Genomic DNA, 56489 nt, shown 5'->3' on the forward strand with positions numbered 1-56489 from the left:
CGCGATCGCGTCCTTCCAGGACGACGATCCCGGGCTCGAACACCAGACGGGCCTCCCCGACGACCTTCCCGCTCCGGAGGATCTGCCCGACATCGAGGAGCAGCTGACCGGCCTGCACCCGATGTCCAAGCGGCTTTTCACCGATCGCCCCGTCGACGTTCGCCACGTGCCGTCGTCGATCTACATGCGGGTGGAAGGCGAGTGGGCACCCCGGCAGGCGGTGTGGCTGCGCACCCGCCGCGCGCTGCCGGATGAACCCGGCCTGCACCGGGCCGTCCTGGCCTACCTCAGCGACCTGACCATTCAGGAATCGATCCTGCGAGCTCACGGGGTCGCCTGGGCGACACCGGGACTGAAGGTGGCGAGCCTCGATCACGCGATGTGGTGGCATCGTCCGGCACGGGTCGACGAGTGGCTCGTGTACGTGCAGGAATCGCCGAGCGCCCGCGGCGGCCGGGGCCTCGCGCAGGGCAGGATCTTCACCCGCGACGGCGTGCTCGTCGCGAGCGTGGCTCAGGAGGTCATGGTTCGGGTGCCGAACACGGACGGCTGACTTCCCCGCGCGGCGTCGTCTAGCGGCGGTGCGCGTAGACGAGCGGCGGACCGACGTACGGCTCCCACGCCGCCCGCTCCTCGGCGCTCAGCCGGAGCGGGGCGCCGGAACGGGCGTCGACCTTGACCACGACCGTCGTCGCGCGCGCATAGATCGCCTGGGCTCCGTCGGGCGCGGCGGTCTCACGGGGGCTGCACACCTCGTAGCAGACCTCGATGCTCGAGCCGCCCAGCCTGCCGAACCACATCTGCACATCGAGCGGGTGGCGCTGGTACGGCACCGGCGCCAGGTACTCGATCTCCTGACGAGCGATCAGCGTGAGGACACCGGCGGAGATGCCGGAGGACAGCACCGCCGTGTCGGGGGCCGTCTCGCCGGGATCGGGAAGCCAGAATGCTCGGACACGCGCCTCTTCGAGAAGCTTCAGCATCGCTGTGTTGTTGACGTGGTTGAACGCGTCGAGATCCCCCCAGCGCAGGGGGATCGGGATGTGCAGCCGGAGGCCGAACGGTGTCGTCTCGGTGGCGACGACGGGTTCAGTCACGGGTGAGCTTGCGGTAGGCCGAGCGGTGCGGGGTCGCGGCGTCGGGGCCGAGCCGATCGATCTTGTTCTGCTCATAGGCATCGAAGTTGCCCTCGAACCAGTACCACTTGTCGGGGTGCTCCTCGGTGCCCTCGTACGCCAGGATGTGGGTGGCGATCCGGTCGAGGAACCACCGGTCGTGGGTGATGACCACGGCGCAACCGGGGAACTCCAGCAAGGCGTTCTCCAGCGACTGGAGCGTCTCGACATCGAGGTCGTTGGTCGGCTCGTCGAGGAGGAGCAGGTTGCCGCCCTCTTTCAGCGTCAGCGCGAGATTCAGGCGGTTCCGCTCGCCTCCGGAGAGCACGCCGGCCTTCTTCTGCTGGTCGGGCCCTTTGAAACCGAACTTCGACACGTACGCACGGGAGGGGATCTCCGTCTTGCCGACCGTGATGATGTCCAGACCGTCGGAGACGACTTCCCACAGCGTCTTCTCGGGATCGATGTTGGCGCGGGACTGGTCGACGTAGCTGATCTTGACCGTTTCGCCGATCTTCAGCGATCCGCCGTCGAGCGGCTCCAAGCCGACGATCGTCTTGAACAGGGTCGTCTTGCCGACGCCGTTGGGACCGATGACACCGACGATGCCGTTGGGCGGGAGGCTGAAACTCAGCCCGTCGATGAGCGATCGATCACCGAAACGCTTCTGCAGGTTCTTCGCCTCGATCACGATGCCGCCCAGACGCGGTCCCGGCGGAATCTGGATCTCCTCGAAGTCGAGCTTCCGGGTGCGATCGGCCTCGGCCGCCATCTCCTCGTAGCGCGCGAGGCGAGCTTTGGACTTGGCCTGCCGGCCCTTGGCATTGGAGCGGACCCACTCCAGCTCCTCCTTGAGGCGCTTGGCGAGTTTCGCGTCCTTCTTGCCCTGCACCTCCAGCCGCTCGCCCTTCTTCTCCAGGTAGGTCGAGTAGTTGCCCTCGTACCCGATGAGGCGACCGCGGTCGACTTCGGCGATCCACTCGGCCACGTTGTCGAGGAAGTAGCGATCGTGGGTGATGGCGATGACGGCGCCGGGATACTTCTGGAGGTGCTGCTCCAGCCAGAGCACACTCTCGGCGTCGAGGTGGTTGGTGGGCTCATCCAACAGCAGGAGATCGGGCTTCTGCAGCAGAAGCTTCGTCAATGCGACGCGACGCTTCTCACCCCCCGACAGCGGCGCGATCGCGGCCTCTCCGGGCGGGGTACGGAGCGCGTCCATGGCCTGCTCGAGCTGGGAGTCGAGGTCCCAGGCATCGGCGGCATCGATCTCCTCCTGCAACGTGCCCATCTCGGCCAGAAGAGCATCGAAGTCGGCATCGGGATCGGCCATCAGAGCGGAGATCTCGTTGAACCGGTCGAGCTTGGCCTTGATGGCGATTCCGTCCTGGATGTTCTCCAGCACCGTCTTGGACTCGTCCAGCTCGGGCTCCTGCATGAGGATCCCGACGGAGAATCCGGGACTGAGCTTGGCCTCGCCGTTCGAGGGCGTGTCCAGACCCGCCATGATCTTGAGGATCGTGGACTTCCCCGCCCCGTTGGGGCCGACCATTCCGATCTTCGCCCCCGGGAGGAAGGCCATCGTGACGTCGTCGAGGATCAGCTTGTCGCCGACCGCCTTGCGTGCCCGGACCATCGAGTAGATGTATTCAGCCATACCGTTCGCAGCTTCCCTTCGCGTCCCGACGTCAGCGTCCCAGCCTAGCCGGTCGGTTCTGCCGCCCCACGATCACCCGCCCCTGGGGGGCGGTCTGCCACTCACCAATCGATCGGGCGCGTCTCGCCCAGAAGGCACGCTCCGTCTGGAAGCGCCCCGAGCACGGTCGCGACCGGCTCGCCGGTGGCCTCACCCACTTGGCCGATCAGGCACTGCTCTCCCCATCGAACCGATACTTGAATGCTCTCGGCGGGGTTGCCCACGGTGGACGTGTCCGCGGTGACCTGCATCGCGCCCTTGTCGAATCCGCCGGCCGCCAACGCGTCGACGTACGCCCTGCCGGCGCCGCGTCCGTCGCTGTTCCACACCGATTGGATGATCTGGGAGAAGTACGGCAGATTGTCCTCCGCCGACCCATCGGGGAGCAGGCTCGGGCCGACCGGGGTGGGTGCGGCCGACGGCGTCGCTTCTGCGACGGGACCTGTCGGAGTCGCAGGGGGAACGGGAGTCGGCGTCGGGGTGCACGCCGTCAGCAGCAGCGCGACGGCCGCGCCGAGCACGACACCCTGGTGCCGCGGTGAAAGGCGCAGACGACGACGGCCGGCGTGGTGGTCCGGTTTCCGCAGAGGCACGCGCCGAGTCTACGTCGTGGCCTCACCGGCTCCTCGCGCCCGACCTCAGAAGGGTGTCTCCCCGGCCACCGACAGAATCGGGGCGCCGGAACCGGGGCCGTCGGTGTCGCCCTCGGAGGAGCCGTCGCGGGAACCCGGGGCACTCGTCGCCCACCCGTCGGTCGGCGTCTCAGAGGTCACCTCGGCGGGGACGCCGGGGGCGGCCCATCCATCCGCCGGGGCCGCGTCGGCCGCGGGTCGCGACGCGGTGGAACGCGTGAAACGCGACGTGCCGAACTTCAAGTCGTGCCCGATCGCGTCGGCCTCCAGCTCGACGGTCGTCCCCCTGCGCGTTCCGTTGTCCCACTCCCGCACCTTCAGCCGGCCGGTCACGATGACGCGGTCGCCGCGGCTGAGCGAGAGCACGGCGTTTTCGGCCAGCTGCCGGAACAACTGGACGGTGTAGTAACTGGTCTCGCCGTCGACCCACTGGCCCGTCGCTCTGTCAAGGCGTCGGTTCGAGGTCGCCACGCGGAACGAGGTCACGGCGACCCCGTCGAGGATCTTCTTGTGCTCGGGGATCGTCGCGATGTTGCCGGTGAGGGTGATGGTGTCTGTCATGATGCTCCTTCGTCGTGTGGATGTTCGGCTGTGCCGGTGCCCGGGTGCCCGGCGGACACCGGCACGACTTCATGGTGACGACGATGAAGACGGCCGCGGCGAGCCCCCCTTCGATCGGTGGAGAAACGCCGCTCAGACGGCGTTGTGCAGGAGAGGAGTGCGATGTCGGAGGCCGTAGTTATCTTCGATCCAGGAGGTAGCCATGACCACTCTCACCGACCGCGCGAGGTCCCTCGCAGAACCGACGTCGCATCCCGGCTTGCGGCTCGTCGATGCCGGCGGGCGGATGTGGCGGGTCGTCGACCGTGGCGGACGCATCGTCGGTCACATTCAGACCTTCCGCGATGCGGACGTGCCACCGTTCCACGCCCTCCGCTACTCGACGCGGATCCGGCGCTTCTTCGAACTGGGGCGGTTCTGGACCTTGGACGACGCGGTGTCGTGCCTCCACTACTCCCGGTGACGGCCTCAGACCATCGCTTCTTCGCGCAGCAGCGTCGGGGGCGCGGCCCGGGAGACGGTCGACCACGATTCGACCAGGATGTCCGCCGCCCGGATCAGCGTTTCCGGAGCTGCGGTGAAAGGCACCCGGAGGTATCGGTCGTGTCCGCCGTCGACCGAGAACCGGGGTCCCGACGTGAGCAGCAGGCCACGATGGCGAGCGTCCATGACGAGCGCCGCACTGAGGGGTGCATCCATTTCGATCCACAGGGAGACCCCGCCCTGTGGTTGGGGAACAGTGAAGCGCGGCAACCGCTCGCGGAGTGCGGCGATGATCACGTCCCTCCCCTCCCGCAACATATGCCGGCGCTGAGTGACCACATCGCCGAAACGGTCCAGGACAGCCGCCGCGACGACCTGCTCCAGCTCGGGCGTTCCGAGATCCTGCGCACTGCGCAGCGCGACGAGACGGCGGATCAACTCCGGTGCCGCACGAATCCATCCGACGCGGAGCCCGCCCCAAACCGTCTTGCCGAGTGAACCGATGCGAATCACCAGACTCGGATCGATCCGGTCGAAGCCGCGGGCGAGAGGCCCTCGGTCGATGTCCAGATCGGCCGTGGTCTCGTCGAGGATCAGCGTGGTCCCCGCGCGCTCGGCCCCGCGTGCGAGGGCGTCGCGCTCTGCCGCACTCATCGACCGACCCGTCGGATTGTGGAAGTCGGGCATCAGATACGCCGCCACCGGGAGCGTCCGTTGTGAGACCTGCGCCGCTCGTTCGATGTCCCATCCCTCCCGGACGGTGACCGGAACCGCGGTCAGTCGCCCACCCGCCTGCCGCAGCGCCTCCGCCGCGTGCGGATAGGTGGGGGTCTCGACGAGCACGCGGTCGCCGCGCGTGATCAGAGCGCGGGCGAGGAGATGAATCGCACTCTGCGCACCGGTGGTGATGAGGATCTGATCCGGGGAGGTCGCAAGGCCCCGCGCGGCATACTGCTCGGCTACCCGCAGTCGGAGCTCGTGCCGTCCGACGATGTCGTAGCCGGTGCGGGCGACGATCGTGGGCGCGTCGGCCACCGTTTCGGCGATGAGGCCGGCCAGACCCGGCCACGCGGCCGGGCTCGCCTGCTGGAGATCGATGTCATCGCGGTGGACATCGGAGGTGATGCCGGGGTCCCTCCTGAGAAGAGGGAGGGTGATGCTGCCCGATCCGCGCACGCTGTGGATGTGACCGGTGTCGCGCAGGCTCCGGTAGGCGGCGGCGACCGTGCTGCGGCTCAGGCCCAGAACCCCGGCCAGTTCCCGCTCGGCGGGCAGAGATGTGCGCGGCGCCAGTCGGTTGTCCAAGCACAGGAGTCGGATGCCGTCGGCCAACGCCTCGTAGGTGGGTTCTCGTGTGCGCCATCCCCCGAGAGCGTGGGAAAGGGAGCGCGCCGAGATGCGGGAATCCATCCATCCACTTTAGTTCGATTGGCATGTTTGCTGCAGTCCAATGAGATGCTGAGATGACAGGGTGATCAATCGCGTGTTCCGACTCCTCACCGGCCTCGTCCTGTACGGCGCCGGATGCGCACTCACGATCGAGGCGGGTCTGGGTGTCGACCCGTGGACCGTGTTCGCCGAGGGACTCTCCCGCCAGTCCGGGCTCGGGATCGGGTGGGTGACCAATCTCGTCGGACTCGGCGTTCTTCTCCTGTGGATCCCGCTGCGCCAACGGCCGGGAGTCGGGACCGTCGCCAACATCCTGCTCGTCGGCACGAGCATGCAGGTCGTGCTCGGTCTCATCCCGGCCGCGCCGAACCACATCGTGGCGCAGGCCGCCCTGCTCGTCGGCGGCATCCTCATCGTGGCGGTCGGGTGCGGCTTGTACATCGGCGCCCGCTTCGGGCCGGGCCCGCGCGACGGTCTCATGACCGGCATGCACGCACGATTCGGCTGGCCCGTCTGGGCGTGTCGGGGCGGCGTCGAACTCAGCGTGCTGCTGATCGGCTGGCTGCTCGGGGGGACGGTGGGCGTCGGCACCGTGGTGTTCGCCGTGGCGATCGGACCGCTGGTCCACATCACGCTGCCGATGTTCGACACCGCCCGCGAAAGCGGTTCCGCGGAGTCCCCCACCGGCGGCGCTGGTAGCGACACGACGCTGACCGCTGTCGACGCCACACGCGACGCGTGAACACGAGTCGACGAGCGCGAGGTCAGTCCGCGGTCGTCGGGACTCGGTTCGTCGGGACTCAGTGCTCCTCGAAGGTCGGCCAGGCGCTCCCCGGCCGCATCCGGGCGTGCAGGGCGTTCTTGGCGACATCCATGGTCGGGTAGGTGCCGGCCGTCTCTTCGGCCCCCGCCATCGTCACGGTGTAGCCATCGCCGGACTTGCGGATGCTTCCCACCACCCCGCCTGTCCCGTAGGCCACCCAGAGGGTCGAGTGCGTGTCGGTTGTGCTCATCGTCGAACTCCTTCCGATGCTCCGACGCTACGCCTCCGCCCGGCCCGCCGCCAGAGGTCGGGAGCGATTCCGGCCCTCCCTTGTTGGCCGCTACCCTTGTCTGGCGACCCCCAGTAGCTCAGTGGATAGAGCAGCGGCCTTCTAATCCGCCGGTCGCACGTTCGAATCGTGCCTGGGGGACCGACTGTCCGCGAATCGGAGCGGCGTGTGCGCCCGTCATTAGGATGGGCCCATGGTGGGTGCTTCGGAGAATGACCGGCTCGTGTGGATCGACTGCGAGATGACCGGCCTCGACCTCGCGGTCGACGAGCTCGTCGAGATCGCGATCGTGGTCACGGACTTCGAGCTGCGACCGTTGGATCCGGGATTCCAGGTCGTCATCAAGCCGGACGCCTCGGCGATGGAGAACATGAGCGATTTCGTGCGCACCATGCACGAGACCTCGGGCCTTCTGCAGGAGATCCCCGGCGGTGTCACGGTTGCCGACGCGGAGTTCCAGGCGTTGGAGTACATTCAGCGCTTCGCCCCGCAGGAGGGCAAAGCCCCGCTGGCCGGCAACACCATCGGAACGGACAGGATGTTCCTGGCGAAGTACATGCCGCGTGTCGATCGATGGCTGCACTATCGCAACGTCGACGTCTCCAGCATCAAGGAGCTCTCGCGTCGCTGGTATCCCCGTGCCTACATCCACGCACCGGCGAAGAACGGCGGCCATCGCGCGCTCGCTGACATCCGCGAGTCCATCACCGAGTTGGCCTACTACCGGCAGGCGGTCTTCGTGCCCGAACCTGGACCGACCAGCGACGGAGCCCGTGCGGCGGCCGCATCCGTGGTGTCGGCGTTCTCCCCCGGTGTATGAGAGAATCGTTGGGTTGTCCCGCCGATGCGGGACCGCGGTGGCTGTAGCTCAGTCGGTAGAGCACCTGGTTGTGGTCCAGGGGGCCGCGGGTTCAAGTCCCGTCAGCCACCCCAATCTCGCAGGCCTTCTGGGCCCGTATCGTGGAGTCATGCTCGAGATGGATGCGGATGCTTTCGAGCGTCTCGTGATCGAAGAGCTCGATCTCCTCCCCGACGACATGGTCGACGGTCTCGACAACGTCGTCTTCGTGGTCGAGGACCGGCCTGAGGATCCCGCACAGGAGTTGCTCGGCCTGTACGAGGGTTGGGCGTTGACCGAGCGTGATCGGTACGGCATGGGAGAACTGCCCGACCGCATCGTGCTGTACCGCGAACCCCACCTCGCCGCATGCGCTGACGAGCAGGCTCTGCGACATGAGGTGCACACCACCCTCGTCCATGAGATCGCCCATTTCTACGGCATCGACGACGACAAGCTGCACGAGCTCGGGTGGGCGTGATGGCGTCGACGACGCAGACTCAGGAGCGCCTCGACCAGCTGATCGAGGAGAGGACGACTGGTGGGTGGCAGACGGTGGTCTGGAATGATCCTGTCAACCTGATGAGCTATGTCACCCATGTCTTTCGCGAGTACTTCGGATTTCCCGCGGCCAAGGCCGAGCGGCTCATGCTCGCCGTCCACCACGTGGGTCATGCCGTCGTGGCCGAGGGGGCGCGGGAGCAGATGGAATTGCACACCCAGGCGATGCACGACTACGGCCTGTGGGCGACCGTGAGAAGGGCTCCCGCCGCGTGAACACCGTCCCTCTCGTTCTGCAGATCACGCGCCTGGAGGCGACCCATCTCGGTGATCTGGTCGACCAGTTCGCCGAGCTCGTCAGCGACCCCTCGGAGGGCGACCCCGCCGTGCTCCGGCTCGTCCCCGATGCGTACACCGACGACCCCGAGGCGGCTCGAGAGTTCCGCGACGTCACCGAACGAGACCTCCTTCACCGTCGGCACAGGGATGCACAGCTCGTGAAAATCAGTCTGTCTCCGGCGGCGACACTCGCATCCGTCACCACGGCGGGGGCCGAGGGCTGGGAAGAGGTCGATCTCGTTCTGGACCCCGACACCGTGCAGGCATGGATGCGAACCCTCGCTGCCGTGAGACTCGTCATCGCGTCCCGGCTCGGCATCACCGACGAAGATCAGCACGATGACGGCGATCCGCGGTTCGGCGTGTACGACTGGTTGGGCTATCGCCTGGAAGGCCTGATCCGGGCCATCGAGAACGCGGAGACCGCCGAGCGCTGAAAGCTCAGGGGATCGCGAAGACGTGGGTGGCCAGCTGAGCCGGCCCGTCCTCAACCAGGTGCCGCTCCTCTTGTCGGGCCCACCTGTCCCAATGGGGCCGGTACGTGTCACCGTCGCGCGAGAGGGCGCGGTCTCTGCGAGCTCGCGCGGGGGATTCGAGCCAGATGCGGATGTCGGCGAGCGGCGCGGTGCCCGCAGTCAACAGCCCCGATCCCTCGACGATGAGCGGCAGCGACGGGTCGACGGCATGGGCCTCGGCGTACTCCCCCCGCTCCCAGTCCCAGCGTTGCCAGACACCGATGAGACCTCGCGCGTGCGGCCGGAGTATCGCCTCCTGCGCCGTCCGCACCCCCTCCGCCAGTCCGTCCCAGCCGGGGTAGAGCGCGTCGAGCGCAACGGATTGGACCCGCCCGCGAAGAGGCCACGCGGCGATGAGCTCTCGCGCGAGGGAGGTCTTCCCCGCGCCGCTGCGGCCGTCGATCAGGATCACCGGGTTCGCTGCGGCGACGGAGAGGACGGCGTCGCGCGTGTGCTCGACCGCCGCCGTCAGTGCCCGCCCGACCGGGTCGGACTCACTTCTTGAGCGCGCGGATGACACGGCTGAGCGCGCGACCGGCCACCCAGACGAAGGGGATCCCGACCGCCAGGAGCGAAACGACGTTCGGCTCGAATCGCAGGTCGTCACCGCGACGGATGTAGGCACCGAGCGGAATCGCGTAGCCGCCGCCACCACCTCCGCCGTTTCCGGCTTCGTCGGATCCACCCCCGAAGGCGGTCCAGGTCAGGGCGACCGGGACCAGGCGGACACCGTCGACGTCCTGCTGCTCGCCGTAGACGGATGTGACGCCGAAGTCCGCGGACTGCTTGCCGAGGTCGAGTGCGATGTTGGGCATGCCCCCACGCTACTCGGCGCCACCTTCATTGCCCAGTCTTGCGCCGATCCTTGACGTGACCGTCAAGAAGCGTCGCACGGGTGATGCTTCCACGTCCGAACTTCGCGGCAGCGCCGTCGAGGACCCCCTCGACCCGCCGCCAGTCGTCGTCATCGTCCCACAGCGTCGGCACAGCGGTCGCGGAGGGTCGAAGCTTCTCGGCCCGGACGCCGACCAGCCGAATCGGGCCGCGTCGATCGAGAGCGTCGAAAAGGTCGATGGCAGCTGCCCCGATGCGCTGCCCGACCGCCGTCGTCTCCGGCAGGGCCTGCGCACGCGTCACGGTGCTGAAGTCGGCGAAGCGCACCTTGATCGACACCGTCCCGGCTTCCCAGCCGGATTCCCTCAGACGCGCACCGACGCGATCGGCAAGGCGGCGCAGCTCGACCCGCAGGACACCAGGGTCGTCGATGTCGTCGGCGAAGGTCTCTTCATGTCCGACGCTCTTCTCGACCCGTGTCGTCTCGACCTCACGTGGGTCGACACCCTGGGCCAGCTGGCGGACACGAGCACCGAGGGCAGCGCCGAGCACGCGATCGATCATCGCCGGAGGAGAGTCGATGATGTCGGCGACCGTGCGGATGCCCCGCGCCGCCAGCGCGTCGGTCGCCTTGGGTCCGACGCCCCACAGCTCACTCACGCTGCGACCGGCGAGAAAGCGGGTCGTCGCTGCTTCGGGAACGATGAGGAGACCGTCCGGTTTGCTCAGCGTGGACGCCATCTTCGCCACGTGCTTGGTCGCTGCGGCGCCCACGGAGCAGGGAAGTCCGACCTCGTCGCGCACCCGCGCACGCAGGAGTCGGGCGACATCGCCCGGACTCCCCCACAGTCGCCGCACCCCGCGCACATCCAAGAAGGCTTCGTCGATGGACAGGGGCTCGACCAGAGGCGTGATCTCGTGGAAGAGCGCCATGACCTCGGCCGAAAGCTCGAGGTAACGCGGGAACCGCGGGGGGATCACCAACGCGGCAGGGCAGAGTCGGAGCGCCTGCGAGACCGGCATCGCCGAGCGCACGCCGAAGCGCCGCGCCTCGTAGGAAGCGCTGGAAACGACGGAGCGGCTCTCAGGGGCACCGATGATCAGCGGCTTGCCACGCAGGGTCGGGTCATCCAGCACCTCGACGGAGGCGTAGAACGCATCCATGTCGACGTGGAGGATGCCGGCCCCCGTGTCATCTGCACCCTCCGGTGAGACGAGCCGGCCGCTGCCGTCACCGCGACCCATGCGTCCATTGTCGGCGAAGCCGCCGACATCCGGTCACTGAGACGCGCGCTCGAGGATCAGCTCACGCACGCGCGCGGCATCCGCCTGTCCTCGCATCGCCTTCATGACCGCACCGATCACCGCTCCGGCGGCCTGGACCTTGCCGTCGCGGATCTTGTCCAGTACGTCCGGCTGCGCTGCCAGCGCCTCGTCGATCGCGGCGATCAACGCGGTGTCGTCCGAGACGACCGCGAGGCCCCGCGAGGTCACGACGTGCGCCGGGTCTCCCTCTCCGGCGATCACACCCTCGAGCACCTGGCGCGCCAGCTTGTCGGTGAGCGTCCCCTCGTCGACCAGCCGCTGGAGCTCGGCGACCTGCGCGGGGGTGACGAGCGCTCCCGGCTCTCGGCCATCGGCATTGGCGACACGGCTGATCTCGCTCATCCACCACTTGCGGGCGGCGGCAGGCGTCGCGCCGGCTGCGACAGTGGCCTCGACTTCGCTCAAGAGGCCGGCATTGACCACCCCCCGGAACTCGATGTCCGCGAAACCCCAGTCCGACCTCAGACGCCGGCGGCGCACGACGGGCTGCTCCGGCAGGGCCGCGCGCAGCTCCTCGATGAGCGACTCCGCGGGGGCGACGGGAAGCAGGTCCGGCTCGGGGAAGTACCGGTAGTCGTCCGCGTCGGACTTCGGCCGACCCGGCGAGGTCGTGCCGGTGTCCTCGTGCCAGTGGCGTGTCTCCTGTGTGATCGTCCCGCCTGCGGCGAGGATCGCCGCCTGACGCTGGATCTCGTAGCGGACGGCCCGCTCGACCGACCGCATCGAGTTGACGTTCTTCGTCTCGGTGCGCGTTCCGAGCTTCTCCTGACCACGGGGACGCAGCGAGACATTGGCGTCGCAGCGGAGGTTCCCCCGCTCCATCCGCGCGTCCGAGATGCCCAACGCGAGCACGATGTCGCGGATGGTCTGGACATAGGCCTTGGCGATGTCGGGCGCTCGGTGCTCCGCTCCGAAGATCGGCTTCGTGACGATCTCCACCAGGGGCACGCCGGCACGGTTGTAGTCGACGAGGGAGTACTCCGCCCCCTGGATGCGGCCGGTCGATCCGCCGACGTGCGTGAGCTTGCCGGCATCCTCCTCCATGTGGGCGCGCTCGATCGGAACGGTCACGACCGTCCCGTCCTCCAGCTCGACCTCGACAGAACCCTCGAACGCGATCGGCTCGTCATACTGAGAGATCTGATAGTTCTTGCCGAGGTCGGGGTAGAAGTAGTTCTTCCGCGCGAATCTGCTCGATGGTGCGATCTGGCATCCGAGGGCGAGCCCGAGGCTGATCGAGGCGCGTACGGCCTCCTCGTTGACGACGGGCAGAGCGCCGGGAAGCCCCATGTCGACCGGGGCGACCAGCGTGTTCGGCGCCGCATCGTGGTTGGTGCTGTTCGCGGGGTTGGGTGCGCCTGAGAACATCTTCGTGCGGGTGTTCAGTTCGACGTGCACCTCGAACCCGAGCACAGGCTCGAAACGCTCTAGGGCTTCGTCGAAGTCCATCAGCTTGTCGCGACCCATCAGGCGACCCCTCCCCGCAGCGGCATGCGGTCCAGCAGGGGACCACCCCATTCATCGACCAGTAGCGCCTCGACCGCAGCCCCGACCCGATACAGCCTCGCGTCCTCACGGGCGGGAGCCAGGAACTGGATCCCCACCGGCAGCCCGTCCTCGGGTGCAAGACCCGCAGGGATCGAGATCCCGGGGACACCCGCAAGGTTCGCCGGGATGGTGGTGACGTCGTTGAGGTACATCTGCAGCGGATCGTCGAGCTTCTCGCCGAGCCGGAACGCCGTCGTGGGAGCCGAGGGAGTGGCCAGCACGTCGACCTGCGCGAAGGCGGCGTCGAAGTCCGACTGGATGAGGGTGCGGACCTTCTGCGCGCTGCCGTAGTACGCGTCGTAATAGCCCGCGGACAGCGCATACGTGCCGAGGATGACGCGTCGCTTCACCTCGTCACCGAACCCGGCCTCGCGCGTGGCCGCCATGACCTCTTCGACGGTCGCCCCGGCATGGGGGATCACACGCATGCCGAACCGGACCGAGTCGAACTTGGCCAGGTTGCTCGATGCCTCCGCAGGAAGGATGAGGTAGTAGGCCGCGACCCCGTACTCGAAGTGCGGGGCACTGACCTCGACGATCTCGGCACCCTGCGCCGCCATGGCGTCGAGGGTCTCTCGGAAGCGCGAAGAGACGCCCGGCTGGAATCCGCTGTCGGGAAGCTCGGAGATGACGCCGACCCGGAGTCCGCGCAGGACCTCCCCCGATGCGCCGTCGCGTGCCGCGGCGGCGAAAGACGGCCAGGTCTGCTCGAGCGACGTGGCATCGTGCGGGTCGTGGCCGCCGATGACGTCGTGAAGCAGTCCGGCGTCGAGAACCGTCCGCGTCACCGGGCCGACCTGGTCGAGGCTCGATGCGAGCGCGATGGCGCCGTACCGCGATACCCCGCCGTAGGTGGGCTTCATGCCCACGGTCCCCGTGACGTGCGCGGGCTGGCGAATGGAGCCGCCGGTATCGGATCCGAGCGCCAGAGGCGCCTCGAACGCGGCGACCGCGGCGGCCGAGCCACCACCGGAACCACCGGGAATCCGGTCGAGATCCCAAGGGTTGCGCGTGGGTCCGTACGCGGAGTGCTCCGTGGAGGAGCCCATCGCGAACTCGTCCATGTTCGTCTTGCCGAGCGGCACCATCCCGGCGGCACGGGCACGGGCGACCACGGTGGCGTCGTAGGGCGACATGTACCCCTCGAGGATCCGTGACCCGCTGGTCGAGGGCATGTCGGTTGTGACCAGGACGTCCTTGATCGCCAGGGGCACACCCGCCAGCGGACCGAGCTCCTCGCCTGCGGCTCGTCGTCGATCGATGTCCTCGGCCACCTCGAGGGCACGGTCGTTGACGTGGAGGAAGGCGTGGACATCCCCGTCGACCTCGCGGATGCGGTCGAGGTGCGCACCGGTCGCCTCGACACTGGACATCTCGCCGCTCCTCAACCGCGACGCGAGGTCGGCGGCGGTGAGACGGATGATCTCGCCGGCCGCGCTCACTGCTCCTCCCCCAGGATGGCGGTGACCCGGAAGCGATTGTCGGCGGCTTCGGGGGCGTTCTGCAGCACCTGCTCGACGGTCAGGACATCGGCGGGGACATCCTCACGGAACACGTTCTGCAGGGGAATGGGGTGGCTGGTGGCCACCACATCGGCGGTCGCAACCTCGGACACCTTCGCGATGTTGTCGACGATGACGTCGAGCTGGCCGGTGAGGCGCGCCACTTCCCCTTCGCTCAGCTGGATGCGGGCGAGCACGCCGAGATGGCGAACGAGGTCGGGTGTGATTTCAGACACGCGAACAGTTTAGGTGCTCGCTCCGTCGGCCTCCGGTCCGTGCCGGGCGACGGGAGGTGCCTGCGCAGCGTCGTAGAGTGTCGGGCGTGACGACGTACGACCCGCCCCGTCCGTGGATCGCCAGCTACGCCGAGGGGGTTCCCTCGGACCTCCCCGAGGTAACGGGGTCGCTCGTCGACATCATCGACACCGCGGCGCGTGAGAATCCCGATGCGCCGGCGCTGGAGTTCTTCGGACGAGAGACGACCTACCGCCAGCTTCACGCGCAGATCATCGCCGCCGCCGAAGGATTGCGACGGCGCGGGGTGAAAGCGGGCGATGCGGTGGCGATCGTGCTGCCGAACTGTCCGCAGCACATCGTCGCCTTCTACGCCGTCCTCCGGCTCGGTGCGGTGGTCGTGGAACACAACCCGCTCTACACCGCACGGGAGCTGCGCACCCAGTTCCAGGATCACGGAGCTCGTCACGCGATCGTCTGGAGCAAGGTCGTCGACACCGTTCGCGCGTTCCCCGACGATCTCGGGATCCAGACCCTGGTGTCGGTCGAGATCCGTCGCGCCATGCCGTGGCGCACCCGCGTCGCCCTGCGGCTTCCGGTCGCGCGAGCCCGTGAGGCGCGGATGGCACTGGACTCCCCGCTCGCTCGGCGCGCGGCGTCGGTGCAACGGTGGGAGGACCTGACCGCCGACGGCCCGCTCGCCCCCGAGCACGCAGGTCCCGACACCGACGATCTCGCGATCCTGCAGTACACCAGCGGCACGACCGGCTCGCCCAAGGGCGTGCGACTGACCCACCGCAACCTTCTCGCCAACGCCGCGCAGGCCCGCTCCTGGGTGCCGGAGATCAGGCGCGGAGAGGGATGCGTCGTGTACGCCGTCCTCCCGATGTTCCACGCGTACGGTCTCACGCTGTGCCTCACCTTCGCCATGTCGATGGCCGCCCGGCTCGTTCTGTTCCCCCGCTTCGATCCCGACCTCGTGCTGGCGGTGACGAAGAAGCGGCCCGCGACCTTCCTCCCCCTCGTTCCCCCCATCGCCGAACGGCTGCTCGCATCCGCCGAGGCCGCCGGGGTTTCTCTGGAGGGGACGCAGGTCGCCATCTCGGGCGCGATGGCCCTCCCCCACGAACTGGTCGTGCCCTTCGAGCGGGCCAGCGGTGGCTACCTCGTCGAAGGCTACGGACTCAGCGAGTGCTCTCCGGTCCTCATGGCCAACCCCGTGGCGACCCACCGCAAGCCCGGGACCGTCGGCCTTCCTCTGCCGGGCACCGAGTGCCGGGTGGTGGATCCCGATGACCCTCGCACCGATGTGCCGCAGGGCGCGCCCGGGGAGCTCGTCGTGCGGGGACCGCAGGTGTTCGACGGCTACCACGGGCGCCCGGAGGAGACCGAGCAGGTGTTCGTCGACGGCTGGTTCCGCACCGGTGACATCGTCACGATCGACGACGAGGGCTTCGTCAGGATCGTCGACCGGATCAAAGAGCTCATCATCACGGGTGGTTTCAACGTGGCGCCCACCGAAGTCGAGAACGCCCTGCGCCAGCATCCCCGGGTGAGCGACGCAGCAGTGGTCGGTCTCCCCTCGACTCACTCGGGCGAGGATGTCGTCGCCGCGGTCGTCGTGTCGGGCACCGATCCGCTGGATCCGGAGGAGGTCAGAGGCTTCGCGCGCGGGATCCTCACGGCATACAAAGTGCCGCGCCGGGTGCTCGTCGTCGAGGAGCTGCCGCGTTCGCTGATCGGCAAGGTGCAGCGACGTCAGGTGCGGGCGCGGCTTCTCGAGACGATGGATGCGGGCCGGGCAGACGCCGACTGATCACGACGAGGAGTCGTCCGCGTCCGCGAGGGCGGAGGGTCCTTCGGTCACGAGCAGGTGGAACTGCGCGGCGTCGATGACCCGAAGGCCGAGCTCTTCCGCCTTCGCCAGCTTCGACCCGGCCCCTGGGCCGGCCGCAACGAAGTCGGTCTTCTTCGACACCGACGACGCCGCCTTCCCCCCGGCGCGCAGGATCGCCTCTTGGGCGCCCTCCCGGGTGTAGCCCTCGAGGGTTCCGGTGGCGACGACGGTGACACCGTCGAGGACGCCGCCGGCGATGGCTGCGGCCCCCGGACCAGGATGACCCGGGGTCGCCAGCTGCGCACCGGCCGCCTCCCACCGCTCGACGATCTCGCGGTGCCAGTCGACGGCGAACCATTCCGTCACCGCATCGGCGATGATCCCGCCGACGCCGTCGACGGCGGCGAGGTCGTCGCGCGACGCGTCCCGGATCGCGCGTATCGAACCGAACCACTGCGCCAGGGCGCGCGCCGCGACGGGACCGACGTGGCGGATGCTGAGGGCGACGAGAAACCGCCACAGCTCCTTGGTCTTGGCGCGTTCCAGATTGGCCAGGAGCTCCTGGGCTGCTCGCGAGACGATGTGGACGGCGTCGCCGTCGAATTCGCCGTCGGGGTCGAAGGGCGGGTCGGACTTCTTGCGCTGACGGCGGAAGGGTGAGCGGGTGTCCGCCGTGCCGTCTTCCAGGAGACGCGGCAGCCCCGTCTCGGCATCGCGCACCACGACGTCGATCGGGAAGAGATCGGCGGCGGTGAGATCGAACAGACCGGCCTCGGTGACCAGCGGGGGGATCTCGGGGCGGACGGGCTGCGTCAGCGCGGCCGCCGACACCTCCCCCAGCCCCTCGATATCGAGGGCTCCCCGTGACCCGATGTGCTCGACACGTCCCCTCACCTGCGCGGGGCAGGATCGTGCGTTCGGGCAGCGCAGATCGATGTCGCCCTCCTTGGCGGGGGCGAGCGGCGAACCGCATTCGGGGCACCGGTGCGGCATGACGAACTCCCGCTCGCTGCCGTCGCGCAGCTCCACGACCGGCCCGAGCACCTCGGGGATGACGTCCCCCGCCTTGCGGAGAACGACGGTGTCACCGATCAGCACGCCCTTCGCCTTCACGACGTCCTGGTTGTGCAGCGTCGCCTGGCGAACGACCGAGCCGGCGACCTGTGCCGGCGCCATCACGGCGAAGGGCGTCGCACGACCGGTGCGGCCGACCGACACCACGATGTCGAGCAGCGTGGTGTTCACCTGTTCGGGAGGGTACTTGTATGCGATGGCCCAGCGCGGTGCGCGGCTGGTGGCACCCAGCTCGTCGTGGAGCGCGAGGTCGTCGACCTTGACCACGACCCCGTCGATCTCGTGTTCCACGTCGTGGCGGTGTTCGCCGTAGTGCCGGATGAACTCGGCGGCCTCCCCGGCATCGTCGGCCACCCGGAAGTACCGGCTCACGGGGAGCCCCCAGCCCTTCAGCAGGCGGTAGACCTCGCTCTGCGCGGCCACCGGCGGGTCGGCCCACGCACCGATGCCGTGAACCGTCATCCGCAGTCGGCTCAGTCGCTCCGTCATGGCCCGCAGCTGTCGTTCGGACTTCCCCTCGGCCTTCTGGCGCAGCGATCCCGATGCCGCATTGCGGGGGTTGGCGAAGAGGCGATCGCCCTGCGCCTGCTGGAACGCGTTGAGCGCGGTGAAGTCGGCGACGGTGAAGAACACCTCGCCGCGCACCTCGACGAGGTCTGGATGCCCGCTGCCGGCGAGCACGGCCGGAATCGTGCCGATGCGGCGCACGTTCTCGGTGACATCCTCGCCGACACGTCCGTCGCCCCGGGTCGCTGCGGTGGTGAGTCGGCCCCGTTCGTACCGGAGCGACAGCGCGAGACCATCGATCTTCAGCTCGCAGAGGTAGCGGACACCGCGTGCGGCGTCGCGCTCGACGCGCGTCGTCCAGGCGAGGAACTCCTCTTCGCTGAACACATTGTCCAGACTCAGCATGCGTTCGGCGTGGGTGACAGGCGCGAAGAGGGTCGCCGACGCTGCACCGACGCTCTGCGTGGGGGAATCCTGACCCTGGAGCTCGGGGTGGAGCCGCTCGATCTGCTCCAACTCGTGCATCCATGCGTCGTACGTGGCATCGTCGACGATCTGGGCTTCCTCGCCGTAGTAGGCGTCGCGCGCGCGGAGGATGCGATCGGTCAGCTCGTCGGCCCGCGCCCGTGCCGCCGCCGGCGTCATCGACACCTGATCCTCAGCGACACGGAGGGGGTCTGCCGAGCTTCTCACCGCGTCTGTCACGCCGTCAGTCTAGGCAGTGCCTCCGACACCGAAGCGGAGCCCGTTCAGGAGACGACCGTCTCGACGGGAGCCGCCGACACCGTACGCGCGATGGTGAACTGCCCGATGACCCGGGTGCCCTCGTAGAGGACGGCGGTCTGTCCGGGGGCGACGCCATCGAACGGCTGGTCCGGGGTAATCTCGATCTCACTGCCGTCGAACCGTCCCTCCGCCGGCACCGGCTCGGCGTGAGCGCGGATCTGGACGTGGCACGAGAACAGTCCGACCGCCGGCGGCTGCGTGGTCCAGCTGAACCGATCGCCGGCGATGCGCGCGGTGGCCAGCGCCTCTTTCGGACCGACCACGACGGTGTTGGAGACGGGCCGGACCTCGAGGACGAAGCGGGGCTTGCCGTCTGCAGCCGGGACACCGAGCGCCAGTCCACGGCGCTGCCCGACCGTGTAGGCGTGGGCGCCGTCGTGCCGGCCGACGACGTCGCCGGCGCGGTCGACGATGTCGCCGGGGGTCGCACCGACGCGCTCGGCGAGCCAGCCGCGGGTGTCGCCGTCGGGGATGAAGCAGATGTCGAAGCTGTCGGGCTTGTTCGCCACGGTCAGACCGCGGCGCTCCGCCTCGGCCCGCACCACGGCCTTGGACGGGGTGTCTCCCAGGGGGAAGAGCGAATGCGCGAGCTGGTCGGGAGTGAGGACTCCGAGCACGTAGGACTGATCCTTGGCGGCATCCGACGCCCGGTGCAGCTCGCGCCCCGCGGCGGTGTCCACGATGCGCGCGTAGTGCCCCGTGCACACCGCGTCGAACCCGAGCTCGACGGCCCGCTCGAGCAGCGCGGCGAACTTGATGCGCTCGTTGCACCGCATGCACGGGTTCGGGGTGCGACCGGCCCGGTACTCGGTCACGAAGTCCTCGATCACGTCGTCCCGGAAGCGTTCGGAGAAGTCCCACACGTAGAACGGGAACCCGAGAACATCCGCAGCGCGACGCGCATCCATCGCATCCTCGATGGTGCAGCATCCCCGGCTGCCGGTGCGCAGAGTGCCCCCCGCCCGCGAGAGCGCCAGGTGCACGCCGACGACGTCGTGACCCGCATCGACCATGCGGGCCGCCGCGACGGCCGAATCCACGCCGCCGCTCATCGCCGCCAGTACTCGCATCCGTCCAGTTTACGAAGGGGTCGCTGGACGGAGTCCGGATGCCGCACGCGCGCGTCGGACGGCCTCCGGCAGATGCCGGAGCACCGCGTCGACGTCCGACGGCGTACTCGTCCGCCCCAGCGAGAATCGCAGCACCTGTCGCGCCTCGGCCGGGGTCCGGCCCAGCGCGAGGACGACGTGGGACGGCTCGGCGACCCCCGCCTGGCAGGCCGACCCGGTCGACACCGCGATCCCCGCCTGATCCAGGAGGAACAGCAGCGTCTCCCCCGCGGCCCCCGGGAACAGCACGTGGACATTGCCCGCGAGACGCGCCGTCGATCCGTGCGCGAGCGGGCCGAGGACCTCGGCGCCGGTCACCGTCTCCCGGATGCCGCGGATCAGACGGTCCGACAGTCCGCCCAGACGCTCCTGCTCCCGCTCGCGCTCGGCCTCGGCGGCGTCCAGCGCGGCCGCGAACGCGACGCTTCCGGCGACGTCCTGGGTACCGGCCCGGAGTCCGCGCTGCTGCCCGCCGCCGTGGAGGAGAGGCTCGATGCGCGCGTGGCGCGAAACCACCAGGGCGCCCACGCCGACCGGTCCCCCCACCTTGTGCGCGGCGACGCTGAGGGCCACCAGGCCGGCGGATCCGGTCGCCGACCCGCGCCAGTCGCGGAAGGAGACCGGCACGCGCCCGAGGGCGGCGATGGCGTCCACGTGGAACGGGATGCCCGCCGCGGAGGCAGCGGCGGCGAGAGCGGGGATGTCGTTGACCGTGCCGATCTCGTTGTTGGCCGCAAGCGCCGTCGCCACAGCCGCCCCTCTCGCGGCGGCGGCGAACTCCGCCACCCCGATGCGCCCGATCTCATCGAGCGGCACGGACCGCGCCTGTGCTCCCGCGAAGCGCGACAGCCATTCGACGACGTCCACGGTCGCGTGGTGCTCGCCGTCGGGAAGCACGATGGCCTCCGCCCCGGCGGACCGGGCCCACCACAACCCCTTCAGAGCGAGATTGACCGCCTCGGTCCCTCCCGACGTGAACACGATCTCGATGGGATCGGCGCCGAGCAGAACCGCCAGGCGCTCCCGGGCGTCCTCGAGGAGGCGACGCGCGGACTGACCGGCGCCGTGGATCGACGAGGGATTGCCGACGACCTCGTGGGCGCGGATCCACGCCTCGCGGGCTTCGGGGCGCAGGGGGCTCGTCGCCGCGTGATCGAGGTACGCCGTCATCGCCGAGCACCTTCCTCCCCGTCAGGACGAGCCGTCATCTCCGGGATACACGCGCTCACTATCGTAGTTCGCATGGTCAGCATCGACCCCCTCGCCCCCACCTCCCCCTCCGCCTCACTGCTGAGCCCGCACCTCGACGACCTGGGCGTCAGGCAGGGCCCCGCCGGAGGCACCCTTCGGGTCTGGTCCGCCCACGCCGAAGCCATCGAGCTCGTCCTCTTCGACCGCGATGACATCGACTGGATCGTCGCAACCGCTTCGCTCGTCCCGGAAGGCGGTGGTGTCTGGGCGGTGACCACCCCGCTGCTGCACCCGGGCGCCCGGTACGCGCTCCGCGTAGACGGTCCCTCCGGCCCCGGCAGCGTCTTCAACAGCGCGACGCTTCTCACCGATCCCTATGCGCGCGGAGTCGTCGGAAGCGGCCTGGAGGACTGGCGCTGCGTCGTCATCGACGGCGGGTTCGACTGGGGCGGTGTGCCCAAGCCCGGCGTCCCGCTGGATCGCACCGTCATCTACGAGGGACATGTCAAGGGCCTCACGAAGCGTCACCCGGGGATCCCCGCCGCCCTCCACGGCACATATGCGGGACTCGCCCACCCCGCGATGATCGAGCACCTGCTGAGCCTGGGGGTGACCAGTGTCGAGCTCCTCCCGATCCATGCCTTCGCCCCCGAGCCGCGCCTGCTGCAGCACGGACTTTCGAACTACTGGGGCTACAACACCGTCAACTTCTTCAGCCCGCATGCCGCCTACGCCACTCTGGAGGCTCAGCGGCAGGGCCCCGAAGCGGTGCTCCGCGAAGTGAAGGGAATGGTGCGCCTGCTGCACGAGGCCGGCATCGAGGTGCTTCTCGACGTCGTCTACAACCACACCGCCGAAGAAGGAATCGGCGGCCCCCGCTCGAGTCTGCGCGGCATCGACAACCGGTCGTATTACCGGCAGCAGGACGACGGAACCTACATCGACGTCACCGGGTGTGGAAACAGCGTCAACACGGCGACCGACGCCGCGGCGCGGCTGGTGCTCGATTCCCTCCGGTATTGGGCACGGGAGGTGCAGATCGACGGCTTCCGCTTCGATCTGGCGGTGACCCTCGGACGTGATGCCGGGCACGCCTTCACCCCGGATCATCCGCTCCTCCAGGCCATCGTCGACGATCCCGCGCTGGCGGATGTGAAGAAGATCGTCGAGCCCTGGGACGTCGGTATGGGCGGCTGGCAGACGGGGAACTTCGCACCCGGCTGGCACGAGTGGAACGATCGCTACCGCGACCGGGTCCGCAACTTCTGGCTGAGCGACATCGACTACGCCCGACGGGCCTCGACGTCGCCGGTCGGCATCGGCGGTTTCGCCACGCGCCTGGCCGGATCGTCCAACACGTTCAGCGAGGAACGCGGACCCCTCGCGAGCGTCAACTTCGTCACCGCGCACGACGGCTTCACCCTCCGCGACCTGGTGTCGTACGACGTCAAGCACAACCTCGGCAACGGAGAGCAGAATCGCGACGGTGCCGACACGAATCGCTCGTTCAACCACGGAGCGGAGGGGCGCACCGACGACCAGGGGATCCTCGCCACCCGCCGCCGCGCGATGCGCAACCTCCTCGGCACCCTGCTGCTGTCGGCAGGGATCCCGATGCTGACGGCGGGCGACGAGTTCGGTCGCACCCAGCGGGGCAACAACAACGCCTACTGCCACGACTCGCCGCTGACCTGGCTGTCGTGGGAGCACGCACCCTGGCAGCAGGATCTTCTCGCCCACGTGCAAGCCCTCACCCGGCTGCGTCGAGAGAACCCCGCCCTGCGTCCCATCCGATTCGCCCGTCTGGGCGAGCGGATCCCCTCGGCCTCGGTGATGCAGTGGTACGACGAGAACGGTCAGACCATGTCGCCCGACCGGTGGACCGACCCCGGCCACCGGACGCTCCAGTACGTCGCCGCCTCGACCCCCGAGAACGAACCGTTCAACCGGGTCCTCCTCGTCATCCACGGTGTCGAGCGCCCGACGACGGTCACCCTTCCCGAACTCGAGGAGGCCGACCGCTTCGTCTCGCTGTGGTCCAGCGCCGATGAGAATCCGTCCGCGCACGAGGGTGTCTTCGCACCCGGCGACGACCTGGATGTCCCCCCGACGAGCATGCGGCTGTTCCGCGTGGAGTGATCTGCGGCCTGTGCGCAAGCCCTGCGATCGTCCGATGGCGCGCGGTAGGTTCGAGTGGTGGCCACGACGACTCGTTCCCCCCGCCCCCGTCCCTGGCGCTCGGCATCGGCGATCCCGGTGCGCGCCGTCCGCCCCACCACCGCACCCGCGCCCACGGTGACGCCGCGCATCCCCCTGACCCTCCCCTCTCCCAGCGTGCCCGGCGGCCGCTATCGGCCGTCCGCTTACGTCGGCGATGCCGTCCCCTTCACCGTGACGGCATTCCGCGAAGGACACGACGCGATCGGCGTGCAGGTGCGGCTCTTCTCCCCCTCAGGTGATGAGTCCCTCCACCGGCTCACCCCTCTCAACGACGGCTTCGACCGTTGGACGACCACCGTGGCGCCCCTCGAGACCGGGGTGTGGCGCTTCCGGTTCGAGGCCTTCAGCGACGATTTCGCCACGTGGCAGCACGCTGCCGACATCAAGCTCGCCGCCGGACTCGACCCCTTTGTGATGCGCGAATCCGGGGCCCGCCTCTTCGACACCGCGATCGCCGAGAAGGGCCGGAGCGCGGCCGAACGCACGCTGCTGGCCGCCTCCGCCGCGCGGTTGCGCGATGCCGACGTCTCCGATGCCCAGGCGTTGGACATCGTCCGCGATGAGAAGATCGCGGCGCTGTTCGCCGCGCGTCCGACCTCGGCGATCGTCAGCGCGGGCGAAGAAGCCGAACTGCTCGTCGAGCGCGAGCGAGCCGGCGTCGGATCCTGGTACGAGTTCTTCCCGCGCTCCGAGGGTGCCACGCGCAATGACGACGGCTCGGTCACCAGCGGAACGCTGCGAACCGCGATCGACCGGCTTCCCGGCGTCGCAGGGATGGGCTTCGACGTCATCTACCTCCCGCCCATCCATCCGATCGGAACCACCAACCGCAAGGGCAGGAACAACAGCCTCACCTCCGAGCCCGGCGACCCCGGCTCGCCCTACGCCATCGGGTCCCACGAGGGCGGACACGACGCCATCCACCCCGACCTCGGTACGGAGGCGGACTTCGTCGCCTTCGTCGACGCCGCCCGCGGCCACGGCCTCGAGGTCGCTCTCGACCTCGCGCTGAACGCTTCTCCGGATCATCCGTGGGTCACCGAGCACCCGGAGTGGTTCACCACCCTCCCCGACGGCTCGATCGCCTTCGCCGAGAATCCGCCGAAGAAGTACCAGGACATCTATCCGCCGAACTTCGACAACGATCCGGCCGGGATCTACGCAGAGATCCTGCGGGTGGTCCAGCACTGGGTGGGCCTCGGGGTCAAGATCTTCCGCGTCGACAATCCGCACACCAAGCCGGTGCAGTTCTGGGAGTGGCTGATCGCGACCGTCAACAAGGCGGACCCGGACGTCATCTTCCTCTCCGAGGCCTTCACCCGTCCGGCGATGATGCGGGGCTTGGCGATGGCCGGGTTCCAGCAGAGCTACACCTACTTCACCTGGCGCAACAGCAAGGCGGAGCTGGAGGAGTTCTTCACCTCGATCTCGCATGAGACGTCGGACTTCATGCGGCCGAACCTCTTCGTCAACACCCATGACATCCTCACCGAGTACCTGCAGTACGGCGGGCGACCGGGATACCGGATCCGCGCCGCGCTCGCCGCCACGGCGTCGCCGACGTGGGGTGTCTACGCCGGGTACGAACTGTTCGAGAACGTCGCCCGTCCGGGCTCGGAGGAGAACATCGACAACGAGAAGTACGAGTACAAGTTCCGCGACTGGGACGGCGCCGAGGCCCGCGGCGAGTCCCTCGCGCCGTGGCTGCGGCGCCTCAACGAGATCCGGCGCGCGCACCCGGCGCTCCGACAGCTGCGCAACCTCGACGTGCACTGGAGCGATGACGAAGCCATCCTGGTCTACTCCAAGCACCTGGATGCCGCGCTGTCGCCCACCGGCGAATCCGACACCATCCTCGTGGTGGTCAACGTCGATCCGCACTCCACCCGTCAGACCATGGTCCACCTCGACACCCGCGTGTGGGGTGTGACGCCCGGCGAGCCCTTCGAGGTCGAGGACCTCGTGACCGGGGCGCGCTGGACATGGTCGGATCACAATTTCGTGCGCCTCGACGCCTTCACCGAACCCGTGCACATCCTCCACATCGCAAAGGACCGCGCATGACCGCCACGCCTCCTCCCCTCGACGCCGGCCTTCTCGACGCCGTCTCCCATGGCGCGCATCACGATCCGCACGCGGTGCTCGGAATCCACGCGCTGGGCGCCGAGGGAAGGGGGTGGGTCGTCCGCACCCGTCGGCCGCTGGCCGACAGCGTCGTCGCCGTGTTCGACGACGGCACGCGTGTGCCGCTGAATCATCGGCATGCCGGCATCTGGGAGGGCGTTCTCACCGCGCGACCGACCGGATACGTGATCACCGCCACCTACCCGGACGGATCGGAGTACACCGCCGACGACCCCTACCGGCACGGTCCGACGATCGGCGACCTCGACCTTCATCTCGTCGGAGAGGGCCGGCACGAGGAACTGTGGAACGCTCTGGGCGCGCATCTTCGCACCCATGACGGCGTCGCCGGGGCATCGTTCGCCGTGTGGGCGCCGAACGCCCAGGCCGTCCGAGTGGTGGGCGACTTCAACAGCTGGGACGGCACCGGCCACTCGATGCGGTCGATGGGCGGCAGCGGCGTCTGGGAGCTGTTCGTCCCGGGCCTCGGCGCGGGCGTCCGCTACAAGTTCGAGATCCTCTCGCGTCACGGCGCGTGGGTGATGAAGGCCGATCCGATGGCGCGCCGTGCGGAGGTCGCTCCCGGCACGGCGTCGATCGTCGAGGACTCATCCTTCTCGTGGGGCGATGGCGCGTGGATGAAGGAGCGCGCCGCATCCCGGCCCGCGGAGAGCGCGATGTCGATCTACGAGCTCCACTTCGGCTCGTGGCGTCCCGGGCTGTCCTACCGGGACGCCGCGGATCCGCTGATCGAGTACCTCACCGACCAGGGGTTCACCCACGTCGAGTTCATGCCGCTCGCGGAGCACCCCTTCGGCGGCTCCTGGGGCTATCAGGTCACCGGGTACTTCGCTCCCACGGGTCGCTTCGGGACACCGGACGATCTGCGGTATCTGATCGACCGCCTGCACCAGGCGAACATCGGCGTCATCATGGACTGGGTCCCCGGCCACTTCCCCAAGGACGACTGGGCCTTGGCTCGCTTCGACGGCGAGCCCCTGTACGAGCACGCCGATCCCCGCCGCGGCGAGCACAAGGACTGGGGCACCTACATCTTCGACTACGGCCGACGTGAGGTCCGTAACTTCCTCGTCGCCAACGCGCTCTACTGGCTGCAGGAGTTCCACGTCGACGGCCTCCGGGTCGACGCCGTCGCCTCGATGCTGTACCTCGACTACTCGCGCAATGAAGGCGAGTGGCTCCCCAACATCTACGGCGGTCGCGAGAACCTCGATGCGATCGCGTTCCTGCAGGAGGTCAACGCCACGGCCTACCGGCGCTACCCCGGTATCTCGATGATCGCCGAGGAGTCCACCAGTTTCCCGGGCGTGACCGCGCCCACCAGCCACGCCGGTCTCGGCTTCGGCTTCAAGTGGAACATGGGCTGGATGAACGACTCGTTGCAGTACATCGCCCGCGATCCGATGTACCGCAGCCACCACGAAGGCGAGATGTCCTTCTCGTTCGTGTACGCGTTCAGCGAGAACTACATCCTGCCGATCAGCCACGACGAGGTCGTCCACGGCAAGGGCAGCCTCTTCCAACGCATGCCGGGCGATCACTGGCAGAAGCTGGCGAACATGCGTGCCTATCTGGCGTACATGTGGGGCCACCCCGGCAAGCAGCTGCTGTTCATGGGCCAGGAGTTCGGACAGCTGTCGGAGTGGTCGGAGTCCCGCGGCCTGGACTGGTGGCTGCTGGAGCAGCCCCCGCACCGGCAGCTGCAGGACTTCGTCGCCCAGCTGAACCGCCAGTACCGTGCCCACTCCGCCCTGTGGTCGCGGGATGCCGACGGTTCGGCGTTCCATCGCCTGGGGGCGCCGTCATGGGACCCGAACGTCATCGCGTTCTCGCGTCGCGATCACCACGGCAACACCGTCGCCGTGATCGCCAACTTCTCGGGCGTGCCCGTTCAGCCGTTCACGCTCGACCTCCCCGCTGCGGGCGTGTGGGAGGAGATCCTCAACTCCGACGCCGGTGAGTACGGCGGCTCGGGCGTGGGGAACATGGGCGTCGTGCACGCCGACGACAACGGCCGCGCGACCATGGTCCTCCCCCCACTCGGCGTGCTCTGGCTGCGCCACCGCACTCCCGCGCACATCCCCTCGCCGACCCGGGGCTGACACGCCGGAGGGGGCGGGCGCGAGCCCGCCCCCTCCGGGGTGTTGGGAAGATCCCGTCCCTCAGAACAGCAGCGACGCGAGGCGCCCACGCGCGCGAATGACGCGGGGGTCGGCGTCACCGATCACGCCGAACAGTTCGAGCAGCCGTTCCCGCACCGGTGCGCGCTCGTCGTCGGAGAGGACCGAGAACAGGTCCAGCAGGCGCGCGAAGGCGTCATCGACGTGGCCGCCCGCGACATCCAGGTCCGCCACGGCGAACTGCGCGTCGAGATCCCGCGGAGCGGCTGCCGCAGCACCACGGGCGGCGACGAGATCCAGACCCTGCACACGCTGGAGAAGGCGCACCTGGCCGAGTGCGGCGCGCGCGTCGGCATCTCGCGGGTTCTCGGCCAGAGCGCGCTCGTACGCGCTGACGGCCGTGGCGTAGTCGCCCGCCTCGATCGCCGCAGCCGCCTCGGCGTGAAGCGGCGGAAGCTCCGGCTCGACGGGGCCGTCGGAATCGGCGCCATCGGCATCCGCGGCAACCGTGCCGGTGACCCCGTTCTGGGCCGCCAGCTGAAGGAACTGGGCGAAGACCTCGCGCACCTGCTGCTCGGGTACTGCGCCCGTGAACAGCGGCACAGGCTGACCCGCGACGACGCCCACGACCATCGGGATCGACTGCGCCCGGAACGCCTGCGCGAGCTGGGGGTTGGCGTCGACATCGACTTTGGCGAGCACGATCCGACCGTTCAGCTCACGGACGACGCGCTCGAGCGCCGGACTCAGCTGCTTGCACGGTCCGCACCACTCAGCCCACAGGTCCACGACGACCGGAACCGTCCGAGACAGCTCCAGCACCTGACCGAAGGTGGCGTCCGTGACGTCCATGACGAGGGATGGCACGCGTCCGGACGGAGCCGGTGCAGCACCCTCGGCAGGCGGTCCGGCCGACCCGGCGGGCGGCGCGGCGGGGCGGTTGCGGAGCGAGGACAGATCGACGGCGCCACGCAGCGTCGCGCCGGGAGAGACGTCGGTCACGGAATCACCTTCGCGTTGAGGATGTCGGATGCGTACCCGAGCAGACGGATCTTCTCCGTCGACCCCTGGCCGGGCACGTAGAAGAAGAGCTGGTCGGTGTAGGTCGTGGTGAAGCCCGTCGAGGACTGTTCGGCACCCGAGAGCGTACGAACCGTGGGGTTGTTCTCGAGCTTGATCACCGCGTCGGGGTTGGTGGGCTTGACGGTGTCGATCTCATCGATGTTCACCGCGACGATCGCACCGCTTTCCAGCGTCGCGAGAGCCAGCGGCTCGTACGCGCCGGGTGCGGCCTGGAAGGTCAGCTCCCCCGTGGAAGCACCGGTCTGGTTGAACTCGTCCAGGCGCTTCTGGCGGTCTCCGGCCACGCTCACGCGGAACTGGTCGCTCGCGACGTCGAAGAGATCGAAGTACTCGCTCTCCTCCCCGCTGTTCAAGATGTCGGCGTAGGCCTCGGCGAGCTGCGCGGGGGGCAGGAGGAGGAACGGAGAATCCGGCGCCGGCTGAATGGCGCCGATGTACGCCGGCGCCACGACCGGAAGCTCGGTGGCCGCCTCGAGGCTCGCCAGATAAGTCAGCCTGTACGGCGACCACTGGTCCTGCTGCGTGAGCATCATGATGCTCGAGGTGTTGGAGTCGGCGTCATCGACGACACCCACGATCGAACGCGGCCACTCGTCGTACGCCTGGGGCAACACCAGAGTCAGCGGCTCGGCCGGCAGTGCGGCGGGAGCGGGATAGTCGCTGATCGCCGCACGCAGCGCGTAGTTGGTCGAACGCGCCGCGAGCACGGCCCCGTCGAGCCGCGTGGCGGCCAGAGCCTCGTCCGCCGCCTCGTCGGCGGCTGCGACGGTCTCGGCCACCCGCGTCCAGATGCGATCCGCCTGGGCTTCCGTGACCGCCGGCGCCTGCTGACCCTCGGGAACGATGACCGAGGCGGACGGTGAGGGCGTCGGCGAAGGGGCGAACTGGGGCCACGCCTCGGACGAGCATCCGGCGAACAGGAGGGCGGACACGGCGACGGCCGGGACGACGATGAGGCGGCGGCGCCCCCCGGTGAGTGCGCGTCGACCGGTCGCGCTGATCACGCCCTTGCGCTTGCCTTCGACGGCAAGGTCGATCGGCTCCGTGACCGGGACGGGAAGGCCCTTGCGGCGGGGGCCGCGCGAGCGTCGCAGGTGGCGGATCGCGAGGATGTACAGGAACACCCCCACGGCCATCATGAGACCGCCGGCGACGATGAGCGGCCCCGCCCACGGAGTCGCGTTGGCGATCGGCCACGACACCGTGATGTCGGCCGGTGCCGGCTCGACGCCGTCCGCGGCGACGAGCACGCTCATGTCCTCCGGCAGCTGAAGCGGGGCGATGAGCACATCCTCCTGCTGGAACTCGTCCAGCCAGAGATCCGAGCCCACCGGGCTGCGGACATCGTCTGCGCCCGCCTCGTCGCCGGTGGCGGCGGCGGCCGCGGGCGTCTCGGCCTCGTTCCCCTCCGCGGTGGCGGACTCCTCGGGCGCCGGCGTCGAGCCCTCTCCGGGCTCCTCCGACACGGCCAGACTCGGGGTGATCTGCTCCGCCTCGAGCGCCCCCTCCTCGCCGACGGTCACCCGGGTGTACGCCGTATCAGAGAGCCAGGCCTCAAGGTCGGCTGTGCGACCGTATGCCGCGAAGATGGTTCCCTCACTCTGGGCGCGGAGAGTCTGCGCTCCCGGGCGACTGTTGAGCACGTCGCCCTCGACCAGGACGTACGGCGTGTCCTCCTCGACGGTGACGGCAGCGGTCTCGGTGTCCGGCCCCTGGAAGACCGTGCGCTGGGCGATGCCCGCGCCGATCATCAGCGCGGCCAGAACGAAGGCCGCGACAGCCCACACGAAACGCACGAATGCCTCACCTCTCCTCGCTCCGATACCGCTCCAGGACGCGGCGGAGCGCAAAACTCGACGTTCCAGACTACCGAAGGGCGCCTGGATGTCGCCCGGGAGCGAATGATGCCGGGGGTGACGACCGGCTATCAGTATCCTGACAAGACCGGACGTCGATGCGCCGGTTCAGCCGAGAGAGGGCGCGCGCCGATGAAGATCCACAATCCGTTCCGCGTGGCGCTCGTCGCCACTCTCGGGGTGGGTCTGGGACTCCTGCTCATCGCGAGCATTCAGACTCTCTCCACGATCCTGCTCTACGTCGGTACGGCACTGTTCCTGTCGTTGGGGCTCGATCCGATCATCTCCTGGCTGGAGCGACGAGGGCTCCCCCGCTGGGCGGCCGTGCTCATCACCATCCTCGGCGTGCTCGGCATCTTCGCCGGCATCGTGTTGATGGTGGTGCCGATCATCGTGGCGCAGGTCGCGCAGTTGATCGCCGCGATCCAGGATCTCTTCTCGACCATGACGTGGGAGGAGTTCATCGGCGGTGTCCTCACCTGGGCTCAAGACACCTTTCCCGGCATCCGGGTGGACGAGGTGTGGAGCTACATCGAGGACTGGTACACCTCGCTGGACCTCGGGTCCATCGGCAGCACGATCGGTGAGGGCGTCCTCGGAGCCGTGGGGGCGGTGATCGCCGGGTTCGGCGGCGCGTTCATCGTCCTCATCCTGACGATCTACTTCACCGCCTCCACTCCGAACCTCAAGAAGGCCGTCTACCAGCTGGTGCCGGCTTCGAAGCGGCCCCGCTTCATCGACCTCGCCGAGCAGATCACGGCATCGGTGGGCTTCTACGTCATCGGTCAGCTGAGCCTGGGTGTGACAAACGGCATCCTGAGTTTCATCTTCCTCTCGATCATCCAGGCGCCCTTCCCCGCTGTCCTCGCGGTCATCGCCTTCTTCTTCTCGCTGATCCCGCTCGTGGGCACCCTGACCGGATCGGCCATCATCGTGCTCACGTGTCTGATCCCCGGGCTCGGCTCCCCGACGACGGCGCTCGTCGCCGCGATCTACTACCTCATCTACATGCAGATCGAGGCGTACATCATCTCCCCCCGCATCATGAACCGTGCGGTGTCGATCCCGGGGGCCGTCGTGGTCATCGCCGCCCTCGCCGGAGGGTCCCTGCTGGGACTGCTGGGTGCTCTCGTCGCGATCCCCGTCGCGGCCAGCATCCTCATCATCTATCGACAGGTGATCATTCCCCGACAGAACGAGCTGTGACCGGCGTTCGGCTTACGCGGGGTCTGCCAGAGGACCGTCCCATTCCACGGGCAGCGGCAGGGCGTCGGGGTTGACCACGGCGACGATCTCGGTCAGGACGCGGCGCGTCTGATTCTCACCGACCCAAAGGTGCTTTCCCCCCTCGACGGGGATGAGCGTCGCGTGCGGAATGGCGGCGAACCGCTCCTGCGCGGCATCCGGACGCAGATAGTCATCGAACTCGGGGATGAGTGCGATGACCGGCCGAAGGTCCCCAGCCCATCCGGCGAGGTCTTCCTCGGTCGCACGGTGCAAGGGGGGCGAGAGGAGGATGATGCCCTCGACGTCGTGGTCGCGTCCGTACTTCAGCGCCAGCTCGGTGCCGAACGACCATCCCACCAGCCAGGGCCGGGGCAGACCGCGCTCCCGGACGAAGTCCATCGCCGCGGCGACGTCGAAAGCCTCGTTGCGGCCGCCGTCGAAGCTCCCCTCGCTCGTGCCGCGAGCCGAGGTGGTCCCCCGGGTGTTGAACCTCAGCACCGCGAGGTCGGCCAGCGCGGGTAGGCGGCTGGCGGCTTTTCGCAGGATATGGGAATCCATGAACCCACCCGCGGTCGGGAGCGGATGAAGCGTCACGAGCGTGGCCACCGGCGCCGCGTCCTTCGGAACCGCGAGCTCGCCCACCAGGGTCAGGCCGTCGACGGTATGAAGCTCGATGTCCTCCCGGCCGGCCGGGAGCAGAACGGGGCCGCGGATCTCCATCAGCCGATCCTCCAGCAGTGCGTGTGCCAATGGCGGCGGTCCGCCAGGGCGGCCGCGTCGCCGAGGATGCCGTCGGCGCGCCACACCACCACGTGAGCCGTCGCCGGTGGGATGTCCTGCGTGCACCCGGGGCACACATACGACTTCGCAGCCTGTCCTGCGGATACGGGCTGCACCGTCCACATCGTGCCGCGTCGCTCCTCGGTGCGCTTCCAGCCGGCGAGCAGCCGTTCGAAGGAGTCGTCGCGCGCGTGATCCGGGCGACGACGGTGCGATCGTGGCATCAGGTCAGTACCACCCGGTGCGGGTCGAGTGGTCCCAGGCCCCGCACGGCGTGCCGTACCGCCCGGCGATGTAGCCCAGGCCCCAGGTGATCTGCGTGGCGGGGTTGGTCTCCCAGTCGGCGCCGGCCGAGGCCATCTTGTTGCCCGGGAGGGACTGGGGAATGCCGTACGCACCGCTGGACGCGTTGTACGCGTTCACGCGCCATCCCGATTCCTTGTTCCACAGGGCCACCAGGCAGCTGAACTGGTCGTCGCCCCATCCGCGCGCTATCACCATGTCGTAGGCGATCGCTTGGGCGCTTCCGGGATCGGGTGTGACGAAGGGCGGCACCCAGCCTCCCGACCCCGAGGAGGACGACGACGCGGCCGACCGCGTCGTCGTGGGTGTCGGTGTGGGCGTCGGGGTGGGTGTCGGAGTGACGTAGACGGTATAGCCGCTGCGATCCAGCGACGGCGACTCGGCGTCGGTGGCGGTCTCGGTTCCCACGGTCACCGCCTGCACGTCGCCGAGCGTGCTGGCGTACAGCGAGATCGGCGGCACCTCCTCGGCGTTCGCGCTGGACAACGCCGCCCCGGTGGGACCGATCCAGGCCGCCGCGAAGGCAACCGCGGCGAAGGCTGCGAATGTCGCCGAGGTGCTCCGCCGCCGAGACCAGCGAGCAGCCGGACGCGGCGCGGCTCGTCGTGCCGTCGCGCGCCGGGTGATCGCCTGACCGGGAGCGGCGAGGTCACGTCTCCGGGTCGGAACGACGGCGCGCGTCGCCCCGGCATCGTCGTTCGGTGCCGGCAGATCGTTCGCAACGGAGCCGTCGGGAGTCACAGTGCCGCCGAGTCTACCGACCCGGTTCCCGTCTCGCCACGCGCGTCGAGCGAGGCGTCACGACACTGCGAGCATGACCTCGACGACGGCGTCGAGCACCGCGTCGACCTGCTGCTCACGGTATCCGCCGCGCTGCATGCGGAAGGCGACCGCGCGGACCTGCTCGACCGTCACCGTCTGGCCGGACTCCAGGTAACGGCAGATGCGGTCGGCCACCAGGTCCACTTCATCGACCCGGTAGCCGAAGCCGAGCACACCGACACGGTCGAAGCGCCGGCCCGCCGGGCGCGACAGCCGGTCCAGGACCTCTTGTGCGAGGTCGCGGGTGCGCCCCACCCATCCGGCGGCGCCGAGTCGAGCCACCTCGGCTTCGCGCTCTCGCGCGGCGAAGGCATCCTCGATCCGACCGAGGGCCGAATCGACGGCGTCGATGACGTAACCGCCCCGCACCAGAGCGAACGCGGCGTGGCGGACGTCCCACGAAGTGACGGGATCGGCCGTCCGCCCTTCGAAGGACTCACGGGCGCGAAGGAGGAAGTCGTCGACCGCGCCGCGGTCGTAGCCCTTCTCGCGGCCACGGGTGATCGGGAACGCCGCCCGGGCGTGCGTCCGGCCCGCGGCGCCGGTGTCTGATGGTCGAAGGTCGGTCATGCGACTCCGAGGGGCGAGAGCAGGTAGTACAGAGCAAGCGCTGCGGTCGTGGAGGGCAGGATGGAGTCCAGACGGTCGAGGACTCCTCCGTGGCCCGGGAGCCAGGAGCTCATGTCCTTGATCCCGAGATCGCGCTTGATCATCGATTCGCCGAGATCGCCGGCCGTGGCCGTGCCGAGGATCACCAGTCCGATGATGACGCCCGTCCAGACCGGCAGACCGAGCATCAACGGCGCCAGCAGGAGTCCCGCGATGACCGCGGCCACCGCGGCCCCTGCGAATCCCTCCCACGTCTTCTTCGGACTGATGCGCGGCGCCATCGGGTGACGGCCACCCCGTCCGAGGGTGAGTCCCGACACGTAGGCGCCGGTGTCGGAGACCACCGCCACGATGATGAAGGCGAGAACCCACCATTGGCCGCCGTCCTGGGCGAGGAGGGCGACGCAGAGACTGGCGAAGAAGGGGACGTAGAGCTGGACGAGGCCGGCGATCAGGACGTCACCGAGCACGAGTGCATGCGGTCGGCCGTCGTCGGCGAAAAGCTGCGCGACCAGTCGCCACACCACCACGAGGGAGACCGCGGCGAACGCGCCGATCCAGTGCAACCAGGGCTGCAGGAAGAAGCCGGCGAGAACCAGAAGTGTTCCCGCGATGAGCTGCGCGACGATGTCGACTCGGCGACCTGACGCGCGCAGGGCGCGGCTGAATTCGAACGTGCCGAGGGTGCTGGCAGCCAGCGCGAACAGCACGAACAGCTGCTTGAAGAAGATCAGGGATGCCAGGACCACGACGCCGATCGCCAGGCCGATGAGGATCGCCAGGATGAGGTTTCGCCCGGTGCGCTGCGTGATCCTGGCGTTGGCCTCCTCGAACTCTGCTCGCGCATGCGCGAGTTGCGTCTCCAGTTCGCTTCGGGCAGCGCGCACATGCGTCTGGAATCCGGGTTCTCCGGCGACGGGCGCCCGTCGGGCCGCAGCGGCCTCCCGACGGGTCGCGGGAACCGCAGGGGCGTCGCTGCCCCGCTCTCCACCCGCGGTGTCTGTCATGACCGGCTCACACTTCGAGCAGCTCAGCCTCTTTACGCTTGAGCGCGTCATCGATGGCGTCGACGTGCGTGCGCGTCAGAGCGTCGAGCTCCTTCTCACCGCGGGAGATCTCATCCTCACCGACCTCGCTCTTGAGCGCGTCGAGGTCGTCCTTGGCCTTGCGGCGGATGCCGCGGACGTGGACCTTGGCGTCCTCACCCTTGGCACGGACGATCTTGACGAACTCTTTGCGCCGCTCCTGAGTGAGCTCGGGCAGCGTGACACGCACGAGGTTGCCGTCGTTGGTGGGGTTGGCTCCGAGGTTGGGGGTGTCGCGGATCGCCTGCTCGATGGCCTTCAGCGCCGACTTGTCGTAGGGCGTGACCACGAGCGTGCGCGCCTCGGGGTTGTTCAGCGAGGCGAGCTGGGCAAGCGGCGTGGGCGAACCGTAATAGTCGACCATGATCTTCTGGAACAGCTGCGGGTTGGCACGCCCGGTGCGCACGGTCGCGAAGTCCTCCTTCGCGGCCTCGACCGCCCGGTCCATGCGGGAAGCGGCATCTGCCAGTACGTCGGCGATCACAGGAACTCCATTCTCCGAACTCATCAGAAGTCTAGTGCGCGACCCCGGGAAGCCCGGGGCAGCACACCGTGGTGGCGAGGAGGGGCCGTCGTCAGACGGTCACCAGGGTGCCGATGGACTCGCCCAGGAGGGCCCGGGTGACGTTGCCCTCCGGCTCCATCCCGAACACGCGCATGTCCATGCCGTTGTCCATGCACAGGCTGAACGCGGTCGAGTCGACGACCTTCAGACCGCGCTGGAGTGCATCGATGTAGGTGATGCGATCGATGCGGGTCGCGGTCGCGTCCTTCCGCGGGTCGGCGGTGTAGACGCCGTCGACGCCGTTCTTCGCGACCAGGACCTCGATCGCTCCGATCTCCAGGGCGCGCTGTGCGGCGACGGTGTCGGTGGAGAAGTACGGCAGTCCTGCTCCGGCGCCGAAGATGACGACGCGGCCCTTCTCCATGTGACGCTCGGCACGGCGCGGGATGTACGGCTCGGCGACCTGAGTCATCGAGATCGCCGACTGGACGCGCGTGGCGGCGCCCGCCTGCTCGAGGAAATCCTGCAGGGCGAGCGCGTTCATCACGGTGCCGAGCATGCCCATGTAATCGGCCCGGCCCCGGTCCATCCCCCGCTGGCTCAGCTCGGCCCCCCGGAAGAAATTGCCGCCGCCGACGACGACGGCGATCTCCACGCGATCGACCGCAGCAGCGATCTCGCGGGCGATCTGGCTGACGATGTCGGGATTGACCCCGAGCTGTCCTCCGCCGAACGCCTCCCCGGACAGCTTCAGCAGAACACGACGGCGGTGGCTCGTCTCATCGATCACGGATCATCCTCTCGTCCAACGCAGACTATCGAAGCGTGAGAAAGGGCCCGCATCGACGAGGGGTCGATGCGGGCCCTGCAGCGATCTCAGGCGCCGACCTTGAACCGGGCGAACCCGGTGAGGGTCAGACCTGCGTCCTTGGCGACCTGGGCCACCGACAGCTTGTTGTCGCGGGCGTAGTCCTGGTCCAGAAGCGACACCTGCTTGAAGAAGGCGTTCACGCGTCCTTCGACGATCTTGGGCAGAGCCGCCTCGGGCTTGCCCTCGTTGCGCGAGATCTCCGTGACGATCTGGCGCTCCTTCTCCACGTCCTCCTCGGGCACCTCATCGCGGGAGAGGTACGAAGGGTTGGCGAAGGAGATGTGCTGCGCCAGGCTGCGGGCGGTCTCGGCGTCATCTCCCGAGTACGCCAGGACCACTCCGACCTGCGGGGGCAGGTCCTTGTTGGTCTTGTGCAGGTAGACCTCGAAGTTGTCACCGGCGAGCGTCCGCACGCGACGCAGCTCGACCTTCTCACCGATGATCGCGGCCTCGTCCGAGATGAGCTCGGCGACCGTCTGCGCACCGGCGACCGTCTGCGCACCGGCGGGCGCTGCCAGGGCGGCGTCGACGGAGTCGGCACCGGCGGCCGCAGCGGCCTCGACGACCTTCTCGGCCAGAGCGACGAAGCGGTCGTTCTTGGCGACGAAGTCGGTCTCGCAGGCGAGCTCTATCATGGTGACCTTGCCGTCCTGCTCGCGGGCCGCGATGAGGCCCTCGCTCGTGGAGCGGTCGGCACGCTTGGCGTTGCCCTTCGCGCCCTTCAGGCGCAGGATCTCGACGGCCTTCTCGACATCGCCGTCGGCCTCCTCGAGGGCCTTCTTGGTGTCGACCATTCCGGTGCCGAGCTGCTCGCGAAGAGCCTTGATGTCAGCGATGGTGAAGTTTGCCATGGGTGGCGGCTCCTTATGTGACGGGTGCTGTCGTGTGCATGCGCGTTCCTCGGGGCGGGGCGTCTCCACCCCGCCCCGAGGAACAGCGGCTTACTTCTCGGTGGCCTCGTCGGCCGCGACCTCGGGGGCGTCGGCCGCTTCCTCGGCGGTCTCGGGGGTCTCCGCAGTCTCGGCGGCGACGGCCGCCTCGGCGGCGGCGGCACCGGCCTCGTCGGCAGCGGTCTCGGTCGCGGCGACCGACACATCGGCGGCACCCGTGACCGTGCTGCCCTGCTCCAGGAGTTCACGCTCCCACTCGGCGAGCGGCTCGGCGGCCTCGTCGGCGTCTGCGGGCTGGTGACGCTGGATCAGGCCCTCGGCAGCGGCGTCGGCGATGATGCGCGTCAACAGCGACACCGAGCGGATGGCGTCGTCGTTGCCGGGGATCGGGTACTGGAACTCGTCGGGGTCCGCGTTGGTGTCGAGGATGCCGATGATCGGGATGCCGAGCTTCGTGGCCTCATCGACGGCGAGGTGCTCGCGCTTGGCGTCCACGACCCAGATCGCGGACGGCGTCTTGGCCATGTTGCGGATACCGCCGAGGGACTTGTGCAGCTTGTCGAGCTCGCGCTTCTTCAGCAGGAGCTCCTTCTTGGTGAAGCCGCTGTCTGCCGGGTTGTCGTAGTCGAGCTCCTCGAGCTCCTTCATACGAGCCAGGCGCTTGGACACCGTCTGGAAGTTGGTGAGGAGTCCGCCGAGCCAGCGCTGGTTGACGTAGGGCTGGCCGACGCGGGTCGCCTGCTCGGCGATGACCTCCTGGGCCTGCTTCTTCGTTCCGACGAACAGGACGGTCCCGCCGTGCGCGACGGTCTCCTTGACGAACTCGTACGCCTTGTCGATGTACGACAGCGACTGCTGCAAGTCGATGATGTGGATGCCGCTGCGCTCGGTGAGGATGAAGCGCTTGACCTTCGGGTTCCACCGACGGGTCTGGTGTCCGAAGTGCACGCCGCTGTCGAGCAGCTGGCGAATGGTAACGACGGCCATGGCCGTTCTCCTTCTCTGGCGCGTTCGCGCCGTTTCGGTTTTCCTCCCGGTCGATCGACCGGTGCTGCCTGGTACCCGACCGCCTTCCGCTCGCACGCGACGATGTCGGGTGGGAGACCGTGGGAAGGATGCCGCGCGCTGCGGGACCGAAGTCGTCGCAGCGCGCTCAGGGCACGCGTAGTCACCCCGATGTCGGGGTGCGAAGGGAAGTCTATCAGCGTCATGGCGGCCACGTCCTCTCCTCCCCACGTGCGAAGACGAGTCAGGAGTCCACAGATCCAGACGAGCACGACTCGCCAGCTGCTCGGGTGAGCAAGCCTTGCGCTCATGGCCTCGAGCGCACCGTCCGATCGACCCCCACAGACGAACCGGTGGGCGGCATTCCGGCTGGCTCTTGTGCTCGGCTTCGCGTTCGCGGTCGCAGGCCCCCCTCCCGTCGGCGCGGCGACTCCGCCCGACGATGTCTCGATCCCGCTCGCAGGAACCTGGGGATGGCCTCTGGAGCCGTTCCGGCTCGTCCGCCCGTACATCGCGCCCGCGCACCAGTATGCGCCAGGCCATCGGGGCATCGACATCGCCCCGATCGGGTCACCGTCGTCGGTGGAGGTCGTCGCGCCGGCGGACGGGGTGATCGCCTTCAGCGGACAGGTGGCAGGGCGCCCGGTGGTCACGATCGACCACGGGGCGGGGTTCGTCTCCACGCTGGAACCCGCCTCGGGCGTTCTCCCCCCGGGGACCGCGGTCGATCGCGGGGGCGTCGTCGCCATCCTGTCCGAGGGCGGCCACAGCGCGCCCGGCACGCTCCACTTCGGTGTGCGCCGAAACGGCGCCTACATCAACCCGATGCTGCTTCTCGGAGGGGTGCCGCGCGCGATCCTCCTCCCCTGCTGCTGAGCCGTTCGCAGGTCACGCTCGAGGATGAGCCAGACGGTACGACGCGGTGAGGCGTTCGTGCGACACGTGGGTGTAGATCTGCGTGGTGCCGAGGCTCTCGTGACCGAGGATCTCCTGGACGCTGCGGAGGTCGGCCCCGCCGTCCAGCAGGTGGGTGGCGGCGCTGTGCCGCAGGGCGTGCGGACCGACGGGTCTCCCGACGAGGGGGCCGACCGTGCGTGCCACGAGGTCGTACACGGTCCGCGGACCGAGCCGTGCCCCGCGCGCGCCGAGGAAGAGCGCAGCACTCCCGCGGTCTCGATCAGCCTGCCGCGCGAGGAGCACGGGGCGCGCCCGCACGAACCATGCCTCCAGCGCCTCAGACGCGGGCATGCCGAACGGCACGACGCGCTCCTTGGCCCCTTTTCCCCAGACCCGCACGGTGCGCCGCTCGCGATCCACATCGTCGGTGTCGAGGCCGCAGAGTTCCGAGACGCGGATGCCGGCCCCGTAGAGCAGCTCGAGGATCGCGTGGTCGCGCAGCGCGAGAGGATCGCCCGTCTGCGACGCTGCAGCCCCCAGATCGGCGAGCATCTCGGCGAGCGCCTCGGCGGGTGCCACCGTCGGCAGAGTCCGTCCGCGCTTCGGAGTGACGAGGCGGGCGGCGGGGTCGGTCGAGAGGTCGCCGGCGGCCACCGCCCAGACGAAGAGTCCCCTCGCCGATGCCGCACGCCGTGCGAGGGTCGCCCGGGAGGCCCCGCTCTGCTGGACGCGCCAGAGCCACTCGCGCAGATCCTCGCGAGTGATCTCGCCGATGTCGGGATCGTCGAGGATGTCGGCGAGGTCGCGCAGATCGGCGCGGTACGCACGGATGGTTGCCGGTGACAGCCGCCGGACGTCGCGCAGGTGCGCCAGGTAGCGCTCGATGACCGCCGAGAGCCGCATCACCCCAGGATGCCCGATGCGTCCCCATCGATGCGCCGCCGCGCGGCGGCGCGCTCATCTCGTCCACGAAGGTACCCGGCGCCATCCGGTCCTGCCGCGTTCCACGCCTCCGGAGAGGGCGAGGATCCCGAGCTCCGCCTCGACCTCGGCAGGCGCGAGGCCTGAGGACCGGGCGATCTGGGACAGGTCCTTCTCCGATCGCACGCTGAGGGCGTCGATGACGCGCGTGGTCCGATCGGTGCGGTCCCCGCTCACCGCCGGAAGCAGCATCCCGTCCTCCCAACCGAGGAGCTCGCGGACATCGCCCGCGGAGGTGATGCAGCGCGCGTCGTACTCCCGCAGCAGCCGATGACACCCCGCCGAGGCGGTGCTGGTGATCGGCCCGGGCACCGCGCCGAGCGGACGTCCCAGGGAGGCGGCATGACCGGCCGTGTTGAGTGAGCCGCTTCGCCACCCTGCCTCGACGACCACCGTCGCATCGGAGATCGCCGCGATCAGCCGGTTGCGCTGGAGGAACCGCCATTTCGTCGGCGCCGCGCCGCACGGGGCTTCGCTGACGATCGCGCCGTTGGTAGCGATGCGATCGATCAGATGACTGTGCCCGCCCGGATACGCGCGATCTGCGCCGCCGGCGAGGAAAGCCACGGTGTCGCCGCCGACCGTGAGCGCGGCGCGGTGAGCGGCGCCATCGATGCCGTAGGCCGCGCCGGAGACCACCGTCACCCCCGAGCCGGCGAGGTCGGCGGCGAGCTCTCCGGCGACGTGCTCGCCGTAGGATGTCGCCGCCCGCGCGCCGACCAGCGCGACGGCGGCGCCCGCCGGCCGCAACAGGGCGGCGCTTCCACGCACCCAGAGACAGACAGGCCGATGGGCTCCCAGGTCATCCACCGCCGTCGGCCATGACGGATCGCCGGGGACGATGAGCTGCACACCGGCCCGCGCCGCGGCCGCACACGCTTCGGCGACACCTTCCGGCCGCCACCGCGGCATCCAGCGCTCTCGGCCCTGCTCCGCAGCCCCGGCGAGGTGCGTGGGCGCGGGGCCCGCATTCACCACCATCTCGAGCGCCCGAAGGGCGCCGTACTCTGCGATGAGGTGACCGGCGGAGCCGTCACCGGGTTCGGTGAGGAGGTTCCACGCCACCCGTGCCCACGTGTCGGCTTCGTCGGAGTCGGATGAATCCGCACCGCGGACGCCCGCCAGCGCGCGCCTCGCGGCATCAGAAGACTCCGGCCACATTCTCATGCGGTCACCCCCTTCTTCAGGAACAGAGCACGCCCGATGTCTTCGACGCTCAGTTGCGGGCGGGCGCCGAGATCGGCGAGCGACCAGGCGACCCGGAGAACCCGGTCGTACCCGCGCAGGGTCAGCGCTCCGCGGTGGAGCGCAGCATCCAGTGGCCGGCGGATGATCGGCGACGGTGCGGCCGGCCCCTGCCGGAGCCAGCTTCCCGACACGTCGGCATTCACCCGCCACGGGGTTTCGCGGAGGCGATGCGCAGCGCGTGCCCGCGCCTCGCGCACCTGAGCGTGCGCGTCGGCGGTGGTGGTGCCGCCGGCATCGCCCTGGCCGGGCGCGACCGCCACCCGACGCATCGACAGCTCGATATCGATCCGGTCGAGCAGGGGGCCCGAAAGCCGGCCGAGGTAGCGCCGGATGGCGATCGGCGGGCAGACACACGATCCGCCCGGCACGGCGAACTGTCCGCAGGGGCAGGGATTGGTTGCAGCCACGAGCTGGAATCGCGCCGGGAACTCCGCGACCGCCCCGGCCCGGTGGATGGTGATCCGGCCGCTCTCCAAGGGCTGGCGCAGCGCGTCCAACGCGTGCGCAGGAAACTCCCCCGCCTCATCGAGGAACAGGATGCCGGTCGCCGCGCGGGCGATCGCCCCCGGCCGGATGATCCGCGATCCGCCACCGACGAGCGCAGCCACGCTCGCGCTGTGGTGCGGAGCCTCGAAGGGCGGAGTCCGGCGAAGAGCCGAGACGGCTTGCCCGCCGAGCGACCGCACGGAGGCTGCCAGGAGCGCGGCGTCCTCGTCGAGCGGGGGCAGGATGCCGGGGAGACGCCGCGCCAGCATCGTCTTGCCCGCCCCGGGAGGGCCGCTCATCAGAATGTGGTGGCCACCCGCCGCCGCGACGATGAGCGCGGTCACCGCTTCGGGCTGCCCCACCACGTCTGCAAGTTCCAGCACCTCCCCCGCCGTCTCCTCGGGCCGCGCCGCCGGAACCGCAGACTGCTCGGGTACCTCGACGGATCCGCCGTGGAACGCGACCACCTCGGCGATGTTGACGGCGCCGAGCACCTCGATGCCGGTCACCAGCTGAGCCTCCTCGCGGTTGGCATGGGGCACCACCGCGCGCCGGATGCCCTTGCGGGCTGCAGCGAGCACGGCGGGAAGGACGCCGGGCACCGGTCGAAGCCGTCCGTCCAGACCGAGTTCGCCGATGTGCACCGTGGCGTCGAGCGATTCCCGGGCGAGAGGGAGCTCGGTGGCGATGGCGGCGACCGCGATCGCGACATCGAACCCGGATCCGTTCTTGGGCAGACTCGCGGGCGACAGGTTGACGGTGAGCTTGCGTCGCGGAAGCGTCAGGCCGTTGTTGGCGCACGCGTTGTGGACCCGCTGGACGGCTTCTCCGAGCGACTTGTCGGGCAGGCCGATGATCCGGAAATCGGGAGTCTGCTGCGAGAGGTCGGCTTCGACCTCGACGAGGGCTCCATCCAGGCCCGTCAGGGCGACAGCCCGGGTACGAACGACGGTCACCGCAGATCCCGCAGATGCTCGATCGTCGCGGTCCGAGGATCGGGGCCGAGGACGGACACCGCATCGAGCCTCAGTCGGCGCCCCTGGGCGGATTGCGGGTGGGCCGCGATCCACGCCATCGCCAGGCGCCACAATCGCATGCGCTTGCGGGTGTCCACCGCTTCGAGGGGATGACCGAAGTCTTCGCCGCGCCGCGTCTTGACCTCGACGACGACGAGGTCATTCCCGTCCTCGGCGACGAGGTCGATCTCCCCGGCGGCGCACCGCCAGTTGCGGGCGATCAGCCGCCATCCCTGCTCTTGGAGATACGTCGCTGCACGCTCTTCGCCGGCTCTGCCGACCTCGTCCTTGACTGCCATGGTCCGATCGTGATCGGACGCGGCATCCCGTGGCGGCCGCTTCCCCTCATCCGTGTACACAGCCCGGAGAGGGCCGGCTGTGCAGGAGAGGACGCGGGCGCGTCAGCTGTCGAGCGAAAGCTCCTCTGGGAGCTGGAAATCGCGTCGGGAGAGCTCCTCGACGTTGACGTCCTTGAAGGTCAGCACCCGCACCGCCTTGACGAACCGGTCGGCGCGGTAGATGTCCCACACCCAGACGTCGTTCATCGTGATCTCGAAGTAGAAGTCGTGCTCGGTGTCGCGGCGCACGACGTTGACCTCGTTGGCGAGGTAGAAGCGCCGCTCCGTCTCGATCACGTACGCGAACTGACCCACGACATCGCGGTACTCGCGGTACAGTGCCAGCTCGAGCTCGCGGTCGTAGTCTTCGAATACCTCGTCGTCCATGGTGAGTCCACTCTAGATCGCCCGCGGCCGATCCACGGCCCGACGGTCGGCCGCGACGGCGTCAGAACAGGGTCGGTGCGTCCGCGATCGACCACGACGACCGGTGATGCCTGCTCAGGCCGTGGGAGCGGATCGCCGCCCGATGCTCGGGGCTCGCGTATCCCTTGTTGCGCGACCACTGGTACGCGGGTGACTCGTCATGCAACCCCGTCATCAGCGTGTCGCGCGCCACTTTGGCGATGACGGACGCTGCCGCGGCGCTGGCGCAGTCGCGATCGGCCTTGATCACCGGACGCACCCGCAGATTGCTGGTGCCGGCCGGGGTGATGTAGTCGTAGTTCCCGTCGAGGAGCACGATCGCCTCCGAGGCGTCCACGCCGTGAGCCCCCAGATCCGCCAGCGCGCGGATCGTGGCAAGGCCCAGAGCGCGCATGATGCCGATCTCGTCGATCTCGTCGGCCGAGGCCCAGCCGACGGCGCTGGCGGCCACCCACGAGGCCGCCCGCGCCGCAACGGCCGGGCGATGGTGCTCAGGCACGAGTTTGGAATCACGCAGCCCCTGCGGCACGCGCTTGCGCGATCGCGGCGCGTCGACGGCGACCGCTCCGACGGCCACCGGCCCCGCGAGAGCCCCCCGTCCGACCTCATCGCAGGCGATGACGACCGGATGCTCGCGGAGCAGTCGTCGCTCGAGAGTGAGGCGCGGTTCGATCACGGTCACGGCTGGTCGGCAGGCTCCGGAACCCCGGCGAAGACCTCGTGGTGGAAGTCCAGCAACCCGAATCGCGACAGCGGCCACGTCGTCAGGAATGCGCGGCCGACGACGTTCTCGAGCGGGACGAAGCCCTCGCCCGGCTGGTCCTGGTTGAAACGGGAGTCCCGCGAGCTGTTGCGGTTGTCTCCGAGCACCCAGAGACGGTCCTCAGGCACCGTGACGTCGAAATCCTCGGCCGACGCCCTGCTGACCCCGCCCGGGAGCTTGAGGTAGTCCATCTCATCGATGGGGACGTCGTTGATCGTGATCTGCCCGAGCGTGTTGCAGCACACCACGTGATCTCCCGGAAGCCCGATGATGCGCTTGACGAGGTGGTCGTCGCTGTCCGGTGCAGCGAGACCGATGAGCGACAAAACCCACTCCACGCCGTCGACGAACGGGCCGCGGCTCGGTGTCTCCGAGGGTGGCAGCCACCCACCCGGATCGCGGAACACCACGATGTCACCGCGCTCATAACCTCCGAAGCGCGGCGTCAGCTCGTCGACGAGGATGCGGTCGTTGACGTTGAGGGTGTTCTCCATCGACCCCGACGGGATGTAGAACGATCGGACGACGAAGGTCTTGACGAGGAAGGACACCACGAGCGCGATCAGGACGATGATCAGGACGTCCCGCAGGAATGTGCCCCACCCTCGCTTGCGACCCTCGGGCTGCGATCTGCGGGAGGGGAAGCGGTCGGCCGTCGCGTGTTGCTCGGTGGTCATCGGATCCTTCTCGGGGCCTCCCGCCCCGGTCGGTGCGGCGTCCTACCAGGGTGACATACTCGCGCGGAGTCGTCGGTCCGCCGTCGCGGGGAATTCGCCCCGAACGCCGAACGCCCCGGCGATGACCGGGGCGTTCGGGGTTCAGCGCGCTCAGCTGTCGCGCTTCTCCTTGATCTTGGCCTTCTTGCCGCGGAGGGCCCGGAGGTAGTACAGCTTGGCGCGGCGCACGTCGCCGCGGGTGACGACCTCGATGTGGTCGATCACCGGGCTGTGAACCGGGAACGTACGCTCCACACCGACCTGGAAGCTGATCTTCCGCACGGTGAAGGTCTCGCGGATGCCGTCTCCGGAGCGGCCGATGACGACGCCCTGGAAGATCTGGATGCGCGAGCGGTTGCCCTCGGTGATGTTGACGTGCACCTTGACGGTGTCACCGGGGCCGAAGTCGGGGATGTCGGAGCGCAGCGATGCTGCGTCGACGGAATCGAGGATCTGCATGAGGGATCACTTCCTGCGGCCGCCACAGGTCGACCGCGTCACGATGACGGGATGGTGTGCCCGAACCGTCCGCGATGTGGAGCGGACGGCGTACTCCCCTGAGGCAGAGCCGTGCAGGGCACAAACAGCCATTCTGCCATGGATCGCGACCCCGGCAAAAACGCTGCCGCACGGATCAGCGCAGGTCGCTGCGCTCCTCGATGACGACGACGTCGGACGGTCGTGGCCGCGTCGACCTCGATGCTTCACCGAGGTATGCGGAGGACGTCGTCCGGAACGCCACGAGACCGGCGGGCCGGGCTTCACGCCACAGCTGCCACAGCTGGGCCCAGAACAACGCCAGAGCGACGGCGATGGTCAGGCCGAACGCCCCACCCCACCACCACGTGCCGAAGAATCCGAGCGACACCGTCAGCGCGTGGAGGATCGCGAAGCCCGCGACATCCAGCCACGACACCGCGCGTTCCGCGCGCACCGTGCCGCGGGCCCGGACCAGCAGAGTCAGGATGATCTGCCCGATGAAGACCGACGGGATGCCCAGGAGCAGCACCCAGAGGAAGGCCCACCCTCCCGCGTTGAACACGCCCCAGCCGACGAGCAGCCAGAGCGGCAGGACGAAGGCCGCCGGGAACAGCCACCGGTAGACCGCGCGTCGGAGAACCATGAACCGATGCTACGCCCGTCCCGGGGCGGCGGGCAGGGTGTCCCGGGCGCCGGACGGCCATCTCTCAGCGCGCACTCCGCGAGAATGGAGGATGACGGAAGGAAATGAATGATCGAGCTGCGCACCCCGGCCGAAATCGAGGCGATGAGGCCTGCGGGCCGATTCGTCGCGGAGGTCCTTGCAACCCTTCGCGATGAGGCGAGGGTGGGAACGAACCTCCTCGCGCTCGATCAGCGGGCGCACGAGATGATCCGTCGGGCGGGAGCGGAGTCCTGCTATATCGACTACCACCCGTCATTCGGCGCCTCGCCCTTCGGCAAGGTGCTGTGCACCTCGATCAACGATGCCGTGCTTCACGGACTGCCTTTCGATTACGCGCTTCGCGACGGCGACCTGGTGTCGCTGGACTTCGCGGTCGCCGTGGACGGGTGGGTGGCCGACTCCGCGGTGTCCTTCGTCGTCGGCACGCCGCGCGATGAGGACCTGGCGCTGATCGACACGACCCAGCGCGCCCTCTCCGCCGCCATCGAGGCGGCACAGACCGGCCACCGCATCGGCGACATCTCCGCCGCGATCGCCGCGGTGGCCCGCGCGGACGGCTACCTCATCAACACCGACTTCGGTGGCCACGGAGTCGGCCGGACGATGCACGGCGACCCGCACGTGCCCAACGACGGCAAGGCGGGCCGCGGCTACCCGCTTCGTGCCGGCCTCGTCCTCGCCCTGGAACCCTGGTTCCTCGCCTCCACGGACCAGCTGATCACCGATCCCGACGGCTGGACCCTCCGCAGCGCCGACGGCTCACGTGGCGCGCACTCCGAGCACACCGTCGCGATCACCGAGGGCGGTCCGGTCGTCCTCACCGACCGGAGCTTCCTCGGAGTGGATTGAGCGCCCTCAGAGCGTCGTCACCGCCGCGCTTCGCCCCGGCAGGGTGATCCGCCCGTCGTCCGCCGACACCGCGTCATCCGTCGTCAGCAGCACACGCGACGCATCTCTCAGCCGCAGCGTCGCCGCGTCGGTGCCGAAATTGACCAGCACGTCGACGTCACCGCGACGCAGCACGAACGTGCGGGCATCCTCATCGGCCTCGGCGGACAGTGCCGCGAAGTCGGGGTCGGTGAGGTCGGGAAGCTCTCGGCGCAGCCGCGCAAGCCGCCGGTAGAGCTCCAAGGTGCGCCGGTGACGGGGGTCGGCGGCGTCGGATGTCGCCTCGGACCAGTCGAGGTGCGACCGCTCGAAGGTGGCCGGATCCTGCGGATCGGGGACGACGGATTCGTCCCACCCCATGGCGGCGAACTCCGCCAGTCGGCCATCGGCGGTCGCCTTGGCCAGCTCGGGCTCGGGATGCGAGGTGAAGAACTGCCACGGGGTGCTCGCCGCCCACTCCTCACCCATGAAGAGCATGGGGGTGAACGGCGCGAGCAGTGTGAGCACCGCGCCGATACGCAGACCCCCGTCATCCAGCGACTGGGACAGCCGGTCACCGGCCGCGCGGTTGCCGATCTGATCGTGGTCCTGGCTGTAGGTCACCAGACGCCACGTCGGGATGCGCGGATCGATGGGCCGGCCGTGTTCCCGGCCGCGGAACGACGACCACGTCCCATCGTGGAAGAACCCCCGGGTCGCGGCCTTCACCAGGGCGGAGAGCGGGGCGAAATCGGCGTAGTACCCCACGGTCTCGCCGGTGAGGGCGACGTGCAGGGCATGGTGGTAGTCGTCGCTCCACTGCGCGGTGAGGCCGTAGCCCCCGGCCTCCCGAGCGGAGATGAGAGTCGCATCGTTCATGTCGGATTCGGCGATCAGGGTCAGGGGACGCCCCACGTGGGCGCTGAGCCGATCAGCCTCCTCGGCGATCTCCTGCAGGATGTGCCGATCGGTGCGGTCGAGCAGCGCGTGGACGGCGTCCAGACGCAGGCCGTCGACGTGATAGTCCCGCATCCACATCAGCGCGTTCTCCACGATGAACGAGCGCACGGCGGGCTCGTCGAGGTTCACCGACGAACCCCAGGTGTTGCGTTCGGCGTCGCGGAGATACGGGCCGTATTCCGGCAGATAGTTCCCACTCGGACCCAGATGGTTGTAGACGACGTCCTGGATGACGGCGAGACCGCGTCCATGGCAGGCATCGACGAAGCGCTGGTATGCGGCGGGACCGCCGTACGCCTCGTGCACGGTGTACCACAGCACCCCGTCGTAGCCCCAGTTCCAGACGCCGTTGAACCCGTTCACCGGGAGGAGCTCGACGTGCGTCACGCCGAGATCGACGAGGTGGTCCAGGCGCGAGGCGGCCGCGTCCAGGGTCCCCTCGGGAGTGAAGGTGCCCACGTGCAGCTCGTAGACGATGCCGCCGGCGAGCTGGCGCCCCGTCCACTCGTGATCGCTCCACTCGTAGCCGTCGGCATCGAACCAGCACGAGGTCTCGTGCACGCCGTCGGGCTGTCGGCGCGAGCGGGGATCGGGACGCACGGCGTCGCCGTCATCGAGCACGAAGCCGTACCGGTCACCGTCGGCCAGGGTCACCTCGCCGCGCCACCAGCCGTCTGCCGCCGCCTGCATCTCGAGGTCTCCCCCGGCATACCGCAACCGGACACGGGTGGCCCGCGGGGCCCACAGTTCGATCATCGGGGTGTTCCTTCCTCGATCCGGGCGGCGTCGATCAGGAGCGCAACCGGATAGGTCTGCAGAATCGCTGACAGCGGGATCTCTCCGCCGCCGAATCGTCGTCCCGTCAGCGCGTCGACGACGTCCCGCGAGGGAAGCAGGATGGCCGTCCTGCCCCAGCCACCACGGTGGGCCAGCCCGGCCGGCAGCCGCGTGACGACCGTCGTCGCCCCGCCGCGATCGAATGCGACGGCGTGTTCGGACGCCTCGCCGACGACGGTGACCGGTCGATGGACGGTGAACAGGTCGGGTCGGTCGCGGCGAAGGCGCAGCGCGCGGGAGGTCACCAGCATCTTGGCGCGGGCAGTCGCGTCGACCGGCGGCAGGTCGCCACGGGCGAACGCCGCGTCGAGATCCCTCAGCATCCGTTGCCGCAGCCCGAAGTCCACCGGGCGACGATTGTCGGGGTCGACCAGCGAGGTCTCCCACAGCTCGGACCCCTGGTAGACGTCGGGCGAACCCGGTGCCGTGAGCTGCACGAGTTTCGCCCCGAGGGAGTTGCTCCACCCGAACGCCGAGATCTCGGCGACGAAGTCCTCGATCAATGGCCGCGCCTGTGCGGACGCGGCGTCGACGAGCGAATGCATCCTCCGTTCGAAGTCCTCGTCGGGGTCCCACCACCCCGTCGACTCCGCCGCCTCCCGGGCGGCTTTCTCGGCGTATGCGTGGAGACGGTCGGGGGTGGCGGGCCATGCCCCGATGATCGCCTGCCAGAGGAGCGCATCGAACGGGCCGTGACCCGTGGTCGCCCCGGCGCGGAGGCGCTTGAGCACCTCGGCCCAGCGCGTGGGGATCTCGGCGAGCACGTTCAGCCGGGCGCGCACGTCCTCGCCGCGCTTGGTGTCGTGGGTCGACAGCGCCGTCATCGCGCGCGGCCAGGCGGCGAGGCGTCGCTGCTGTGCCCGGTGGAATTCCGCCGGCGACATCGAGAAGACCGCGGGATCCCCGCCCACCTCGGTGAGCGAGCCGAGTCGCGTGAACCGGTAGAAGGCGGTGTCCTCGACACCCTTCGCCATCACCGGGCCAGTCGTCTGCTGGAAGCGACGCGAGATCTCGAGCGACGGATCGCGGAGGATCTCACGCAGCGCCTCGAGGCTGGGTGCGAGGTCGGGGCGGCGCCGCGTCGCCTCGGCCGCCGCGCGGGTGAGATGCTCCTCGCCCGCCGGAAGGTACGACCGGTAGACGGGGAAGCAGGCGAGGAGTTCGGCGAACGCGTCGGCGGCGCGATCGACCGGCGCGGGCAAGCACCGCACCAGCCGAGCGATCTCGGCGCGCTGGATCGTGTCGCCGATCATCCGCTTGGTGGTGTGGATGAGATCGGCCCAGCCGCTTCGCGGCACGCCGGTCTCGGCTCGAAGCTCCGCATCGAGGTCGTCGAGGGGACCTTCGCCCTCGGGGTCGACGAAGAGTCGGTCGATCTCCCCCATGGCGTCGTACCCCGTTGTGCCGGCGGTGCGCCACCAGGTGGGGAGATCCTCACCGTGCTCGAGGATCTTCTCCACGAGCACGTGCGTCGGTGCACCGCGCGCGGCACGGGCCGCCTCGGACAGCTGCTCCAGGTACGCCCCGGGGTCGAGCAGCCCGTCCGGGTGGTCGACGCGCAGACCGTCGACGAGTCCCTCGCGCAGCCACCGGAGGATTTCGGCGTGGGTCGCCTCGAAGATCTCCGGCACCTCGACCCGGACACCGGCGAGCGTGGTCACGGCGAAGAACCGTCGGTAGTTCAGATCCTCCGCCTCCGTGCGCCAGAACGCCAAGCGGTAGTGCTGGCGAGACAGCACCTCGCGGACCACCGTCGGATCGGAGGTCTCGGCGTCGGGCGCGGAACCCTGCGCGAGGGGGAAGGCGTGCTCGAAGTACCGCAGCGCGCCGAAGGGGAACAGAGCCGGGTCGTCGCTCTCGGGCGACACGGTGATCTCGCCGTCCTCGACGACGTCGTCGACATCGCCGCCGAGGATGGGGACGAGGACGCGGCCCTCACCGAAGTCCCAGTCGATGTCGAACGCGGCGGCGTGGACCGAGTCGCGGCCTCGCAGGAGCACGTCCCACCACCACCCGTTCTCGGCGGGCGCGGAGATGCCCATGTGATTGGGGACGATGTCGACCAGGATGCCGAGGTCGGCATTCCGAGCGGCGGACGCGAACCTCACCAGGGCTTCGGGGCCGCCGCGCTCCGGGTCGACCCGGGACACATCGACCACGTCGTATCCGTGGTCCGAACCCGAGGTGGCCGCGAGAAGCGGCGACAGATAGGCCCACGACACCCCGAGGTCGCGCAGATAGTCGACCACCCCCGCGGCATCATCGAGATCGAAGGAACGCCGGACCTGAAGGCGATAGGTCGACGTGGGATGCCGACGGTCCGGCGCGGCAGGAGGAACCGCCGCCGGGCTCACCGCCCGGCCTCGGCCTTCGGCGGAGTCTGCGGCACGTCGGAGTCGGCCAGCAGGACCAGCGACGCCGCCACCGAGTGGTCGACCTCGGGCTCGGGGACCTCGTGTTCGCACAGCACCATCAGGGATTTCGCCGCCAGGGGCACCGACTCGCCCGGGACGAGAGGCGCGGAATCGGCGCGCTGTCCGGCCGTGTCGACCACGGTGTCCCACTTCGGGCTGAACTCGACCGCGGGCAGATGGAAGTCCACCTCTTCGTCGCCTGCGTTGAACAGGATGATGAAGTGCTTGTCCGAGATCGGCTCTCCTCGACGATCGCGCTCGCGGATCCCGTTGCCGTTGAGGAAGACGCCGATGGCGCGGCCGAAACCGGAATCCCAATCCTCCGGCTGCATCTCGGATCCGTCGGGGCGCAGCCACACGATGTCGGGGATGCGGGCACCCTCCTCGCGGCGCACGGGACGGCCGTTGAAGAACCGGCTCCGTCGGAACGTCGGGTGATCGCGCCGCAGACGCGCGAGCGCCGCGGTGAACTCCAGCAGCGGCTGGTCGACCGTATCCCAGTGCACCCAGGTCAGCTCGTTGTCCTGCGCGTACCCGTTGTTGTTCCCCTGCTGGGTCCGTCCGAGCTCGTCACCGTGCAGGAGCATCGGCACGCCCTGGCTGAGCATCAGCGTGGCGATGAAATTCCGCTGCTGGCGCGCACGCAGCGTCAGGACCTCCGGGTCGTCGGTGGGCCCCTCGACGCCATGGTTGTACGAACGATTGTGCGATTCGCCGTCGTTGTTGTCCTCGCCGTTGGCGTCGTTGTGCTTCTCGTTGTACGACACGAGATCGCGCAACGTGAATCCGTCGTGGGCGGTGACGAAGTTGATGGAGGCGACCGGGCGACGGCCGGAGTGCTCGTAGAGGTCGGCCGACCCGGTCAGACGTGAGGCGAACTCTCCGAGCGCCTGCGGCTCGCCGCGCCAGAAGTCGCGGACGGTGTCGCGATACTTGCCGTTCCACTCCGTCCACTGCGGGGGGAAGTTGCCGACCTGGTAACCTCCGGGGCCGACGTCCCACGGCTCGGCGATGAGTTTGACCTGCGAGACCACCGGATCCTGCTGTACGAGCTCGAAGAAGGTCGCCAGGCGATCGACGTCGTAGAACTCCCTCGCGAGGGTGGAGGCCAGGTCGAAGCGGAACCCGTCCACGTGCATGTCGAGGACCCAGTAACGCAGGGAGTCCATGATCAGCTGCAGCGCGTGGGGATTGCCGACGTTCAGGCTATTCCCCGTGCCGGTGTAGTCGGTGTAGTAGCGCTTGTCGTCCTGCTCGAGGCGGTAGTACGCCTCGTTGTCGATGCCGCGCATCGACAACGTCGGTCCCATGTGATTGCCCTCGGCGGTGTGGTTGTAGACCACGTCGAGGATGACCTCGATGCCGGCGGTGTGGAGGGCGCGCACCATGCCCTTGAACTCCTGCACCTGCTGACCCCGCTGGCCCGTGGAGGCGTAGGTGTTCTGCGGGGCGAGGAAGGCGATGGTGTTGTAGCCCCAGTAGTTCGCCAGCCCCTTGTCCTGGAGGGTGGAGTCGTTGACGAACTGATGCACCGGCATGAGCTCGATCGCGGTGACACCCAGCTTGAGCAGGTGGTCGATCACCGCCGGGTGGGCGATGCCGCTGTAGGTGCCGCGCAGCTCCTCGGGGATCAGCTCGTTGAGCTTGGTCAGGCCCTTGACGTGGGCCTCGTAGATGAGGGTCTCGGCGTACGGGGTCTTGGGCTGGCGGTCTCCGGTCCAGTCGAAGAACGGGTTGACCACCACTCCCTTCATCATCGCGTCGGCGGAGTCGTCGTCGTTGAACGAGTCGGGATCGCCGAAGGTGTACGAGAACACGGACTGTCCCCACGTGATCTCGCCGTCGACGGCTTTGGCGTACGGGTCCAGCAGGAGCTTGCTCGGATTGAACCGCTGACCGTTCGCGGGGTCGTAGGGCCCGTGCACGCGATAGCCGTAGCGCTGGCCCGGTCCGACATTGGGAAGGTAGACGTGCCACACGAACGCGTCCACGTCGCGCAGCTCCACCCGGGTCTCGGAGCCGTCGTCATCGAAGAGGCAGAGTTCGACACGTTCCGCTCCCTCACTGAAGACGGCGAAATTGGTGCCGTTCCCGTCGAAGGTGGCGCCGAGGGGGTATGCCGACCCCGGCCAAGCCTGCAGCGTCATCCGTGTCCTTTCACGGTCGCGCGCACGCCGCACGACCAGTTACGAAGGTCCTGAGCATATCGAGGCCGGATGACACGCCGGTGCCTCTTGACGCCGAGGGACCCCGGAGGGGTCTGACGCAGCATCCGATCCGGATCAGTCCAGCAGGTCGGGTCGCTGGGCGCGGGTACGGGCGAGACTCTGCTCGTGTCGCCACTGTGCGATCGCGGCGTGGTTGCCGCTCAGGAGCACCGGGGGAACCTCCCGCGAGCGCCACGAGGCGGGCTTGGTGTAGCTCGGGTACTCCAGGAGGCCGGCCTCGTGGGATTCCTCGATGAGACTCTCGGGGTTGCCGACGACGCCGGGCACGAGACGGGACACGGCCTCGACGATCGCCATGGCGGCTACCTCGCCGCCGTTGAGCACGTAGTCGCCGAGGCTGATCAACCGCACCCGGTGACTGGTCGCGTAGTGGTCGATCACGCGCTGATCGATGCCCTCGTAACGGCCGCAGGCGAAGACGATGTGGGCCTCTTCGGCGAGGGCGCGCGCGAGGGGCTGGCTGAACCGCTCCCCTGCCGGCGACGGGACGACGAGCAGGGCGTCGGGCGTGAGCACCTCGTCGAGGGCCTCGCCCCACGGCTCGGGTTTCATCACCATTCCCGCTCCCCCGCCGTAGGGGGTGTCGTCGACGGTGCGATGTCGATCGTGCGTCCACGCGCGCAAGTCGTGGACGCGGATGTCGAGCAGGCCGCGATCACGTGCCTTCCCGATCAGCGAGACGTCGAGGACGTCGAAGAACGCCGGGAAGATCGTGATGATGTCGACGCGCATCTCAGGGCGCGTCCGGTCGGCCGTCCTCGGCTCCCGTTTCCGACGCGTCCGCGTCCTCCGGATCGCCGGGCAGGTCCTCGAACAGCCCCGGAGGCGGGGTCACGGTGACGCGCCCCGCGGCGATGTCGACGTCGGGGACGATGGCGGAGACGAACGGGACGAGCAGTTCTCGGTCGCCCTCACCGGTGGGGCGGACGATCAGCAGGTCCTGCGCGGGAAGATGGTCGACGCGGATCACCCGCCCGACGACGTCTCCGTCGCGGACCACGTCGAGGCCGACGAGCTGGTGGTCGTACCAGGCATCGGGTTCGCTCGTGGGAGCGGTCGCGTCCTCATCGATCCAGAGGATGGCGCGCACGAGACCCTCCGCCGTGGTGCGATCATCCACCCCCTCGAAGAATGCGACGGGGTGGGAGTTCATCCATCGGAACTCGCGCACCGTGAGGGGCTTTCCGTGCCACGGGGATGTCTCGGGCACCTGCAGCGTGAAGGTCGCACCCGGGACGAACCGACCGTCCGGGTCGTCGGTGTACAGCTCGATCTTGAGCGCACCCTTCAAGCCGTGGGCCTTGACCAGACGGCCGACGCGGAGCTGGGTCCGCTCGCCCGCCCGCGCGCGCGGGGCGGATGGCGCCGAGGAGTCTTCGCTGGGCACGTCAGTCGTCCGCGACGTCGACGCGCACACGGCGTCCGTCTGCGAGAGCGGCGACGAGGGTGCGAAGGGCTTTGGCCGTGCGGCCACCGCGCCCGATCACACGTCCGCGGTCCTCGGGATGCACGTGCACCTCGAGCAGGTCGCCGCGAGGCGACGTGGACGACTGGATGCGGACGTCGTCAGGGTGATCGACGATCCCCTTGACGATGTGTTCGAGCGCGGCGGCGAGCACGGCGTGGGACGCTTACTCGGCGGCGGCGTCGGCGGAAGCCTCGGCCTCGTCGGCGGGGGCCTCGGCGGGCTCCGCAGCCTTCTTCTCGGCCTTGGGCTTGACGACGGACGACTTCGACGAGTCCAGCTCGAAAGCCGGCTTGTCCTCGCGCGTCTTCACGGTGGAGGTCGCGTCCTTGTCACCCTTGAAGGTGCCCCAGTCGCCGGTCAGCTTGAGGATGGCGCGCACCTGCTCGGTCGGCTGGGCGCCGACGCCGAGCCAGTACTGCGCACGCTCGGAGTCGACCTCGATGAACGAGGGCTCCTCGGTGGGGTGGTACTTGCCGATCTCTTCGATCACACGACCATCGCGCTTGGTGCGCGAGTCGGCGACGACGATGCGGTAGTACGGCGCACGGATCTTGCCCAGGCGCTTCAGACGGATCTTGACAGCCACGATTCTCCTGAATGTGTGGAAGGAATGAACTGGTCGACCGGGAGGTGGGGTGCAACACCCGGTGGAAGCTCTACGGAGGACGGCGGGCTGGATAGAGGGTCGAGTCCGGCGTCCGACCCTCTATTCTGCCAGACGACACGAACAGTAGCGAACCGTCGAGCCGCTGTCTTCGCATGCCACACTGGGCGCATGACGGAGCCCTTCGCCCGGTCGGCACGCTCCACCGTGGGGATCGAATGGGAGCTGATGCTCGCCGACGGCGAGACCGGCGATCTGGTGCCCCGGGCGCCCGAGGTCCTGGATGCGCTGGGCGAGGACGCCGCGCTCGAGCGCTACACCATCACCCAAGAGCTTCTGACGAACACGATCGAGCTCACCAGTGGCATCGGCGACACCGTCGCCGCCGCCGTCGACGACATCGGCGACGCGATCGCCGCGGTGCGCACGGCTACCGAGCCGCGCGGCATCGAGCTGCTGTCCGCGGGCAGTCACCCGTTCGCACAGTG

At 69.0% G+C, this 56489-nt stretch carries 57 protein-coding genes and 2 tRNA genes (2 of these 59 only partly in view); 17 read left to right on the top strand and 42 right to left on the bottom strand.

The features are described 5' to 3' along the window. Nucleotides 1-553, top strand: the 3' portion of a protein-coding gene (locus DT073_RS10675) for an acyl-CoA thioesterase (RefSeq protein ID WP_124294470.1). The gene continues 299 nt to the left of window position 1, outside the view; only the last 553 of its 852 coding nucleotides appear in the window; the start codon falls outside the window, past its left edge; it ends in the stop codon at nucleotides 551-553. A 19-nt stretch (nucleotides 554-572) separates the two neighbouring features. Here the strand turns inward: DT073_RS10675 and DT073_RS10680 are convergent, their stop codons facing one another. The 4 genes from DT073_RS10680 to ssb form a co-directional block, all read right to left on the bottom strand. Then, complete coding sequence (locus tag DT073_RS10680) at nucleotides 573-1097, bottom strand: acyl-CoA thioesterase (RefSeq protein ID WP_240638579.1); 525 nt, start codon at nucleotides 1095-1097, stop codon at nucleotides 573-575. Next, entirely contained in the window at nucleotides 1090-2769 is a 1680-nt protein-coding gene (gene ettA, locus DT073_RS10685; protein WP_124293375.1) for an energy-dependent translational throttle protein EttA, read from the bottom strand. The genes DT073_RS10680 and ettA overlap by 8 nt, the downstream gene beginning before the upstream one ends. A gap of 101 nt (nucleotides 2770-2870) precedes the next feature. Next, nucleotides 2871-3401, bottom strand: a complete 531-nt coding sequence (locus DT073_RS15970) for a DUF6993 domain-containing protein (protein WP_353681937.1) — start codon at nucleotides 3399-3401, stop codon at nucleotides 2871-2873. Nucleotides 3402-3446: 45 nt separating this feature from the next. Then, on the bottom strand, nucleotides 3447-4001 hold the full coding sequence (ssb, locus tag DT073_RS10695) for a single-stranded DNA-binding protein (RefSeq protein ID WP_124293376.1): 555 nt from the start codon (nucleotides 3999-4001) through the stop codon (nucleotides 3447-3449). Between the two features lie 202 nt (nucleotides 4002-4203). Between ssb and DT073_RS10700 the strand changes: the two genes are divergently transcribed. Continuing rightward, the gene (locus tag DT073_RS10700; RefSeq protein WP_124293377.1) at nucleotides 4204-4464 is read left to right on the top strand and encodes a DNA mismatch repair protein; all 261 of its coding nucleotides are present in this window, start codon (nucleotides 4204-4206) and stop codon (nucleotides 4462-4464) included. Nucleotides 4465-4469: 5 nt separating this feature from the next. Here DT073_RS10700 and yczR read toward each other — a convergent pair whose 3' ends face one another. After that, entirely contained in the window at nucleotides 4470-5894 is a 1425-nt protein-coding gene (yczR, locus tag DT073_RS10705) for a MocR-like transcription factor YczR (RefSeq protein ID WP_124293378.1), read from the bottom strand. A 61-nt stretch (nucleotides 5895-5955) separates the two neighbouring features. Here yczR and yczE point away from each other — a divergent pair, with 61 nt between their 5' ends. Further along, nucleotides 5956-6615 carry a membrane protein YczE gene (gene yczE / locus DT073_RS10710; protein ID WP_124293379.1) on the top strand — a complete coding sequence of 220 codons (660 nt, stop codon included), beginning with the start codon at nucleotides 5956-5958 and terminating at the stop codon, nucleotides 6613-6615. A gap of 58 nt (nucleotides 6616-6673) precedes the next feature. Here the strand turns inward: yczE and DT073_RS10715 are convergent, their stop codons facing one another. Then, nucleotides 6674-6886, bottom strand: coding sequence for a methyltransferase (locus DT073_RS10715; RefSeq protein WP_124293380.1), 213 nt, complete (start codon nucleotides 6884-6886; stop codon nucleotides 6674-6676). Between the two features lie 107 nt (nucleotides 6887-6993). On the opposite strand from DT073_RS10715, the gene DT073_RS10720 reads away from it, so the two are divergent. From DT073_RS10720 to DT073_RS10745, 6 genes are all read left to right on the top strand, one after another. After that, nucleotides 6994-7066: transfer RNA gene (locus tag DT073_RS10720), tRNA-Arg, on the top strand. 52 nt (nucleotides 7067-7118) lie between these two features. After that, entirely contained in the window at nucleotides 7119-7745 is a 627-nt protein-coding gene (gene orn, locus DT073_RS10725) for an oligoribonuclease (protein WP_124293381.1), read from the top strand. Nucleotides 7746-7782: 37 nt separating this feature from the next. After that, nucleotides 7783-7858, top strand: a tRNA-His gene (locus tag DT073_RS10730). Nucleotides 7859-7893: 35 nt separating this feature from the next. Next, on the top strand, nucleotides 7894-8244 hold the full coding sequence (locus DT073_RS10735) for a metallopeptidase family protein (protein WP_124293382.1): 351 nt from the start codon (nucleotides 7894-7896) through the stop codon (nucleotides 8242-8244). Then, nucleotides 8244-8540, top strand: coding sequence for an ATP-dependent Clp protease adapter ClpS (clpS, locus tag DT073_RS10740; protein ID WP_124293383.1), 297 nt, complete (start codon nucleotides 8244-8246; stop codon nucleotides 8538-8540). The genes DT073_RS10735 and clpS overlap by 1 nt, the downstream gene beginning before the upstream one ends. Next, the gene (locus DT073_RS10745; protein ID WP_240638580.1) at nucleotides 8537-9040 is read left to right on the top strand and encodes a DUF2017 family protein; all 504 of its coding nucleotides are present in this window, start codon (nucleotides 8537-8539) and stop codon (nucleotides 9038-9040) included. Before clpS ends, DT073_RS10745 begins: the two co-directional genes overlap by 4 nt. 4 nt (nucleotides 9041-9044) lie before the next feature. Here DT073_RS10745 and DT073_RS10750 read toward each other — a convergent pair whose 3' ends face one another. From DT073_RS10750 to gatC, 6 genes are read right to left on the bottom strand one after another with little or no spacing between them, the layout of a single operon-like run. Continuing rightward, nucleotides 9045-9638: a nucleoside/nucleotide kinase family protein gene (locus DT073_RS10750; protein WP_124293384.1), complete on the bottom strand. Its 594-nt coding sequence runs from the start codon at nucleotides 9636-9638 to the stop codon at nucleotides 9045-9047. Then, nucleotides 9613-9933, bottom strand: coding sequence for a hypothetical protein (locus DT073_RS10755; protein ID WP_124293385.1), 321 nt, complete (start codon nucleotides 9931-9933; stop codon nucleotides 9613-9615). The genes DT073_RS10750 and DT073_RS10755 overlap by 26 nt, the downstream gene beginning before the upstream one ends. 25 nt (nucleotides 9934-9958) lie before the next feature. Next, complete coding sequence (dinB, locus tag DT073_RS10760) at nucleotides 9959-11197, bottom strand: DNA polymerase IV (protein ID WP_124293386.1); 1239 nt, start codon at nucleotides 11195-11197, stop codon at nucleotides 9959-9961. A 33-nt stretch (nucleotides 11198-11230) separates the two neighbouring features. Next, nucleotides 11231-12745 (bottom strand): Asp-tRNA(Asn)/Glu-tRNA(Gln) amidotransferase subunit GatB, encoded by a 1515-nt coding sequence (gatB, locus tag DT073_RS10765; RefSeq protein WP_124293387.1) that lies wholly within the window; start codon nucleotides 12743-12745, stop codon nucleotides 11231-11233. Further along, the gene (gene gatA / locus DT073_RS10770) at nucleotides 12745-14268 is read right to left on the bottom strand and encodes an Asp-tRNA(Asn)/Glu-tRNA(Gln) amidotransferase subunit GatA (protein ID WP_124293388.1); all 1524 of its coding nucleotides are present in this window, start codon (nucleotides 14266-14268) and stop codon (nucleotides 12745-12747) included. The genes gatB and gatA overlap by 1 nt, the downstream gene beginning before the upstream one ends. Next, nucleotides 14265-14564, bottom strand: a complete 300-nt coding sequence (gene gatC / locus DT073_RS10775) for an Asp-tRNA(Asn)/Glu-tRNA(Gln) amidotransferase subunit GatC (protein ID WP_124293389.1) — start codon at nucleotides 14562-14564, stop codon at nucleotides 14265-14267. The genes gatA and gatC overlap by 4 nt, the downstream gene beginning before the upstream one ends. 86 nt (nucleotides 14565-14650) lie before the next feature. Between gatC and DT073_RS10780 the strand changes: the two genes are divergently transcribed. Beyond that, the gene (locus tag DT073_RS10780; RefSeq protein WP_124293390.1) at nucleotides 14651-16378 is read left to right on the top strand and encodes a long-chain-fatty-acid--CoA ligase; all 1728 of its coding nucleotides are present in this window, start codon (nucleotides 14651-14653) and stop codon (nucleotides 16376-16378) included. On the opposite strand, the gene ligA is transcribed toward DT073_RS10780, so the two are convergent. The 3 genes from ligA to DT073_RS10795 form a co-directional block, all read right to left on the bottom strand. Then, complete coding sequence (gene ligA, locus DT073_RS10785) at nucleotides 16379-18625, bottom strand: NAD-dependent DNA ligase LigA (RefSeq protein ID WP_124294473.1); 2247 nt, start codon at nucleotides 18623-18625, stop codon at nucleotides 16379-16381. Between the two features lie 104 nt (nucleotides 18626-18729). After that, on the bottom strand, nucleotides 18730-19836 hold the full coding sequence (mnmA, locus tag DT073_RS10790) for a tRNA 2-thiouridine(34) synthase MnmA (RefSeq protein WP_124293391.1): 1107 nt from the start codon (nucleotides 19834-19836) through the stop codon (nucleotides 18730-18732). Between the two features lie 9 nt (nucleotides 19837-19845). Then, complete coding sequence (locus tag DT073_RS10795) at nucleotides 19846-21045, bottom strand: cysteine desulfurase family protein (RefSeq protein WP_124293392.1); 1200 nt, start codon at nucleotides 21043-21045, stop codon at nucleotides 19846-19848. A gap of 72 nt (nucleotides 21046-21117) precedes the next feature. Here DT073_RS10795 and glgX (DT073_RS10800) point away from each other — a divergent pair, with 72 nt between their 5' ends. The 3 genes from glgX (DT073_RS10800) to glgB are packed head-to-tail and all read left to right on the top strand — an operon-like array spanning nucleotide 21118 to nucleotide 27533. After that, complete coding sequence (gene glgX, locus DT073_RS10800) at nucleotides 21118-23205, top strand: glycogen debranching protein GlgX (RefSeq protein ID WP_124293393.1); 2088 nt, start codon at nucleotides 21118-21120, stop codon at nucleotides 23203-23205. A gap of 57 nt (nucleotides 23206-23262) precedes the next feature. Continuing rightward, nucleotides 23263-25350, top strand: coding sequence for an alpha-1,4-glucan--maltose-1-phosphate maltosyltransferase (locus tag DT073_RS10805; protein WP_205782927.1), 2088 nt, complete (start codon nucleotides 23263-23265; stop codon nucleotides 25348-25350). Next, nucleotides 25347-27533 carry a 1,4-alpha-glucan branching protein GlgB gene (gene glgB, locus DT073_RS10810; RefSeq protein WP_124293394.1) on the top strand — a complete coding sequence of 729 codons (2187 nt, stop codon included), beginning with the start codon at nucleotides 25347-25349 and terminating at the stop codon, nucleotides 27531-27533. The genes DT073_RS10805 and glgB overlap by 4 nt, the downstream gene beginning before the upstream one ends. A 60-nt stretch (nucleotides 27534-27593) precedes the next feature. On the opposite strand, the gene DT073_RS10815 is transcribed toward glgB, so the two are convergent. Further along, nucleotides 27594-28553: a tetratricopeptide repeat protein gene (locus DT073_RS10815; RefSeq protein WP_124293395.1), complete on the bottom strand. Its 960-nt coding sequence runs from the start codon at nucleotides 28551-28553 to the stop codon at nucleotides 27594-27596. Further along, nucleotides 28550-30430 (bottom strand): DUF8094 domain-containing protein, encoded by a 1881-nt coding sequence (locus tag DT073_RS10820; RefSeq protein ID WP_124293396.1) that lies wholly within the window; start codon nucleotides 30428-30430, stop codon nucleotides 28550-28552. The genes DT073_RS10815 and DT073_RS10820 overlap by 4 nt, the downstream gene beginning before the upstream one ends. A 192-nt stretch (nucleotides 30431-30622) precedes the next feature. Between DT073_RS10820 and DT073_RS10825 the strand changes: the two genes are divergently transcribed. Further along, nucleotides 30623-31696 (top strand): AI-2E family transporter, encoded by a 1074-nt coding sequence (locus tag DT073_RS10825; protein WP_124293397.1) that lies wholly within the window; start codon nucleotides 30623-30625, stop codon nucleotides 31694-31696. 12 nt (nucleotides 31697-31708) lie between these two features. Here DT073_RS10825 and DT073_RS10830 read toward each other — a convergent pair whose 3' ends face one another. The 9 genes from DT073_RS10830 to rpsB form a co-directional block, all read right to left on the bottom strand. Further along, nucleotides 31709-32437 (bottom strand): alpha/beta hydrolase, encoded by a 729-nt coding sequence (locus DT073_RS10830; protein ID WP_124293398.1) that lies wholly within the window; start codon nucleotides 32435-32437, stop codon nucleotides 31709-31711. Then, on the bottom strand, nucleotides 32437-32721 hold the full coding sequence (locus tag DT073_RS10835) for an Rv1322 family protein (RefSeq protein ID WP_124293399.1): 285 nt from the start codon (nucleotides 32719-32721) through the stop codon (nucleotides 32437-32439). Before DT073_RS10835 ends, DT073_RS10830 begins: the two co-directional genes overlap by 1 nt. 4 nt (nucleotides 32722-32725) lie before the next feature. Further along, nucleotides 32726-33427 carry an aggregation-promoting factor C-terminal-like domain-containing protein gene (locus DT073_RS10840; protein WP_205783124.1) on the bottom strand — a complete coding sequence of 234 codons (702 nt, stop codon included), beginning with the start codon at nucleotides 33425-33427 and terminating at the stop codon, nucleotides 32726-32728. A 171-nt stretch (nucleotides 33428-33598) separates the two neighbouring features. Further along, the gene (locus tag DT073_RS10845) at nucleotides 33599-34192 is read right to left on the bottom strand and encodes a DivIVA domain-containing protein (RefSeq protein ID WP_124293400.1); all 594 of its coding nucleotides are present in this window, start codon (nucleotides 34190-34192) and stop codon (nucleotides 33599-33601) included. After that, nucleotides 34189-35238: a phosphatidate cytidylyltransferase gene (locus DT073_RS10850; RefSeq protein ID WP_124293401.1), complete on the bottom strand. Its 1050-nt coding sequence runs from the start codon at nucleotides 35236-35238 to the stop codon at nucleotides 34189-34191. The genes DT073_RS10845 and DT073_RS10850 overlap by 4 nt, the downstream gene beginning before the upstream one ends. A 7-nt stretch (nucleotides 35239-35245) precedes the next feature. After that, nucleotides 35246-35800 carry a ribosome recycling factor gene (gene frr / locus DT073_RS10855; RefSeq protein ID WP_124293402.1) on the bottom strand — a complete coding sequence of 185 codons (555 nt, stop codon included), beginning with the start codon at nucleotides 35798-35800 and terminating at the stop codon, nucleotides 35246-35248. Nucleotides 35801-35891: 91 nt separating this feature from the next. Then, nucleotides 35892-36611 carry a UMP kinase gene (gene pyrH / locus DT073_RS10860; RefSeq protein WP_124293403.1) on the bottom strand — a complete coding sequence of 240 codons (720 nt, stop codon included), beginning with the start codon at nucleotides 36609-36611 and terminating at the stop codon, nucleotides 35892-35894. Nucleotides 36612-36697: 86 nt separating this feature from the next. Continuing rightward, a complete protein-coding gene (gene tsf / locus DT073_RS10865; protein ID WP_124293404.1) occupies nucleotides 36698-37543 on the bottom strand; it encodes a translation elongation factor Ts in 846 nt (281 codons plus the stop codon). 90 nt (nucleotides 37544-37633) lie between these two features. Then, nucleotides 37634-38569 carry a 30S ribosomal protein S2 gene (gene rpsB, locus DT073_RS10870; protein ID WP_124293405.1) on the bottom strand — a complete coding sequence of 312 codons (936 nt, stop codon included), beginning with the start codon at nucleotides 38567-38569 and terminating at the stop codon, nucleotides 37634-37636. Between the two features lie 327 nt (nucleotides 38570-38896). Between rpsB and DT073_RS10875 the strand changes: the two genes are divergently transcribed. Then, nucleotides 38897-39463, top strand: coding sequence for a murein hydrolase activator EnvC family protein (locus DT073_RS10875; RefSeq protein WP_124293406.1), 567 nt, complete (start codon nucleotides 38897-38899; stop codon nucleotides 39461-39463). 12 nt (nucleotides 39464-39475) lie between these two features. Here the strand turns inward: DT073_RS10875 and DT073_RS10880 are convergent, their stop codons facing one another. The 9 genes from DT073_RS10880 to DT073_RS10920 form a co-directional block, all read right to left on the bottom strand. Beyond that, nucleotides 39476-40387 carry a tyrosine recombinase XerC gene (locus tag DT073_RS10880; protein WP_124293407.1) on the bottom strand — a complete coding sequence of 304 codons (912 nt, stop codon included), beginning with the start codon at nucleotides 40385-40387 and terminating at the stop codon, nucleotides 39476-39478. Between the two features lie 54 nt (nucleotides 40388-40441). After that, complete coding sequence (gene dprA / locus DT073_RS10885) at nucleotides 40442-41632, bottom strand: DNA-processing protein DprA (RefSeq protein ID WP_124293408.1); 1191 nt, start codon at nucleotides 41630-41632, stop codon at nucleotides 40442-40444. Further along, complete coding sequence (locus DT073_RS10890) at nucleotides 41629-43155, bottom strand: YifB family Mg chelatase-like AAA ATPase (protein WP_124293409.1); 1527 nt, start codon at nucleotides 43153-43155, stop codon at nucleotides 41629-41631. The genes dprA and DT073_RS10890 overlap by 4 nt, the downstream gene beginning before the upstream one ends. After that, a complete protein-coding gene (locus DT073_RS10895; protein ID WP_124293410.1) occupies nucleotides 43152-43514 on the bottom strand; it encodes a YraN family protein in 363 nt (120 codons plus the stop codon). Before DT073_RS10895 ends, DT073_RS10890 begins: the two co-directional genes overlap by 4 nt. Nucleotides 43515-43616: 102 nt before the next feature. After that, entirely contained in the window at nucleotides 43617-43940 is a 324-nt protein-coding gene (locus DT073_RS10900; protein ID WP_124293411.1) for a DUF2469 family protein, read from the bottom strand. Nucleotides 43941-44001: 61 nt separating this feature from the next. Continuing rightward, the gene (gene rnhB, locus DT073_RS10905; RefSeq protein ID WP_124293412.1) at nucleotides 44002-44661 is read right to left on the bottom strand and encodes a ribonuclease HII; all 660 of its coding nucleotides are present in this window, start codon (nucleotides 44659-44661) and stop codon (nucleotides 44002-44004) included. Beyond that, entirely contained in the window at nucleotides 44658-45419 is a 762-nt protein-coding gene (lepB, locus tag DT073_RS10910) for a signal peptidase I (RefSeq protein WP_124293413.1), read from the bottom strand. The genes rnhB and lepB overlap by 4 nt, the downstream gene beginning before the upstream one ends. A gap of 150 nt (nucleotides 45420-45569) precedes the next feature. Continuing rightward, complete coding sequence (gene rplS, locus DT073_RS10915; protein WP_124293414.1) at nucleotides 45570-45917, bottom strand: 50S ribosomal protein L19; 348 nt, start codon at nucleotides 45915-45917, stop codon at nucleotides 45570-45572. Nucleotides 45918-46092: 175 nt separating this feature from the next. Then, nucleotides 46093-46581, bottom strand: coding sequence for an MFS transporter permease (locus DT073_RS10920; protein WP_124293415.1), 489 nt, complete (start codon nucleotides 46579-46581; stop codon nucleotides 46093-46095). Between the two features lie 108 nt (nucleotides 46582-46689). On the opposite strand from DT073_RS10920, the gene map reads away from it, so the two are divergent. Beyond that, nucleotides 46690-47472, top strand: coding sequence for a type I methionyl aminopeptidase (map, locus tag DT073_RS10925; protein WP_124293416.1), 783 nt, complete (start codon nucleotides 46690-46692; stop codon nucleotides 47470-47472). A 6-nt stretch (nucleotides 47473-47478) separates the two neighbouring features. Here the strand turns inward: map and treZ are convergent, their stop codons facing one another. From treZ to rpsP, 7 genes are all read right to left on the bottom strand, one after another. Beyond that, entirely contained in the window at nucleotides 47479-49206 is a 1728-nt protein-coding gene (gene treZ, locus DT073_RS10930; protein WP_124293417.1) for a malto-oligosyltrehalose trehalohydrolase, read from the bottom strand. Next, complete coding sequence (gene treY, locus DT073_RS10935; protein ID WP_124293418.1) at nucleotides 49203-51641, bottom strand: malto-oligosyltrehalose synthase; 2439 nt, start codon at nucleotides 51639-51641, stop codon at nucleotides 49203-49205. Before treY ends, treZ begins: the two co-directional genes overlap by 4 nt. Continuing rightward, entirely contained in the window at nucleotides 51638-53842 is a 2205-nt protein-coding gene (gene glgX / locus DT073_RS10940; protein WP_124294476.1) for a glycogen debranching protein GlgX, read from the bottom strand. Before glgX (DT073_RS10940) ends, treY begins: the two co-directional genes overlap by 4 nt. Nucleotides 53843-53983: 141 nt before the next feature. Next, nucleotides 53984-54661, bottom strand: a complete 678-nt coding sequence (gene trmD / locus DT073_RS10945) for a tRNA (guanosine(37)-N1)-methyltransferase TrmD (RefSeq protein ID WP_124293419.1) — start codon at nucleotides 54659-54661, stop codon at nucleotides 53984-53986. A gap of 1 nt (nucleotide 54662) precedes the next feature. Then, complete coding sequence (gene rimM / locus DT073_RS10950) at nucleotides 54663-55316, bottom strand: ribosome maturation factor RimM (RefSeq protein WP_124293420.1); 654 nt, start codon at nucleotides 55314-55316, stop codon at nucleotides 54663-54665. Nucleotide 55317: 1 nt separating this feature from the next. Then, nucleotides 55318-55548: an RNA-binding protein gene (locus tag DT073_RS10955; RefSeq protein WP_124293421.1), complete on the bottom strand. Its 231-nt coding sequence runs from the start codon at nucleotides 55546-55548 to the stop codon at nucleotides 55318-55320. A 12-nt stretch (nucleotides 55549-55560) separates the two neighbouring features. Next, entirely contained in the window at nucleotides 55561-55983 is a 423-nt protein-coding gene (rpsP, locus tag DT073_RS10960; RefSeq protein ID WP_124293422.1) for a 30S ribosomal protein S16, read from the bottom strand. Between the two features lie 189 nt (nucleotides 55984-56172). On the opposite strand from rpsP, the gene DT073_RS10965 reads away from it, so the two are divergent. Beyond that, nucleotides 56173-56489: the 5' end (the start) of a glutamate--cysteine ligase gene (locus DT073_RS10965; protein WP_124293423.1), read on the top strand. Its footprint extends 850 nt past the window's final position; the window shows 317 of its 1167 coding nt (coding positions 1-317); it begins with the start codon at nucleotides 56173-56175; the stop codon falls past the right edge of the window.

Source organism: Microbacterium sp. ABRD28, from assembly GCF_003850245.1.
Classification (GTDB): Bacteria; Actinomycetota; Actinomycetes; order Actinomycetales; family Microbacteriaceae; genus Microbacterium.

Bases quoted from the DNA above. Each gene is read 5' to 3' on its own strand.
- map (WP_124293416.1), top strand. From the start codon at position 46,690: ATGATCGAGCTGCGCACCCCGGCCGAAATCGAGGCGATGAGGCCTGCG.
- glgX (WP_124293393.1), top strand. From the start codon at position 21,118: ATGGTCAGCATCGACCCCCTCGCCCCCACCTCCCCCTCCGCCTCACTG.
- lepB (WP_124293413.1), bottom strand. From the start codon at position 45,419: ATGACCACCGAGCAACACGCGACGGCCGACCGCTTCCCCTCCCGCAGA.
- clpS (WP_124293383.1), top strand. From the start codon at position 8,244: ATGGCGTCGACGACGCAGACTCAGGAGCGCCTCGACCAGCTGATCGAG.
- DT073_RS10875 (WP_124293406.1), top strand. From the start codon at position 38,897: ATGGCCTCGAGCGCACCGTCCGATCGACCCCCACAGACGAACCGGTGG.
- mnmA (WP_124293391.1), bottom strand. From the start codon at position 19,836: ATGCGAGTACTGGCGGCGATGAGCGGCGGCGTGGATTCGGCCGTCGCG.
- orn (WP_124293381.1), top strand. From the start codon at position 7,119: ATGGTGGGTGCTTCGGAGAATGACCGGCTCGTGTGGATCGACTGCGAG.
- glgB (WP_124293394.1), top strand. From the start codon at position 25,347: ATGACCGCCACGCCTCCTCCCCTCGACGCCGGCCTTCTCGACGCCGTC.
- trmD (WP_124293419.1), bottom strand. From the start codon at position 54,661: ATGCGCGTCGACATCATCACGATCTTCCCGGCGTTCTTCGACGTCCTC.
- ettA (WP_124293375.1), bottom strand. From the start codon at position 2,769: ATGGCTGAATACATCTACTCGATGGTCCGGGCACGCAAGGCGGTCGGC.
- ssb (WP_124293376.1), bottom strand. From the start codon at position 4,001: ATGACAGACACCATCACCCTCACCGGCAACATCGCGACGATCCCCGAG.
- gatB (WP_124293387.1), bottom strand. From the start codon at position 12,745: ATGGGTCGCGACAAGCTGATGGACTTCGACGAAGCCCTAGAGCGTTTC.
- DT073_RS10830 (WP_124293398.1), bottom strand. From the start codon at position 32,437: ATGGAGATCCGCGGCCCCGTTCTGCTCCCGGCCGGCCGGGAGGACATC.
- DT073_RS10845 (WP_124293400.1), bottom strand. From the start codon at position 34,192: ATGACCGACCTTCGACCATCAGACACCGGCGCCGCGGGCCGGACGCAC.
- DT073_RS10895 (WP_124293410.1), bottom strand. From the start codon at position 43,514: ATGGCAGTCAAGGACGAGGTCGGCAGAGCCGGCGAAGAGCGTGCAGCG.
- DT073_RS10700 (WP_124293377.1), top strand. From the start codon at position 4,204: ATGACCACTCTCACCGACCGCGCGAGGTCCCTCGCAGAACCGACGTCG.
- DT073_RS10850 (WP_124293401.1), bottom strand. From the start codon at position 35,238: ATGACAGACACCGCGGGTGGAGAGCGGGGCAGCGACGCCCCTGCGGTT.
- DT073_RS10795 (WP_124293392.1), bottom strand. From the start codon at position 21,045: ATGACGGCGTACCTCGATCACGCGGCGACGAGCCCCCTGCGCCCCGAA.
- ligA (WP_124294473.1), bottom strand. From the start codon at position 18,625: ATGACGCCGGCGGCGGCACGGGCGCGGGCCGACGAGCTGACCGATCGC.
- tsf (WP_124293404.1), bottom strand. From the start codon at position 37,543: ATGGCAAACTTCACCATCGCTGACATCAAGGCTCTTCGCGAGCAGCTC.
- DT073_RS10755 (WP_124293385.1), bottom strand. From the start codon at position 9,933: ATGCCCAACATCGCACTCGACCTCGGCAAGCAGTCCGCGGACTTCGGC.
- DT073_RS10825 (WP_124293397.1), top strand. From the start codon at position 30,623: ATGAAGATCCACAATCCGTTCCGCGTGGCGCTCGTCGCCACTCTCGGG.
- rpsB (WP_124293405.1), bottom strand. From the start codon at position 38,569: ATGGCCGTCGTTACCATTCGCCAGCTGCTCGACAGCGGCGTGCACTTC.
- yczR (WP_124293378.1), bottom strand. From the start codon at position 5,894: ATGGATTCCCGCATCTCGGCGCGCTCCCTTTCCCACGCTCTCGGGGGA.
- DT073_RS10835 (WP_124293399.1), bottom strand. From the start codon at position 32,721: ATGCCACGATCGCACCGTCGTCGCCCGGATCACGCGCGCGACGACTCC.
- DT073_RS10900 (WP_124293411.1), bottom strand. From the start codon at position 43,940: ATGGACGACGAGGTATTCGAAGACTACGACCGCGAGCTCGAGCTGGCA.
- dprA (WP_124293408.1), bottom strand. From the start codon at position 41,632: ATGAGAATGTGGCCGGAGTCTTCTGATGCCGCGAGGCGCGCGCTGGCG.
- rplS (WP_124293414.1), bottom strand. From the start codon at position 45,917: ATGCAGATCCTCGATTCCGTCGACGCAGCATCGCTGCGCTCCGACATC.
- dinB (WP_124293386.1), bottom strand. From the start codon at position 11,197: ATGGGTCGCGGTGACGGCAGCGGCCGGCTCGTCTCACCGGAGGGTGCA.
- DT073_RS10715 (WP_124293380.1), bottom strand. From the start codon at position 6,886: ATGAGCACAACCGACACGCACTCGACCCTCTGGGTGGCCTACGGGACA.
- DT073_RS10880 (WP_124293407.1), bottom strand. From the start codon at position 40,387: ATGCGGCTCTCGGCGGTCATCGAGCGCTACCTGGCGCACCTGCGCGAC.
- DT073_RS10735 (WP_124293382.1), top strand. From the start codon at position 7,894: ATGCTCGAGATGGATGCGGATGCTTTCGAGCGTCTCGTGATCGAAGAG.
- treZ (WP_124293417.1), bottom strand. From the start codon at position 49,206: ATGATCGAACTGTGGGCCCCGCGGGCCACCCGTGTCCGGTTGCGGTAT.
- DT073_RS10920 (WP_124293415.1), bottom strand. From the start codon at position 46,581: ATGGTTCTCCGACGCGCGGTCTACCGGTGGCTGTTCCCGGCGGCCTTC.